Genomic DNA, 56,571 nt, shown 5'->3' on the forward strand with positions numbered 1-56,571 from the left:
CGCGACCGGCTCGCTGACCCTCACCGGCTCGACGGCGTTCGCCCCCGTCCTGGCGGAAGTGGCCAAGAAGTACGAGCGGGACTGCGAGGGCGCGACCATCGAGGTGGATCCGCACGGGTCGACGGCGGGCATACGGGAGTTGGCGGCGGCCGGCACCAAGCAGGGCGCGAAGGGATCGCCACCGGTCGTGGCCCTGTCGGACGGCCCCAAGCCGGGCGGTCTGCCGGAGCTGCGCGAGACCCGGGTGGCGGTGTCGGTGTTCGCGCTGGTGGTCAACGACGACGTACGACTGACGAACCTGTCGATGCGGGACGTACGACGTCTCTACCGGGGCGAGATCAGGAACTGGCGGCAACTGGGCGGCCCCGACCTGCCCGTGCACCTGGTCAGCCGGGACGCCAACTCGGGGACCAGACAGGTGTTCCAGCGTCGGGTACTGGAGCGGGGCGAGATCGCGAACTCATCTGTCGATTGCGTCCACAAGGACGACGTCACGGCGACCGCCATCCGCTGTGAACTCGACTCCACGGACCAGGTCCTGACAACGGTCGCCCGTCTTCCTGGCGCGATCGGCTACAGCGAACTCAATGCCGCCACCCGCTCCAAGGGCCTGCACCTGCTCCGCCTCGACGGCCACACCCCTTCCGTGGACGCCATCGAGCACGGCACGAACCCCTACCCGTACCGCGAGATCGAGTACGCCTACACCTACGGCCGCCCCCCGGCCGACTCGCTGGCCTCCAGCTTCCTGACCTACCTCGCCCGCGGAAACGGCCAGGACGTGATCCGCGTCCACGGCCACATCCCGTGCGCGACCCCGGAGGGCCTGCGCATCTGCGCGGAGGACTAGCGGGGACTAGCGGAGGGCCAGAGGCAGGTACAGGCACCTGCCCCCGGCACCTCTCACCTCGGCTCCGGCGGCCGCTGACGAGGCATGTTCGGGCGGGCGCCGGCACTCGGCGGTGAGGTGAACCGCCCGGATCCCGGCGCCCCCGAGTCCTGTCGCTGCCCCGTGGTCCCCACCGGTCGGGTCCCCAACTGCGCCGCCCCCGTCCGGAACTCCACCATCCAGTCCGCCGTCTCCGCCCGCACCAGCTCCGTCACGTCCTCCGAGAACCGCCGCAGCACCCCGAGGCACCGCTCCGCCGCCTCGCTCGCCGTCCCGTCCGCCGGGCCCAGAACCTCCCGCACGCTCTCGGAGGCCCAGTCGAACTGCAGAGCCTGAAGCCGCCGCTGCACGGCCTGAGCTGTGGCCACGTCCCTCATCCACCCGGACGTCACCCCGAAGAACCGGTCCCCGACCACGCAGGCCACCCCCAGCAGCAACGCCAGATACCCCCAGGGCGCCACCCCGCCCACCGCGCCCGTCAGGTCCAGCAGCGGCAACGCCGCCCCCGCCACCGCGCCCCCCGCCGCGCCCACCCGCAGCATCCGTGCGCCCCGCCGCTTCCACACCCGGTCCGCGAGGTACCACGACGCCGTCTCCATCGCCCCGCGCTCGACCCACCGGTACAGCTCGTCCAGCCGTACGGCGGGCTCGCCCCAGTCGCCGTGCGGAAACGCCCGCCCCGTCAGATCGCCCGCCCGAAGCTCCCCCTCACCCCGACCGTCCTGAGGCGGACCCTCGGGCTGCATCTCCGGCTGACCCACCCGGCACTCCCTACCTGATCCCGGCCGATCACGCTACGTGACGGCTGATGCTGATGTGCCGCACCCTTACTACCGCTCAAGGGTGGCGAAGAGCCGGGTTTCGTGTCTTTTCCGCCCGGAAGGGGGGCCTTGGCCAGGTATAGGACTCACAGTCGACTCACTCGAAAGAGTGCTGGGGCGGCGGCCGGACAGACCACGTAGGCTCGTGCTGAACGGGAAAACCCGTACCGACCAAGGAGAGCTGATCGTGATCCCCGGTGGTGGCCAGCCCAACATGCAGCAGTTGCTGCAGCAGGCCCAGAAGATGCAGCAGGACCTGGCGAACGCCCAGGAGGAACTGGCGCGGACCGAGGTCGAGGGCCAGGCCGGCGGCGGGCTGGTGAAGGCGACGGTCACCGGCGCCGGCGAGCTGCGCGCGCTGAAGATCGACCCCAATGCGGTGGACCCTGACGACACCGAGACCCTCGCCGACCTCGTCGTCGCGGCCGTCCAGGCGGCCAACGAGAACGCGCAGGCGCTCCAGCAGCAGAAGCTCGGCCCGCTGGCCCAGGGCCTCGGCGGCGGCAGCGGTATCCCGGGCCTGCCGTTCTGATCCCCGGCCCGTCTTTCTAAGACGGGCATCGGCCAACTACCGTACGGACAGAGCAGGACCCTCAACAAGCAGGGAAGGACGGGCAGTCCGTTGTACGAAGGCGTGGTCCAGGACCTCATCGACGAGTTGGGGCGGTTGCCCGGCGTCGGTCCCAAGAGCGCGCAGCGGATCGCCTTCCACATCCTGCAGGCGGAGCCGACGGACGTACGGCGTCTCGCGCAGTGCCTGATGGAGGTCAAGGCGAAGGTCCGCTTCTGCGCGACCTGCGGCAACGTCGCGCAGGAGGAGCTGTGCAACATCTGCCGCGACACTCGCCGCGACCTCTCGGTGATCTGCGTGGTGGAGGAACCGAAGGACGTCGTCGCGATCGAGCGCACGCGTGAGTTCCGGGGCAAGTACCACGTCCTGGGCGGCGCGATCAGCCCGATCGAGGGCGTCGGACCCGACGACCTCCGTGTCAGGGAACTCCTGGCCCGTCTGGCGGACGGCACGGTCACGGAACTGATCCTGGCCACCGACCCGAATCTCGAAGGCGAGGCGACGGCCACGTACCTCGCCCGCATGATCAAGCCCATGGGCCTCAAGGTCACCCGCCTGGCCAGCGGCCTCCCGGTGGGCGGTGACCTGGAATACGCGGACGAGGTGACCCTCGGCCGCGCCTTCGAGGGGAGACGACTCCTAGATGTCTGACGCCACGCTGCACGCGACCAGCCAGAACCCCGACGACTTCGCGGTCCAGATCGCGGACCAGGTGGGGAGCTTCCTGGTGGCCGTCACAGAGGTCGCGAAGGGCGACGAGCCGGATTCGGCGGTACCCTTCCTCCTCCTGGAGGTCTCCCAGCTCCTCCTGGCCGGCGGACGCCTGGGCGCCCACGAGGACATCGTCCCCGACGAGCGCTACGAGCCCGACCTGGGCCCGGAGCCGGACGTGGACGACCTCCGCGAGAACCTCGCCCGCCTCCTGGAGCCGATCGACGTCTACTCCGAGGTCTTCGACCCCTACGAGCCCCGCAAGGCGCCGGTCCCGGCCCGGATCTCCGACGACCTGGCCGTCGTCATGGCCGACCTCCGCCACGGCATGGCCCATTACCGAGCGGGTCGCACCACGGAGGCCCTGTGGTGGTGGCAGTTCTCGTACTTCTCCAACTGGGGAACCACGGCCTCGGCCACGCTGCGAGCCCTCCAGTCCGTGGTGGCGCACGTCCGCCTGAACCAGCCCCTGGACGAACTCGACGGCCTGGACACGGACCAGGACGTGGGCGACGAGACCCTGGAGTTCGAGGCCGGCCGGGTGATGGCGCAGGAGATCGGTGCGCCGCTGGGGATGCGGCCCGGAAAGTAGCGCCTCACAACACCGTGAGCAGCGCCTCCGGATCGACGTGCGGTGCGGTGGGCGTCGGTTCGCTGTACCAGCGCAGCGGCCAGGTGTTGCCGTCCAGCGCCGGGATCCCGATGTAGGTGAGGGCGCGGTCACCCCGGCCGCCGAACCGCTGCACACCCAGCGGCCAGCCGCGCCCGCGCACCTCACCGGGCGCCAGCAGGAAGTACATCCACCGGAACCCGGCCGCCTCGCACACGACCGGCCCGGCGTCCCCGTCCGCCGCCTCGATGAGCCGCTCGGCGACCAGTTCCCCTCGTACGCCTTCGATCCGTACGGCGTCGAAGTGCACGCCCGCCACGCGGAGTTGGTGACCGGAGGCCGGGATCCAGTCCGGGCGGTGAATTGCGTTCGTCATGGTCACACGATGACGGTCGCGCCGCTACGCTCGGTAGCGACTGAGGTGATACACGCCGGGGTGTATCCGTAGGAGGCGCGTGCTGTGTCGGGTCAGTACAACTCCCAGATGCCGGTTGCCTGGCGCTACAGCGGCAACCAGTTGAAACGCTGGCGGACCAAGGCGAACGTCACGCGGGAGGAGCTGGCTGCCGCCTCCAACTACTCGCCGGACACCATCAAGTCGATGGAGCAGGGTGTACGCATGCCGACGCCCCGGGTGCTCGATGTGGCCGATGAGCTGTGCCGGGCGGAGGGGCTGCTGAGCGCGGCGAAGGAGTACTTGCAGAGGGAGAAGTTCCCGGCGGGAGCTGTGGACTTCATGCAGCGTGAGAAGGAAGCGATCAGTCTCTGGTGGTACGAAGTCACGTACATCCCCGGGCTGTTGCAGACGAAGAGATACGCGACGGCCCTCATCGAGAACCACGTCCCCCTTCTGGACGAAGAGACGGTTCAAGAGCGGATCGCGGCCCGCCTGGAGAGGCAGACGATTCTCACCGGGCGGAAGCCACCCGTGGCCCTGAGCTTCGTCTTCTACGAGGCCGCTTTGCGTAGCCCGCAGGTGGACGTGGAACAACTGGGCCGCCTGCTGGAGGTCGCCCGCCTGAACAACGTCGTGATGCAGGTGCTTCCTCTCGAACGTGCCATCGCTCCGGCACTCATGGGCCCCATGGTGTTGCTGGAGACCCGAGATCACGAGCGGTTTGCCTTCGCGGAAGGCGCTTTGTCGAGCTCGCTCTCTGCCGATCCGAAGGTTGTCAGCCGCGCGAGCGGGATGCTTAGCATGATCCGCGCGCAGGCTCTCAGCCCCGACGAGTCGGCACGTTTCATCGAGGGGATGGTGGATCAGCCATGAGTGATCAGCTGCACTGGCTCAAGTCGAGCTACAGCGACTCCGAGGGCGGCAACTGCGTGGAGGTCGCTCTCGACTGGTTCAAGTCGAGCTACAGCAACTCCGAAGGCGGCGCCTGCCTCGAAGTCGCGTTCTCCACCCGTATCCACATCCGCGACTCCAAGACCCCCACAGGCCCCGAACTCCACATCCCCGCCCCCGCCTGGACGGCGTTCATCTCCGCCGTTTCCGCAGGTCGTCCCGGAGCTTGAGCCCCGAGCCCCGAGCTCTTCCCATGGGTTTTTGGTCTGGTTGAAATCCAACCAACCAACCAAGTCTGTACGCGAGTTGAGGCGTCGTACCTCGAATGGGTGACGTTCCGTGATCGGCTTGCTTCGGAACGTAAAGCCGCTCTAGGTTCGCGGCAGACATCCAAAAAGATCGGCCCCGGTCGGTGCGCCAACACCGGCTCCGGGGCCTGACCGACGAATCGAACAGGACTCGATCGTGGCTTACGCCTACCCTAGCCCCGCCCTGCCGTCCCCGTCGCACCCGATGGCCAAAACGGGCTACGGAAAGCGCACCGCGGGTGACGAAGAACCGCACGCGGACTCGGATTTCGCACACCTGAGCCCCCGCGAACGCGAGCTCGCCGTCTTCGTGGACCACCTCGAAGACGGCCACGCCATGGGCTACAAGGCGATCGCGGCGGAGCACCCGCAGTACGGCCAGCAGGCCGTCCGCACCGCGATGGGCCGTATCACCCTCGCCGGCCACCTGCGCTGGATCAAGGAGCACATCACCGTCGAGGACAACTCGATGCGGTGGGTGACCCGCACGTACTGGTCGCGTACCCGTAGGTCGCCGGAGTGGTGGGAGGAGTTCGCGCGGGAGCGCCACGGCAAGGACGTGACCGAGCACTACCACCCGGGCCTGGCGCGGACCGAGGACGCCGAAGAGAAGGCTCCGGAAGCCGACGAGGTGGTTCCGAGGGCCGAACCGCGTGCCGAGCAGCCCACCGATCCGGGTGACGAGCAGCCCAGCGAGGCCTACCTGACTCTCGCGGAACTCCGCGCCGCCGACCCCCGTATGTCCTTGTCCGACAGCGACTGCCGGGCTCTCGAAGCCGTCGCCGCGGACTGGCTGTCCCGTGGCGCGACGCCCCACGACATCACCAAGGCCCTGACCGACGGACTGCCGTCCACGGTCGCCAACCCGGGCGGATTCGCCCGCACCCGATTGGAGAACAAGATGCCCCCGAAGAAGGCGAAGATCCGGCAGAAGGCCGCCCGCCGTGCCCGCGTGACCCGCGTGATCATGGCCTGCGGTCTGTGCGACGCGGACGAGCGAACGGCGAAGATCGTGAACGGACTGTGCGGCGAATGCCTCGCGCTGTGCGAACAGGAAGGGCCGGTGTACGAGCCCGTTCCTGAGACCTTCCTTCCCGGCCCGCGCCGAGGCAGCAGTCTGCCGGGTGCCGACGAGGTCATCGACGTCACCGACCGTGTCGACGCACTCCGCCGAGCGGCGGGGCTGCGGTGAGCGTGCAGGACGCGCCGGTCAGGGCACCATGGAGTCGAGGAGGCGACGCCATGACCCCCAGGACCGAGTACCAGCCGCAGATGTCCGTCGAGGACTTCGAGGAGCTGGAGCGAGCAGCGCCCGAGACTGTCTGGTTGGAGTTCATCAATGGAAAGGTCGTCGTCAAGCCCATGCCGGACGGCAATCACAGTGAGATCGTCGCCTGGCTGCAGAGGGTGTGCATGCAGCACCGCCCCGACCTATGGCTGCACGCAGAGCGCGGCCTCAAAACGGAGCACTACAGGAAGGGGCGCGCACGTGCGGACGGGGTTCTGGTTCCCAGAGGGAGTCTCAAGGGGCATGGCGAATGGTCGGAGACAGAGGCAGCTCTGATGGCCGTAGAGGTCACGTCGTGGGACGCCGATGCGGCTCAGCGTGATCGTGTCGACAAGCCTGATGGCTACGCCGCTGCTGGTATCCCGATCTACGTCCTCATCGACCGGGATGACTGCACGGTCACTGTCTTCACCCACCCTGAGGGCGGCCGATATCGTCAGCAGGTAAACAAGCCGCTCGGCACCGCCGTAGAGATCCCGGACCCCGTGAACATCACCCTCGACACCGAGCCCCTCAAGGAGTTCGCGGACTGACCCGGTGCGAGGGTCGGATGCTCAGGAGATCTGGACCGCGGCCCCCGAGACCCCGATCCCGCTGCCCGTCTCGCGCGGAACCGTGACCGTGATGGTGCTGGGCCGTCCCATGTCCACTCCCTGATGGATGGTCAGCGTGGCCGGGAGCGGCACAAGGTCGAGCTCGCGCAGGTAACCGCCGAGGGCGGCGGCCGCGGCGCCGGTGGCCGGGTCCTCGACGACGCCACCGGGAGGGAACGGGTTGCGGGCGTGGAACACGGTCGGTGACTCTCGCCAGACCAGGTCGACGGTGGTCCAGTCCTCGCGGCTCATGAGCGCGGACAGCGCGGTCATGTCGTAGGCGAGGTCGGCCAGCCGGGCCCGGCTGGTGGTCGCGATCACCGGGTGCCAGGCGCCCCCGTAGGCCACGCGGGGCGGCAGCGCGGGGTCGAGGTCGTCGGGGGACCAGCGCAGGGCCGCCAGCAGCTCGGTCAGGGTCGCGTCGGCGAGGGGGACCGATCGGGGCGGGACGCTCACCAGGGTGGCGGTCATGGAGCCGTCCTCGGCCGGGGCGGTGGAGACGGTGACCTCGCCCGCCCTCGTCCGCAGCCGCAGGGACCCGGCACCGTGACGCTGGGCGTGTGCGACCGCGGTCGCGATGGTGGCGTGGCCGCAGAACGGCACCTCGGCGAGCGGGCTGAAGTAGCGGATGTCCAGGGATCCGTCGTCGAGCGGGACGACGAACGCCGTCTCGGAGTAACCCACCTCCGCCGCGGTCTTGAGCATCGTGGCGTCGTCGATTCCGGTGGCGTCGAGCACCACACCCGCCGGATTGCCGCCGGCGGGGTCGGTGGTGAAGGCCACGTAGCGCAGTACGTCCATGCACAGACCGTATCCGAACAGACGTACGCGTGAGGGGGTGATCGTGAAGCTCGCTCCAGCCCCTGTTCGGCGTGCACCCGTGCTTGAAACGTGATTCACCATCTCGCCTTGTGACACTTGGCACTTTTTCGAAGGCCTCGATCTGGGCATGCGCTGACCTGGGCGTCGAAGTCTCAGCATGCGATACCGCGGAGGCGTTTTTCGGGCGCTCGATAGACTGAGCCGACCGCAGGACATATGCGTATGTGTGGACTGCGGATACACAGACTGAGTGAGCGAGGAGCGCACGTGGGCCTTGTCGTGCAGAAGTACGGAGGCTCCTCCGTAGCCGATGCCGAGGGCATCAAGCGCGTCGCCAAGCGGATCGTGGAAGCGAAGCAGAACGGCCACCAGGTGGTCGTCGTCGTTTCCGCGATGGGCGACACGACGGACGAGCTGATCGATCTCGCCGAGCAGGTGTCTCCGATGCCCAGCGGCCGGGAATTCGACATGCTGCTGACCGCCGGTGAGCGGATCTCCATGGCCCTGCTGGCGATGGCGATCAAAAACCTGGGCCACAGCGCCCAGTCGTTCACGGGCAGCCAGGCAGGCGTCATCACCGACTCGGTCCACAACAAAGCGCGGATCATCGACGTCACGCCCGGCCGGATCCGGACCGCGCTGGACGAGGGCAACATCGCCATCGTCGCCGGTTTCCAGGGCGTCAGCCAGGACAAGAAGGACATCACCACGCTCGGACGTGGTGGTTCCGACACCACGGCCGTCGCGCTCGCGGCCGCCCTCGACGCCGAGGTGTGTGAGATCTACACCGACGTCGACGGCGTGTTCACGGCGGACCCGCGGGTGGTGAAGAAGGCGAAGAAGATCGACTGGATCTCCTTCGAGGACATGCTGGAGCTCGCCGCCTCCGGGTCGAAGGTGCTGCTTCACCGGTGCGTGGAGTACGCGCGCCGCTACAACATCCCGATCCACGTCCGCTCGTCCTTCAGTGGGCTGCGGGGCACGTGGGTCAGCAGTGAGTCGATCGAGCAAGGGGACAAGAAGGTGGAGCAGGCCATCATCTCCGGTGTCGCGCACGACACCTCCGAGGCCAAGGTCACGGTCGTCGGTGTGCCGGACAAGCCGGGCGAGGCCGCCGCGATCTTCCGTGCGATCTCCGACGCCGAGATCAACATCGACATGATCGTGCAGAACGTGTCCGCCGCCTCCACCGGCCTGACGGACATCTCCTTCACGCTGCCGAAGACCGAGGGCCGCAAGGCCATCGACGCCCTGGAGCGGAACAAGGGCGGCATCGGCTTCGACTCGCTGCGCTACGACGACCAGATCGGCAAGATCTCCCTCGTCGGCGCCGGCATGAAGACCAACCCGGGCGTCACGGCCTCCTTCTTCGAGGCGCTGTCCGACGCGGGGGTGAACATCGAGCTGATCTCGACCTCCGAGATCCGTATCTCGGTGGTCACCCGTGCCGACGACGTGAACGAGGCCGTGCGCGCGGTCCACTCCGCCTTCGGGCTCGACTCCGACAGCGACGAGGCAGTCGTCTACGGAGGCACCGGGCGATGACCGCGGGACCGACGCTCGCGGTCGTGGGAGCGACCGGAGCCGTCGGCTCGGTCATGCTCCAGATCCTTTCGCAGCACGCGGACATCTGGGGCGAGATCCGACTCATCGCCTCCCCGCGCTCGGCCGGCCGCAAGCTGGCCCTGCGCGGTGAGCAGGTCGAGGTGGTGGCGCTCACCGAGGACGCCTTCGACGGGGTCGACGTCGCCATGTTCGACGTCCCCGACGAGGTCGCCGCCCAGTGGGCGCCGATCGCCGCCGCCAGGGGCGTGGTGGTGGTGGACAACTCGGGCGCCTTCCGGATGGACCCGGAGGTGCCCCTGGTGGTGCCCGAGGTCAATCCGCACGCGGTCCGCGTCAGGCCGCGGGGCATCATCGCCAACCCCAACTGCACGACCCTCTCCATGATCGTGGCCCTGGGCGCGCTGCACGCCGAGTTCGGGCTGCGCGAGCTGGTCGTCTCCTCCTACCAGGCGGTGAGCGGGGCGGGCCGGGCCGGGGTGGAGACCCTGCGCCAGCAGCTGTCCCTGGTCGCCGGCACGGAACTGGGGACCAGCCCCGGAGACGTGCGGCGGGCCGTCGGCGACAACACCGGGCCGTTCCCGGAGCCGGTCGCGCTGAACGTCGTACCGTGGGCCGGGTCGCTGCGCGAGGACGGCTGGTCCTCCGAGGAGATGAAGGTGCGCGACGAGTCGCGCAAGATCCTCTCCCTGCCGAAGCTGCCGGTCGCGGTGACGTGCGTGCGGGTGCCGGTCGTCACCACGCACTCGCTGACCGTCCACGCCCGCTTCGAGGGCGAGGTCACCGTGGACAAGGCGCGCGAGATCCTCGCCACGGCCCCCGGGGTGGTCCTCTTCGACGATCCGGCCGCGGGGGAGTTCCCCACGCCCGCCGATGTCGTGGGCACGGACCCCACCTGGGTGGGCCGGGTGCGCAGGGCACTGGACGACCCCACCGCGCTCGAACTCTTCGTGTGCGGGGACAACCTGCGCAAAGGCGCGGCCCTCAACACCGCGCAGATCGCGGAGCTGGTCGCGGCCGAGTTCGGCTGAACCCGGTCCGGTCCGATCTGACCTGTCCGTCCTGTCCTGGGCCGACTGGTCCCTCTCGGCCCGACTGCCCCTACCTGGCCGGACTTGTCCTGGCGAAAGCGCCTTCACGAACCCTTGGTGTTACGAGCGACACGTGGTGCTGCACGGCATTAGTGCCGTAAAAGTCCTGGCTGAAAGCGCATTCATTTGTAGGATCTGTGTATGACATGTGGTGCGGGATAATGGTCCGGACCACTTGAACCGAGCCTGCTCGGCGTCCGAAGATTTGCTCCCCGCCCTCCGCAACCGCGCGGAGGGCGGGGAGCGTCTTTGCGGACGCCCTTCGGCGGGCGCGGGGACGTTTTTCGGGGCGTGGGGACGCTCCGGTCATTCAGGACACAGGGGAAGAGCGGGTAGGGCATGAGCGCGTTTGACGCACGGTCAGTTGTGCTCCCTGACAGAAGACGGCCGGTCTCGTACAACCCTGATGGGGTGAAGCGTGTCCAACAGGCGTGGCAGAGGTACTCCAATTCATCGCGGCCCCGCGCGGCCCGGCTCTACGGCCGCCCCGCGCGGCTCTACGACCCCGCATGGCCGGCACGTCCGGTGGCCTGCCGGTGATCGCGCCCATGCCCGCAGCGCGGCCCACCCGCATACCGAACCAGCGTGACGGTGCCGAGCACTCCGAGGACACGGTGGCGGCCGGAACCACGGTCGACCACCTCACCGAGACCTACCGAGCGCACTACCGCTCGCTGCTGGGCCTCGCGGCGCTCCTCCTCGACGACACCGCTTCCTGCGAGGACGTCGTCCAGGAGGCGTTCATCCGCGTCCACTCCGCGCGCAAACGCGTCCGGGACCCGGAGAAGACGCTCGCGTACCTGCGGCAGACGGTCGTCAACCTCTCCCGCTCCGCCCTGCGCCGCCGAATACTCGGCCTGAAGCTGCTCTCCAAGCCGATGCCGGACATGGCGAGCGCCGAGGAGGGGGCCTATGACCTGCTGGAACGCGACTCGCTGATCAACGCGATGAAGGGTCTGCAGCGCCGCCAGCGCGAGGTCCTGGTGCTGCGCTACTTCGCGGACATGACCGAGGCGCAGGTCGCCGAGACGCTCGGGATATCGCTGGGCTCCGTGAAGGCGTACGGTTCACGCGGTATCGCCGCCCTGCGGGTCGCCATGGAGACCCCGGCATGAGCCGCGAGCACGACGGGCGACGTCATCTGCACGTCACCCATGAGCACGAGCCGTACGAGTGGCACGAGCCAACAGACCCGCCGGGCAACGAAGAGCCGAAGCAATCGCACGCTGGGAACGGAACTGTGAACCACCGCCCCGACGACCAGAGCCCCTCGGGGCTCGACTCGGAAGAGCTGGTCCTGCGCAGGTTGCTGCACCAGGCGGTCCAGGAGGTCGAGCCGCGCGACGGCACGCTGGACCACCTGCGCAAGGCGGTGCCCGCCAGGCGTGCCCGCAAGCGGCAGGCCCTCGTCGGCATGGCGGCCGCCGCGCTCTTCGTCGGCACCGCCATCCCGGCCCTGTGGCACGTCTCCAACTCACACGGCCTCAGCGCCGACCCGTCCATCGCCGGACACGGCTCGATGGCGCAGGGCGGGGCCGGTCAGGGCAAGGGCCCGGACGGCGGGGAGACCACCTCCGGCGGGACCGCGGGCAAGACCGAGGACAAGGCCAAGGCCCCGGAGAAGCAACCCGGCAAGGGCAAGGCCACCGGCAGCGCCACCGGAGCGACCACCGGCGCGGGCGCCCCGCCCACCACCCCGGCCGGCGTCTCGGCGTGCACGGCCACCGAGATCGGCTCGCCCACCCAGACGGTCAACGCCCCCGACTCCGTGGGCGCGGTCTACGGCACCTTCCGCTTCACCAACGTCTCCGGCACCGCCTGTACGGTCAGCGGGCCGGGCTCGGTGTCCCCGTCCCCGCAGGGCGCCGCGGACGCCACCAAGATCAACACGGTCCGGCATGTCGCCGGGGACGCGGCGGCCGCACTGCCCGACCCGTCCCTGGAGGTCACCTCGATGCTGCTGCAGCCGGGTTCCTCGTACCAGGTGCAGTTCGCCTGGGTGCCCTCCGAGACCTGCCCCACGACCGGCGGCGACAATGCCGGCGGCGAGACGGGCAGCCCGTCACCCGACCCGTCGCCCACGACCGAGGGTCCCACCGCGGACGGCGGCAGCACCACGAGCGGCGACACCGGCAGCGCGCCCCAGCTGGTCACGGACGGCACCACGGCCGACGGCAGCGTGACCGTCACCAACACGGCCGAGGGCGGCGCGCCGTCGGTCTCGGCGGTCGTGTCCAACGCGTGCGCCGGCACGGTGTACTGGACGGGCGTACTGGCCGGGGCGTAGGGCCTGGCCCCGCGCGGAGCACCTCCGCGCCTCGCTGACGGCCCTGCTCGGTAAGGATCCGGCGGCACGCCCGGAGCTCGCGGGCTCGGGGGCGTCGTCGCTCCAGGGGCCGCGGTCTCCGGAGGCGGTCTCCCGAAGCGGCCTCCCGAGGCGGCCTTCTGAGGCGGTCTCCCGAGGCGGCCTTCTGGGACGGCCCCTCAGACCGCCACCCGCTCCTGGTCACCGTCGGGCTCCGGCACCAGGCCCAGTTCCGCGTCCCGCAGGAACTCCACCTCGCGCCGAAGCAGCCGGAACCACATGAACACCACGAACCCGGCGAAGACGAACCACTCCCCGGTGTACCCCAGGTTCTGGAACGCCTTCAGGTCCAGCCCGGTGTCTGCGGGCGCCGCCGCCGGCACGGCCGTCATCCCGGAGTCCGCCCGGGTCAGCGTGACCCACGCGTCGTAGACGTCGTACGGCACCAGGTTCACCAGCGACGCCGCGCTGATCGCCGCGGTCTGCCCCGCCGGGAGACCTCCCTGCGCGCTGACCCCGTTGTCCCCGGGCGTCTCGGACGCCTGCAGCGCCCCGGTGACGGTGACCTCACCGCGCGGCGCGGCCGGCACCTTCGCCGGGTCGGGGGAGCCCGGCAGCCATCCCCGGACCACCGGCAGGGCCTTGCCACCGTCGACGCGCAGCAACGTCAGGACGTAGTAGCCGTCGCGGTCGTCCAGCTCGCGGTCCGGGATCAGCAGCTGCTTGGCGTACCGTCCGGTCGCGGTGACCTGTCGGCCGGAGGTCGCCTTGTCCACCGGCAGCATCTCGGACAGCGGACGGGCAGCCTCACGCGCGCTGGTCGAGGCCTGCGTCTCGGCGCTGCGCTGGTCCTGCATCCGGCCCTCGAAGCGGCTGAGCTGCCATGACCCCATGAAGACGCAGAAGGGGATGGCGAGCAGCACGAAGACGTTGATCCCCCACCAACGGGGCGTCAGCAGAAACCGGTACACACCCTCCACGGTACGGGGCTCCCGCGCCGGCCCGGGCCGCGGGGTCGCCTGCCGGACCCACCGCCGACCGGGAAAGCAGGGGCTCCAGAGGGGCTCCAGAAGGAGCCCGGCCGAAGTTATCCACAGGCTGGGGGTCTGGCCTGCGCGTTGTCGGTCCGGGCGGGCACTATGGGGTCATGACTGAGAGCAACGGGTCCGCCTCGCCCGAGCGGAACGACGAGATGTCTGACCTGCCGGACATGCCGGACTGGGAGAAGCGCTTCAGGGCGCCCCGGGTGTCGCTGCCCGACTGGGCCGAGGACGCGCCGGACCGCTCCCTGTTCGTGTCGAACGCGACGGGGACCTACGAGTTGTACGCCTGGGACCGGTCGACGGGCGAGCAACGCCAGGTGACCGACCGGCCGAACGGCACGACGGACGGCGTGCTCTCCCCGGACGGCCGGTGGGTGTGGTGGTTCGACGACAAGGACGGCGACGAGTTCGGAGTCTGGCGCCGCCAGCCCTTCGAGGGCGGGCCGGACGACCTCGCCACGCCGGGCCTGGAGGCGTCGTACCCGGCGGGGCTGGCCCTCGCCCGGGACGGCCGGACCGCGATCGTGGGCCGCTCCACCGACGACGAGGGCACCACGATCCATGTCGCCCGCGTCGGTGAGGAACCGGTGCAGATCTACCGCCACCGCGAGTCGGCGGGCGTCGGTGACCTCTCCCACGACGGCTCGCTGATCGCCATCGAGCACACCGAGCACGGCGACGCGATGCACTCGGCGCTGCGCGTCCTGCGCCCCGACGGCACACCGGTCGCCGACCTCGACGACACCCGGGGCGGCACGGAGGAACTCGGCCTGGAGGTCCTCGGCTTCGCCCCGGTGGACGGCGACACCCGGCTGCTGATCGGCCACCAGCGCCGGGGCCGCTGGGAGCCCCTGGTGTGGGACGTGGCGAGTGGCGAGGAGACCGACCTCGCCCTGGACCTGCCCGGTGACGTCGGCGCCGAGTGGTACCCGGACGGCACCGGCCTGCTGATCGCGCACAGCTTCGAGGCCCGCAGCGAGCTCTTCCGCTACGACCTGGCGACCCGGGAGCTGGTCAGTATCCCGACCCCGCCGGGCACCGTCTCCGGAGCGACGGCCCGCCCGGACGGCAGCGTGGAGTACCTGTGGTCCTCGGCCGCCGAACCGCCGGCCGTCCGCTCGACGACAGGCCGTTCCGTCCTCGACCCGCCCGGCATGAAGTCCCCGGGATCCGTCGCCGTGCAGGACGTGTGGGTGGACGGGCCCGGCGGCCGCATCCACGCCCTGGTCCAGAAACCGGCGGGCAGCACCGGCCCGCTGCCCACGGTCTTCGACATCCACGGCGGCCCCACCTGGCACGACAGCGACGCCTTCGCGGCCGGCCCGGCGGCCTGGGTCGACCACGGGTACGCGGTGATCCGGGTCAACTACCGCGGCTCCACGGGCTACGGCCGCGCCTGGACCGACGCCCTGAAGCACCGGGTCGGCCTGATCGAGCTGGAGGACATCGCGGCGGTCCGGGAGTGGGCGATCACCTCGGGCCTGGCCGACCCCGCCCGCCTCGTCCTCACCGGCGGCTCCTGGGGCGGCTACCTCACCCTCCTCGGCCTCGGCACCCAGCCCGACGCGTGGACGCTGGGCATCGCGGCGGTCCCGGTCGCCGACTACGTCACGGCGTACCACGACGAGATGGAAGCCCTGAAGGCCATGGACCGCACCCTGCTCGGCGGCACCCCGGAAGAGGTCCCGGAACGCTTCGAGGCGTCCTCACCCCTCACCCACGTCGACCAGGTCAAGGCCCCCGTCTACATCTCGGCCGGCGTCAACGACCCCCGCTGCCCCATCCGCCAGATCGACAACTACGTCAAGCGCCTGGAGAGCAGGGGAGCGGTGCACGAGGTGTACCGCTACGACGCGGGACACGGTTCCCTGGTGGTGGACGAGCGCATCAAGCAGGTGCGCCTGGAACTGGACTTCGCGGCACGGCACCTGGCGGGCTAGGTCCGACGGGGCGTCGGCGAGGGAGTCGGGCGGCGGGTGGGCGCGGCACTTCTACGCGCCCGCACGCTCCCGGTTCCGCCGTCCCAGCAACTCCGCCAGCCCCCGCCGAGTGGCGGCGAGGACCACCCGGTCCGAGCCGCGCAGAACGTACGTGTCCGGCAGGTCCCACACCAACCCCGAGCCGCCCGAGGGCCGTACGTCGTCATAAGCCTCCTCCGCGGCCGGCTCCTCCCGCCGGCCGTCCAGGGCCCCCGTGTCCAGCGCCAGCACCCGCCAGGACCCGGCCCGGAACGCCTCCCCGACCGTCTTGCCCTCCAACTGCGGATGCCCGCCCACCTCCAGCGCCGCGAACAACAGCACCCGCCGCTCGACCGGGATCGCCCCCAGGATCTGCCGCCCCATCATCGCCCCGGCGAACGCGGGCGCCGCCAGGTGCGACACGCTCCGGCTGCGCGTGGACGCCGCCGGGTGCGCGGCCCGCAGGGTGCGGTACACCGCGGTCGCGAAGTCGTCGTCGTACAGGCGCAGGACCACCCGCAGGTCGGGCCGTACGGACCGGGCGTACAGCACGGCCTCCAGGTTCGTGGTGTCCGCGCTGGTCACCGCGAGCAGCGTCTGCGCGCGATGGATCTTGGCGGATTCCAAGACGCCCTCCTGGGTGACGTCGCCGAGGATCACCGGCACCCGCAGCCGGCGTGCCGTCGCGAGTCCGCGCGCGTCGGGATCGGATTCGACGCACACCACGGGGATGTTCAGCTCACGCAGCCGCATCAGCACCCGGGTGCCGATCTTGCCGAGCCCGAGCAGCACCACATGCCCGCCGAGCCCACGCTGCGGCTTGCGCAACGCGGACGCGCTGCGGAACGTACCCAGCGCTTCGAGCACCGCGGCCAGCAGCACCGGCAGGAGCAGCAACCCGACCAGCCCGGAAAGGAGTTGCAGGATCTGCCGTCCGGTCGACGCCCCGATGGCCGGGTCGTCGATGGCGAAGAGATCGAGCAAGGTCAGATAGAACGCGGCCAGCGGATGCATACCGGGGGTGACCAGCCACAACGCCACCGCCAGCGCGATCACGCACCCCACCGAGCCCGCCAGCGACCAGCGCAGCCGCCGCGAGAACAGCGACGCGAACGGCGGTACGATCCCGCGCCGCGCGGGCAGCGCCGGCCCGGAGTACGAGACCTGTTCCAGTACGACGGTCCCGCGCCCCGCGGCGGCCCGTACCGTCGCCGCGTCCGGCAGCAGCCGGGGGCCCTGGTCGTCGCCGTTGTCGGAACCGTCCGCGCCCGCCGGATCGTTGCCGGCCGCGGACAGCAGCGCGAGGGTGGCCAGCCCCGGGTCGGACACCCGGCCGGGCACCGGCGGCGGCCGTTCCACCGCGCGCAGCAACAGCCCGTCGGTCTGCACGACCTTGCTGGTGCCTACGATCGCGGAGGCGGCCAGCGCGGGCGCGGCCGTGTCGGCGTCGGACATCACGGTCGTGGACGCGTCGAACACCGCGGCCGGTCCCGTCGTACCGCCCGTCGCCAACGCCGCCGCCTGGTCGAGGAGTTCCTCGATGTGCTGGCCCAACCGCCGGTTGTACAGCCGCAGCACCAGCCGCAGCCGCGGGTTGAGGCGGCGGGCGGTGAGCGCGGCCCGGATGTTGGTCTCGTCGTCGTCGTACACGAGCGCGAGGGCCGCCGCCCGCTCCACGCCCGCCTCGGCGAGGACCGTCTCGGCCGGCTCGGCGGCCTCCACCACCCGGGCCTCGGGGGCGGGCGGCTCGACGGCGGCGTTGCCCCCGCCCCGGCCCACGGCCGCGTTCACCACCCGGTCGAGCAGCGCCGACGCGGTACGGGCCCGTCCCACCACCGGGGGCCGTACGCCGCGTTCGGACGGCGGTACGACGAGCGTGACCCGCTCGCCGTACACCCCGCGCAGTTCGGCGGCCAGCCGGTGCGCGAGCCCGTCGTCGCCGCACACCACCATGTGCGTACTCGCCTCACCCGACGGACTCTGATTCGGAACAGTCACCACAACGGGCAAGACTGCCTCACCGGGACAGGTGGTTCCAGCAGGTGGTTCCGGCATTCAGTCAACGGCCCGGGACTAAAGTCCCGGGCTTGCACAACGGGCGCCACTGGCTGTGGTGCTGCGTTTGCGTCCTGTCCCACGTGCCGGTTCGGGAGGTGGGTCTGGGGCGGTTGACTGCGCCCCGCGTCGCCACAACTCCCATGCTCTGGCACGGATGTTGCGGGAGCTGTTCCGGTCTGCGTGATCAACGAATCCGCAGTTCCGGCACGCGAACCAGGCCTGGGAGACCCGGTTCGCCTTGTCGATGTGCCCGCATTCGGCGCAGGTGCGGGAGGTGTACGCCGGATCGACGTACACCACCGGCACCCCGGCCTTCTTGGCCTTGTACGCGATGAACTGACCCAGCTGGGCAAAGCTCCAGCTGGAGTGGGTGGCCCGTTGGGGCTTGCGAAGCCGTACCCGCTCACGGATACCGCCCAGGTCTTCCAGGGCGATTCCGCGTCCGGTGCGTTCTGCCTCGGCCACCACATGCTTCGCGATCTTGTGGTTGATGTCCTTCGCCCGACGCGACTCCTTGTGCCGTCGCTTCTTCAGCCGGCGCTTGGCGGACGGGGTGTTCTTCTTCTGCAGCTTGGCGCGCAGGCCGCGCTCGCGGGTGCGGGTCCGGTTGAGTTCGCGTCCGGCCATGATCTCGCCATCGCTGGTAGTGGCGATGTTGACGATGCCCAGATCGATGCCGAGGAAGTCCACCGGATCGGTGTTCAGCGGCGCTTCGGGAACGTCACAGGTGGCGTTGAGGAACCACATACCGTCCCGCCACAGCAGGTCGGACTCGCCCCTGCGGTACAGGGCCAGGGTGGCCATCTGCTCCGGTGCGGCAGTGAACGCCACGTCCTTGACCCGTCCGGCAGTCGTCCAGATCGATACCCGCCGCTGGTCGATCTGCCAGGACAGCATGCGGTCGTCGTAGGGCTGCGCGCCGTCCGGGCGGAAGGTGACCGGCTTCTCCACCGCCCTGCGGTGGCGTTTCGAGCCCGGCCTGCCCAGGTTCCCAGCCTTCAGGTTGGCCCTCAGCGTGGCGTACGCGTCGCAGGTCTTCTTGATCACATGCTGGGCGGCCTGCGCCCCCAGTCCCCAGCGGGCCTTGATCTGCTGGTAGGTGTGCTCGCGCAGCGCGAAGTTGGTCTTCACATCCTTCTCGAAAGCCACGCCGCCGGCCCAGGTCGCCGCTTCGTTGCAGGCGCGCAGGGTCGCCTCCAGCGCCGCCGCCTGCACGGGCGTCGGCAGCAGCCTGACCTGCACCACCAGCTTCACGATCCCGAAACCTACACGCGCGTACGACCGCCCACCGTACGTTCCCCATGCATCACCCGACCGAGTGAACCCGCCCCCGAGTGGACACAGCACCGACCCCGCCGGACACGTCACTCGACCGCTTCGCGGCCCAGCACCCGCTATCCACATCCCGGCGCTCCGCGCCGCGACCGCGAGGATGCGATTCCTCCCAGGGCTGAAGCCCTGGGGTTCCTCGCAAGAACCTGCTGAACGGGCACGGCCTGTCGGCCGTATGAGAGGGGAGCGAAACCAGCGCCCTTCCGCAGCACCGGAGGTACCTCGGCCGTGGCCGTCACCAAAGCAGCCCCGCCAGACAGCGGGGCGGACATCGGCCGGGCGCCGGACACGGAGGGCCTGCGCCCCCTCAACTCGCCGCTCACGCTCACCCTGTTGCTCGTCCTGATGGTGCTGGCGCAGGGCCCGATCCGGCGGGCGCTGTCCGCCCCGGTGATGCAGAGTTGGATGACTGTGTTCGTCGCGGTGATCGTGCAGGCGCTGCCCTTCCTGGTGCTGGGGGTGCTGCTGTCGGCGGCCATCGCGGTGTTCGTGCCGCCGTCCTTCTTCGCCCGCGCGCTGCCCAGACGCCCCACGCTGGCGGTTCCGGTGGCGGGCATGGCGGGCGCGGTGCTGCCAGGCTGCGAGTGCGCGTCCGTGCCGGTGGCCGGGGCGCTGGTACGGCGGGGCGTCACCCCGGCCGCCGCGCTCGCGTTCCTGCTGTCCGCCCCGGCGATCAACCCGATCGTGCTGACCGCGACCGCCGTCGCCTTCCCGAACGACCCCGAGATGGTCCTCGCCCGTTTCGTCGCGAGTCTGCTGGTGGCCTGCGCGATGGGCTGGCTGTGGCAGCGCGTCGGCCGCGCCGACTGGCTGCGCCCGCCGGCCCGCGCGGCCTACGACGGTCAGAGCAAGGGGGCCGCGTTCTGGGGCTCGGTCCGCCATGACGTGATGCACGCCGGGGGATTCCTGGTGGTCGGCGCGATGGCCGCGGCCACCCTCAAGGCCGTCGTCCCGGAGGAGTGGCTGCGGATGGCGGCCGGTAACCCGGTGGTCTCCGTGCTGGCCCTCGCGGTGCTGGCCGTGCTGCTGTCAATCTGCTCGGAGGCGGACGCGTTCGTGGCCGCCTCACTGTCGCAGTTCTCGCTCACCGCGCGGCTGGCGTTTCTGGTGGTCGGCCCGATGGTCGACCTGAAGCTGTTCGCGATGCAGGCGGGCACCTTCGGCCGCGGCTTCGCCCTGCGTTTCGCGCCCACCACCTTCGTCCTGGGCATCAGCGCGGCGGTCCTGACCGGGGCGGTGATCCTGTGAACCGCCAGGCACAGGCGGCGGTCCTGTTCCTGCTCGGCGCGGCCCTCCTGCACGCGGGCTTCACCGACCTGTACCTGCGCTACGTCAAGGCAGGCCTGCGCCCGATGCTGCTGGCCTCCGGCGTCGTACTGATCGCGGCGGCCCTGGCGACGGTCTGGTACGAGTGGCGGGCGAAGAAGGAGAGCCCCGGGGAGCACGGGGAGCACGGGGAGCATGCCGGGCACGAGGGGCACGCCGGGCACGTCCACCGCGAACCCCGGGTCTCCTGGCTCCTAGTCCTCCCGCTCCTCGCCCTGATCCTTGTCGCGCCGCCCGCCCTCGGCTCCTACAGCGCCCTGCGCGCCGGTACGGCCCTGCAGGAGCCGTACGGCTACGCGGATCTCCCGGCCCACGGCACCCTCCGCCTCAACCTGGTCGACTACGCGGGCCGCGCGATCTACGACCGGAGTTCCCTGAAGGGCCGGCAGGTCGAAGTCACCGGCTTCGTCGCACTGGACCACTCCGGCGCGCCCTACCTGGTCCGCATGGCCCTCAACTGCTGTGCCGCCGACGCGCAGCCGGTGAAGATCGGCCTGACCGGCCAGATCCCCCCGGTCCTGCAACCGGACGCCTGGCTGGAGGTCACCGGCACCTACACCGCCCGCCGCGCCGAGGACCCGGTCAACCACGGCCCGATCCCGTACCTCGACGTCACGGCCGCCAGGCCGGTCCCGGCGCCGCACGACCCGTACGACGAGTCCTGGAACAACTGACGAGAGCCGACAGGCCCGACGGGCGCCCCCGGGCCTCAGCTCCTCAGTCCTCGTCGGGCCCGTCTTCCTCTTCCTCTCCGGGGCCCGCGCCCGGCCCCGCACCCGGGTCCTGGCCCGTGTCCCGCTCACGTGGTGTCTTCTCGCCCTTCTCCTCTCCGTCCACCGGCAAGGCAGGGGAGGGCTCCGTGGGGAAGGACGCCGTGGGTGAGGACGCGGGCGAGGACACGGTGGGCGAAGGCTCGGTCGGCGCGGGCTCGGGTACGTCGGGCAGCGCGGCCTCCTCCGGGGCAGCGCTGGTGGCCGGGGCGGCGCTCGCAGTCGAGGCCGGCGTGACGGCGGGGGCCGACGTGCCCGGGGTGCCGTCGGCCGGGCTCTCCGCGCTGCTGCGGCCCGGCGCGAACCAGAGCATGCCGCCGATCATCGCGGCCAGGAACACCGCCGCCCCCGCGATCAGTCCGCCCTTGTTCGTCCGCCGCGTACGCCGGTCCGCCCGCCGGGTGGCCGTCGGCAGCGCGTACGTCGTAGGGGGTCCGTCGGACGTGGGCATGTGCCGGGGCGTCGGAGCGTGACTCGCTGTCGACATCCGCGTGGGCGCGGGCTCGGGCAGCGGTTCGGCCCGCCCCTGCCACGCCCCGCCGCTGAACCACTCGGCGGCCTGCTCGGCGGTCGGCCGGTCCTCGGGCCGCTTGGCGAGCAGTCCGAGCAGGTAGTTCTCGAAGGCGGGCGGGAGTAACACGCCGAGTTGCCGCGGCGGCACGGGCGCGGAGTCGAGGTGGTGGTGCAGGATCGCGACCGCGCTGTCGGCGTGGAACGGCGGGCGGCCGGTGAGGAGTTGGTACAGCACACAGCCCAGCGCGTACATGTCGCAGGCCGGTCCGGCGGGCCGGCCGAGAGCCCGTTCGGGTGCGAGGTAGAGGCTGGTGCCGACGATCTGCCCGGTGGCGGTGAGTGCGCCGGACGGGTCGTCCATGAAGCGGGCGATGCCGAAGTCACCGATCTTCAGGGTGCCTTCGGCGTCCATCAACAGGTTCGCGGGCTTGATGTCGCGGTGCACGATGCCCTGTTCATGAGCGGCGGCGAGCCCGGCGGCGGCCTGGGCGGCGATCCGGGCCACCTGCTCGGCGGGCAGCGGTCCGCCCTGGTTGAGGCGGCGGTCGAGGCTGTCGCCCTGGACCAGTTCCATCACCAGGAAGAGCCGGCCGTCGTACTCGCCGAAGTCGTACATCCCCACCACGTACGGGTGGTTGAGCCGTCCCGCGGTCTGGGCCTCCAGTCGGAAGCGGGAGGTGGCCGTGGGGTCGGAGTCGTGGGGGAGGAGCAGCTTGACAGCCACCGCCCGGCCGAGCGTCTCGTCGAAGCCCCGCCAGACCTCCCCCATCGCACCGCGACCGATCGAATCCTGCAGCCGGTATCGGCCCGCAATCAGCACCTGTTCGTCATCCTCATGCCGTGAGACGTGTCGATGGCCGCGGGCCGAACTCACCTCGTGGCGTGGGGTGGTGATCGTGGGGAGTGCCGCAGCCGACTCAGAGTACCGGCTGCGGCGACCCTGTCGTGACCGCCGATCTGGAGATCTGACGAACCGTCAGTTATGGTCCCCCCGCTGGACCTTGCCGCGCCGCGCGGCGTCGAAGGAAGACCTGCCCAGGCGAAGGGGTGAGTGCCATTGAGTGCCATGGAGACCCGACCCGAGTGCGCGCGACCGCAGGGGGCTCCCCGCTGGGTCGCACTGTTCTACCGGCCGGACACGGCCTCCTGGCAGGTGGGCGCCCAGGCGCCGGACCGCTCACCCGTCCTCTACGCGCTGGGCGAGATGACGCAGACCCTCCGGGCCCGCGGCGACGAGGTGACCGTCGCGCTGTGGGGCCCGAAGGACGAGGACTGGCACCGCTACGACGCCTCCGCCACGCCCGTCACCCCGACCACTTCCGCCCCCTTGACCACTTCAGTCCCCTCGGCCTCCGCTGAACCCACCAAGCTCGCCGAGCGCATGCACGACCGTCGGCACCAGGTACTCATGGCGGGCCTGAGCAAGGCGGGCCTCTACGATCTCGCGCCGGACGACGTGACAGCCGTACAGACCCTCGTGGACCGACTGGACGAGACGACCGTCCGTACCGTTGCCGACTGGCTCGCCACCGCGGCGGAACGCTAGGGGGTGCCCTTCCGGAGCGGCAACCGACCGGACCCCGCAGGACACGGACCGGACCCCGCAGGACACGAGAAGGCCCGACCGCTGGCGACGGGGGATGCACCAGCGATCGGGCTATGGCCAAGACTAACAACGCCGCATGTCCGGTGGGAGCCGACTGCTGCGGCGTACCGAGAAGTTGTGATCGGGATCACGTGTCACACGGGGGGTCGTAGGAGAGGCGTGGCAGGTACTCGTGCCATTTCTCCGACGTCAGTACGCCCCGAGTGGTCGAGCAGATACGGCGGATGGCGTCGTCCGCCTCCAGGTTCCAGAGCCGGACGGTGTCGGTCCCGCTCGACACTCCGAGCATGTCGCTCTTCGGACTGAAGGACAGGAAACTGCCGGTCTTGGCGTTCGGGCTCATCGACTGGCCGATGGGAGAGGCGTCGGAGGGGCGGGCCACGTCCCAGAGCCGGACCGTGTTGTCGTTGCCGCCGCTGGCCAGCCTGCGGCCGTCCTGGCTGAAGGTCAGCGAGACGACCGCTTCGGTGTGGCCGGTGAGGGGGGAGCCCAGCCGGGTCGCCTTCCGGGGGTCGGTCACGTCCCAGAGCCGGACCGTGCCGTCGTCGCTGCCGCTGGCCACCGTGTGGCCGTCCGGACTGTAGACGAGCTTGTTGATGGGGCCGAGGTGCCCCCTGAGAGGCGCGCCGAGGCGGGCGGCATGACGGGGGTCGGCGACGTTCCACAGCCGGACGGTGCCGTCCGCGCCGGCGCTGGCCAGAGTGTGGCTGTCCGGGCTGAAGGCGAGGGAGTTGACGTAGCCCGTGTGACCGGAGAGAGGCTTGCCGAGCGGACGCGGACGGGACGGGTCGCTGACGTTCCACAGCTGAATGGTGCGTTCGTCATGGGCGGTTGCCAGTGTGTGCCCGTCCGGGCTGAAGGCCAGCGCGGCCACGATCCGTGTCCGCAGCGTGATGGGCGGACCGTAGGCGACGGGCCGCGCCGGGTCCGTGACGTTCCACAGCCGCACCGAGCGCCTTCCGGTCTGCACCGCGAGTGTGCGGCCGTCGGGGGAGAAGGCCAGCACACTCACCTCACCGTCCCCCGGCTTGAAGGGTTCGCCCAGCAACACGGGCCGGTCGGGATCGCGCACGTTCCACAACCGGATCCTTCCGTCGCGCGCGACCGTGACGAGCACGCGTCCGTCCGGGCGGAACGCTCCGATGCGGCCGATCATGTCCGACGTCGGTATCGACCACAGGCGGACCGTGTTGTCGCCGCTCCCGGTGGCGAGGGTCCGCCCGTCGGGGCTGAAGCCCAGGGCGTACATCTCGCCGTTGCTCCCCGCGAGCGGCTCGCCGACCTGCGACGGGTACGCCGGATCACTGACGTTCCACAGGCTGGCCGTACTGTCCTCGCTGGCGGCGGCGAGCGTGCTTCCGTCCGGGCTGAACGCCACGGACCAGATGGGGCCGGTGTGGCCGGCGAGCGGCGTGCCGAGCGGCGCCGCGTGACGGGGGTCGGCGACGTCCCACAGCCGGACGGTGTTGTCCGCGCCGCCACTGGCGAGGGTCTTGCCGTCGGGGCTGAACGTCACGGAGTGCACCAGGTCGGTGTGGCCGGTCAGCACCTTGTCGATCGGCACCGGATGACGCGGATCGCTCGTGTCCCACAGCCTGATCGTGTCGTCGTCGCCACCGGCGGCCAGTGTTCGCCCGTCGGGACTGAACGCCACGGCGCGCACGGCGTCGTCGGGACTGGTCAGGGCACCGATCGCCTTCGGCCGGCTCGGGTCGCCCACATCCCACAGGCGTACCGTCTGGTCGTCCCCGGCGGAGGCCAGAGTCCGCCCGTCCGGACTGAAGGCGATCAGGTAGATCGTGCCGTCATGGCCGGTCAGGGGTGCGCCGAGCGGCCGCGGGTGGCGGGGATCCCGTACGTTCCACAGCCGTACGGTGCCGTCGTCCGAGGCGCTCGCGAGGGTGGCGCCGTCCGGGCTGAAGACGGCACTGCTCACCCAACTCGTGTGGCCGGTCAGTGGCTTGCCCAACGGTTCGGGCCGGGTCGGGTCGCTCACGTCCCACAGCCGTACGGTGCGGTCGTTGCTGGCGGTGGCCAGGGTCCGCCCGTTCGGGCTGAACGAGGTGAGGTAGACGGCGCCGGTGTGGCCCGGCATCGGTGTGGCCAGCGGCGCGTTCACGATCGACACCAGCCGGTTGTTCGTGTCCTCGTCGTCGGGCCGCAAGTCGTGTGCCACCAGGTCGAGCTGGGCGGACAGCGACGGATCGGTGTACTGGACGCGGTCGGCCTCGGCGACCACCTGCTCGAACACCGCCTCGTTGCGCTGCTGCCAGGCGACCACCGCCGCGCCCACGGCCAGCATGGCCAGGACGACCAGCGCCGACACCGCGCCGCGGCTGATCCACACGGTCCGCCGGCGCAGCCTGACCGAAGCGGCCAGGAAGTCCACCGCACTGCGGGTCAGGAAGGTGTCACCGGCGGTCTTCGCCCAGTTCTGGGCCTGCTCCAGACGTGAACCCCGGTAGAGCAGCGACGTGTCACGGTCGGAGCCCTCCCAGGACCGGCCGTCCTCCTCCAGCCGCTGGCGCAGCAGGTGATCGCCGCGGTTCTCGTCGATCCAGTCACGCAGCCGGGGCCACGCGTGCAGCAGCGCCTCATGGGTGATCTCGACGGTCTCGGCGTCCAGGGTCACCAGCCGGGCCCGCACCAGCGCTTCGAGCGACTCCTCCGTCTTGCCGGGGTCCGTCGACTCCTCCGACAACAGCCGCCACGTCCCGCGCCGCCGGGTGGCCTGGGTGTCCTCGCCCAGCCGGACCAGCCGCAGCAGCAGCAACCGGGCGGCCGTCCGCGCCGCCGGGTCCAGCCCCGACCAGGCCCGCTCGGCGGTCGCGGCCACCGCGCCCTGGATCCCGCCCGCCGCCCGGTACCCGGCCAGCGTCAGCCGCCCCGCCTTGCGCCGCTGCCAGGTGGCGAGCAGCGCGTGCGACAGCAGCGGCAGCGCCCCCGCGTCGTGCGCGCCGCGCGGCCGGTCGGCGCTCACCTCCCGCACGATCAGCTCCGCAAGCCCGGGCTCCAACTCCAGCCCCACCGCCTTGGCCGGTCCGGTCACCGCCTCCCTCAACTCCGCGTCGCTGAGGGGGCCTAGCACCATGTGACGGTGCTGGAGCGCGTCGGCGAGTTCGGGATGTCCGAGGCACTGCTCGTAGAAGTCGGCACGGATCCCGAGGACCACGAGCGCGGGGGCCTGGCCGTCGCCGGGCGCGGAGGCCCCGGGGATCGACGTGGCGGGCATGGACGCGGCATGCAGGACCTGGACGAAGGCCCGCCGTTCGGCCTCGTCCGAGCAGAGGGTGAACGCCTCCTCGAACTGGTCCACGATGACGACGGGACGCCCACCGGACGGCGCCGCACGCCGCGCCCACCCGGCGAAGGCCTCCCGCACCGAGTCGGCGAACGCCTCGGACCCCGCCGTGTCCAGGGCGACGTCGGCCAGTTCGGGAACCCGGCGGGTCAGCTCCTTCAGCGGATCGGAACCCGGGACGAGCTGGAGCACGGGAGGTGCCGGACCACTCCCGTCGCTGAGCGCCCCGTCCCGCACCGCGGTGACCAGACCGGCGTTCAGCAGGGACGACTTCCCCGCCCCCGACGCGCCCACGAGCATCACCAGTCCACCGGTCGACTCGGTCGCGCGCAGCTGCGCGACGAGTGCCTGCGTGCACCGCTCCCGCCCGAAGAACCACCCGGCGTCCTGCTGCCGGTAGGAGGCCAGTCCCCGGTACGGACACACCCCACCGGCCACGGACGACGCCTCGCCCCGGGCCCGCTGCTCCTCGCCCGCCTCCGTCTCGACGGCCGGACGGTCACCGACCGGATCGGCCACCGCCCGTTCCCACAGCCGCTGCCAATGCCCCAGGTCGTACAGCCCGTTGGACACCGGGGCGGGCCGCGCCCGCCGGGCCTGGGGTATCAGCACGTGCAGCACCGCCGCGAGAGCGGCGAACTGGGCCGGCACGTTCTTGGCCCGCCGCCAGTCACTGATCCGCTGGGCCGACACCCGCACCGACCGCCCCCGCTCATCGACGCGCCGCAGTCGTACGACCGCCTCGGCGACGCTCTTGAGGGGAGGGTTGCCGGCCTCCTTGTACAGCAGCGCGAGACGCTCCGCGAAGGCCGTGCGTGCCCCTGAGTCGGAACTCAAGGCCTTCACCCCTCACTTCGCTCGCACCTGAACATCCGGACCGGAAAACTCACTTTATATGTCTGACCTGCGGATATGATGCCGAGGGGCTGCCGGAACCTCCTTGCGCGGGGCCGGAACTGGCAGGATCACCCCGTAACAGCGCGGCAACCGGACGTCACCAGGACCGGCCACCAGCTCAGCGCTCGACCGAGAGACACCCCACCGCTCGGCGCGTTCCCCGTCGGCCTCCGCCGCCGTCACGGAACAGCGCCGCCGGTCTCTCCATCCGAGCCAGAGAGATCCACCGAGATCCGGCACTGGTCCCCCATCCACGCCCGCACGGCAGGGATGGACGCGTCCGCACCGTCCGGCACCGGTCCCCACGAGGGGAGGGACCGGCGCCGGACGACGCGCCGCGTCCCCGTGATCCGTTCCGAGTCATCCCCGACTCATTCCCGACCCGGCCCCGAACAACGCGTCGACCCGGCGCCCGTTTCCGGAAGCCGGGTCTGACGTGCTGTCTCCATCCGGTGCACCTCGTCGACGACTGCGGCGGATGGGACGAGCTCCGTTGTCCATCGGTCGCCGGAGCGCTGTGCCCCCGTGTGAGCGGGTTCGGCCAACGGCGCGGCGGAACCGACGCACGCCAACGCCAAGGACAGCCGCCCCTACTCGGAGTTGACCCCGCAGGAGCAGGCGAACGCGGTGGGCTGACCCGCCGAGGATCACCCGCGACGGAGCCTGGTCAGCGGCGCAGGTTCTCCGGCATGTGGGCCCAGGGGTTGATCGGCACCACACCGGTGCTGCGGCCGTCGTCGTCGAGCAGCCGGCCCATGCGCTTGGTCATCCGCAGGACGATGGCGCGTTCGGTCAGCCTGAGGGCTGGAAAGCGCTCGGCGAGCATTCCCTCCAGGCGGTGGCTGTCGCCCAGGGAGCGCAGCCAGACGATCACGACGAGGTTGTCGGTCCCGGTCACCGCCGCGCACATCCGGATCTCGGGAAGGGTGACCAGGACCCGGGCGGTCATCTCCAGGTCGTTGGGCGGGACCCGTGCCCAGAATGTGGCGATGACAGGCCAGCCGCTGATGATCTGGGCCACCTCGCCGCGGAACGACACCAGCCGGTCGTGGACCACTCGCTCCAGACGGCGTCGGGTGGTGGACACGCTCGTCGAGGTGAGGTCGGCGAGCTCGGCGACCGTTCGGCGGCCGTCGCCACCTAGCGCGAGTACCAGGTCGCGGTAGGACGTGGGGAGAAGGCCGTCGCCCCCTACATGGGGCGGGGTGGGCCGGGTGAGGTGGGCGCGTTGGTCGGGGGTGAGCGCGTGGAGCCGCCATTTGCTGCCCTCGCTGTAGAAGCGGGTGGCGGTGTGGGTGCGCGTTCCGCGTACCCCGGCGAGCCGGCTCACGTGGTCGAGAACGAAGCGTGACAGGGACTGCAGGTCCGTGAACAGGACGATGAGAAACAGGTCACGTCCGCTCCCGACCTGGGAAACGGACGCGACCTGCGACACCCGGACAAGCGCGTCGACCACGTGATGCCGGGCGCCCGGTTCGCAATCCACCTCGACGAAGGCCAGGCAGTACCGGTCGGCCCAGGTGCTCAGTTTTGGATACGCGGTCACCCAGGCGAGACCGTCATCGGAGATCCGCTGCCAGCGTCTCGCCGCGGTTGCCGGGTTGATGTCCAGCGCCCTGCCGATCTCGGTCCAGGTGGCCCGGGGCGCGATCTGCAGCGCGTTGATCAACGACAGGTCGACCTCGTCGAGGGTGAACGAATCCCGCATTTGATCTCACCCCCTGGCTCTTTCCCTACATTTCAGCACCACTGGCGCACAACTGGCCAACCTGAGGTGACCCCGCTGACCCGCGGACCGGTGGTCCACGAAAGCTCTGGAGGTGCACCCACTGCCATGACGATCTACGACGACGCGACCGCCCTGCAGGATGACATCGCATCGCTGCGCCGCAGCCTGCACGCCGAACCCGAGGTCGGCCTCAGCCTGCCGCGCACCCAGGAGAAGGTACTGAGCGCGCTGGACGGCCTCCCGCTGGAGATCTCCGTGGGCGCCGGGTTGTCCTCGGTGACCGGGGTGCTCAGGGGCGGTCGGCCCGGACCGGTGGTGCTGCTGCGGGGTGACATGGATGCGCTGCCGGTGGCCGAGCGCACCGGCTTGGAGTTCACCTCGCGGTCGGAGGCAGCCATGCACGCCTGTGGACACGATCTGCACACCTCGATGCTGGTCGGCGCCGCCCGACTCATCGCGGTCCTGCCACTGTGCGGCGCCCTCTCGGACCGCATCGGGCGCCGACCCAACCTGCTGGTCTTCGGGCTGGGCATGGCCGTCCTCTCCTACCCCCTGGCACGTCTGGCCCGATCCGGCGGAGTGTGGCAGCTCGGCCTCGCCATGACGATCGCGCTGGTCTTCATCGCGCTGATCGCGTCCATCGCACCCGCCGTCTTCGCCGAACTGTTCCCCACCCATGTGCGCGCCACCGGCACCGCCGTGCCCTACGCGATCGCCGTGGCCCTGTGCGGCGGCACGGCACCGTACCTGCTGACCTGGCTGTCCAGCCACCACGCCGAGGGCTGGTTCACCGGCTACTCCATCGCCCTGCTGCTGATCGGTGTGCTCGTCGTGCTCGTCACCCCGGAGACGCGGGGCAAGACGCTGGAGTGATCCCCCCTCCGGCAGGGCCGACCAGCAACCCGTCCGGCCCTGCCGGAGGCCCCTTCTCCTTCAGCTTCTCCTCAGCTCTCCTCAGCTCGCTTCAGCAGCCGAGCCGCGCCGGTGCCGCAAGGCGTCCGGCCCCACACACCAGGAGTACGCACCATGGCGGACGACCTGTTCCGCGACGAGCACGACCTACTGGGCGACCACCCCGTCCCCTCCGACGCCTACTTCGGCCTCCACACCCTGCGGGCGGTGCAGAACTTCCCGATCACCGGCACCCCCATCTCGGTCCACCCCGACCTGATCGACGGCCTGGCCGCCGTCAAGCAGGCCGCCGCCCTGGCCAACCGCGACCTGGGGCACCTCGACGCTCACAAGGCCGACGCGATCGTCGCCGCCTGCGAGGAAATCCGCTCCGGGAAGCTGCACGACCAGTTCGTCGTGGACGTCATCCAGGGCGGGGCGGGCACCTCGACCAACATGAACGCCAACGAAGTCATCGCCAACCGCGCCTTGGAGCACCTCGGTCTGCCGCGTGGCGACTACCGCCATCTGCACCCGCTGGACGACGTGAACGCGGGTCAGAGCACCAACGACGCCTACCCCACCGCCCTCAAAGTGGCCCTGCACCTGACCGCCCACCGGCTGAAGGAGGCCATGGCGATCCTGCGGCACGCCTTCGCGACCAAGGCCGATGAGTTCGCGGACGTGATCAAGACGGGCCGTACCCAGCTTCAGGACGCGGTACCGATGACGCTCGGGCAGGAGTTCAACACCTACGCGGTGATGCTCGGCGAGGACGAGCAACGCCTCGCCGAGGCCTGCGCACTGATCCGCGAGATCAACCTGGGCGGTACGGCGATCGGCACCGGCCTCAACTCCCCTCCCCGCTACGCCGAACTGGCCTGCGCCTACCTGTCCGAGATCACCGGTATCCCGCTCAGCACCGCGTCCGACCTGGTCGAAGCCACCCAGGACGTCGGATCGTTCGTCCAACTCTCCGGAGTCCTCAGACGCATCGCGGTCAAACTCTCCAAAACCTGCAACGACCTGCGCCTGCTCTCGTCCGGCCCCCGCGCGGGATTCGCCGAGATCAACCTCCCGCCGGTGCAGGCCGGATCCAGCATCATGCCGGGCAAGGTCAACCCGGTGATCCCCGAGGTGGTCAACCAGATCGCCTTCAAAGCCGTCGGCAACGACATCACCGTCACCTTCGCCGCAGAAGCCGGCCAGCTCCAACTCAACGCGTTCGAACCGGTCATCGCCCACTGCCTCTTCGAAAGCCTCACCCAGCTGCGCGCCGGATGCCTGACTCTGGCGGAGCGCTGCGTCCTCGGCATCACCGCGAACCGCGACCACCTCCGCGCCACGGTGGAGAACACCATCGGCATCGTGACCGCCCTCAACCCGCACATCGGCTACGCCCAGGCCGGCGCCGCCGCCCAGGAAGCGCTCGTCACCGGCCGCACCGTTGCCGACGTCGTTCTGGCACAGGGACTCCTCACGCAGGCCGACCTCGACGACATCCTCCGCCCGGAAGCCCTCGTACGATCCGGCAGCCGCGGTTCCTGGTGACAGCGGCCAGGAAGCGCGCAGCGATGGCGCACCCCGGCCTCCCGTCTGTGACGTCCCCACCAACGGATCGCAGTGGTGGCGCACGGCCGAAGACGAAGATCCCCATCGCTGTGGACGCCGCGGATGACCGTGCCGTTCAGAGGCGCAGCAGCCGCTGTGTGACCTCCCGGTACTGCCTCAGCGCGAGGCGAAGTTCCGCGGACTGCGTCTCGGGATCCCGGTCCTGCCAGCCCTCACGCAGGAGCCGCCGTTGTTCCGCGAGGGCGTCCGCGAGCAGGGCAGCGGCTTCGTCGAAGGCCCCCTCGGCCTTCTCCAGCGCCTCACGCGGGGTGTCGGCGAAGGCGTTGACGGCCTGTCCGAGACGCTGAAGGACCTTGTCCCGCTCACCGGACGGAAACAGCGCGTCCGGCCGGGGGGCGCGCCGCTCGTCGCGTCCCGAGGCCTTGCCCGCGGGCTGCTGAGCACGCGACTGGTCGTACATCATCAAATGCCGCCTTCCTGTACGTCATGCCTGTACGTCATGCCTGTACGTTGACTGGCGGCAGGGGGCCGAGCCATGCCGCCAGTCAACGTCCGGCAGGGCTCGGTGTCAACGCGCCGATCGGTGACGGACGCGGCGAGTGGGTGGACCGCGGCCTGAGCGACGGCGGCGGAGGCTGGTGTCCTAATCGGTCGCGGTCTCGGTGAACTGGTTCGTGTCGAAGAGCTGGTTGATGTGTCCGCCGAGTTCGGACCAGTGCTGTCCGGAGAGGTCGGCGGCGGCGCGGGCGTCGCCTCCGGCGCAGACCTCGATGAGCTGGTCGTGATGCTCGATGGTGTTGCGGCCACCGAGCAGCGTGGAGAACTTGCGGTAGAGGATGCGGTGGATCTGGGGGTGCAGCTGTCCGACGATCCGGCTGAGCACGGGGTTGTCCGCGGCCGTGATGGGGACCGCGTGGAAGCGGTCGTCGGCGGCGAGGGCGGCCGTGATGTCGTTGGCGGCGACGGCGCGCTCGAAGTCGCGGTTGGCCTCGCGCATGTGGCACAAGTCCTGCTCGGTCATGACCGGTACGGCGGTCGCGACGGCGAGTTGGTCGAGGGAGCGCAGCACGGCGAGCGTCTTTTCGACGTCACGGCGGTTGAGGGTGGTGATGCGGGTGTAGACGCCGGGCTTCGCCTCGACCAGACCGATGTCGGCGAGCCGGGCGAGCGCCTCGCGCACCGGGGTGCGGCTGAGCCCGAGACGCTCGGCGAGCTCGCTGTCCTTCACCTTCTCCCCGGGGACGAGTTCGCCGAGCACGATGGAGTCGCGCAGACGCTGGAAGACCTCGTCACTGAGGAGGCGACGGGATACGGGGCTGTCGAGTGACATATTGCGTACGATACATTGCGCCCCGCATCCCGGCCCGGCGGACCAGGGCCCGGGCCAGGATGACGGCCGGGTCGATGAGGGGGACGTCGACTGCCTCGGCGGGAAGGCCCAGGGGGATCTCGGTGCAGCCTGCGATGACCGCCTGGGCGCCCTGTTCGGTGAGCTGCCGTGCGGCGTCGGCCAGGGGTGCGGCCGCCGCGCCGTGGTCGCCGGCCTTGACGGCGCGGACGGCGGCCATGACCTGGGGCTGCTGGCGGGCGGGGTCGGGCAGGGCGAGGCGGATGCCGTAACGGTCGAGCCATTCCTGGTACAGGCCCGCGTGGACGGTCCCGGTGGTGGCCAGCAGTCCGGCGGTGCGGACGGCAGGCCGCAGGGCGGTGAGATGGCGGGCGACCTCCCCGATCATGTGGACGATCGGCAGGCCGACGTGGTCGGCGATGCGCGGCACGAAGGCGTGCGCGGTGTTGCAGGGGATGGCGATGACGGTGGCGCCGGCCTCGCGCAGGACGCGGGCGCCGTTGAGGAGCCACGGGGTGGGGTCGGGGCCGTTGCCGAGGAGGGCCTCGGTGCGGTCGGGGATGGTGGGGTCGGACCAGATGACCGTCCTGAGGTGGTCCTGGTCGTGGTGGCCCGGAGTCATCGACACCAGCTTGGCGTAGAAGTCGGCGGTGGCCGCCGGTCCCATGCCGCCCAGGATGCCGATGATCTCCGTGGTGCCGGTCGGGCCGGTCACTGCGCGGCGTCCTTCTGGAGGGCGTGTTCGAGCGGCGGCTCGGGGCGGGTGGCGGCGTCCGCCTGGGTGCCGTCCGCCTGGGTGCCGTCCCCGTAGGCGGCTGCCCCGTCGGCGGCGCGGGCGGCCTCGTCGGGGCCTCGTTTGGCCTCGCGGCGTTTCTCGGAACTGTCGACGACCGCGGCGGCGAGCGAGTTGCCGACCACGTTCACGCCGGTACGGGCCATGTCGACGATGAAGTCCACGCCGAGCAGCAGGGCGATGCCCTCTGCGGGCAGACCGATGCTGTTGCCGGCCGCTATCAGGACGACGATGGACGCGGAGGCGACACCGGCCATGCCCTTGGAGAGGATGACCAGCACACCGACCATGAGCAGCAGGGCGGGCAGGGAGGTGTCGGCGCCGTACGCGTTGGCGAGGAAGACCAGGGCGGCGGCCTGGTAGAGCACCGAGCCGTCGGTGTTGAAGGAGTAGCCGAGAGGGACGACGAACGAGGTCGTCGACCGGCTGAGCCCGAAGGCTTCCAGTTTGACCATCAGCGGAGCCAGGACGGACTCGGAGCTGCGGGTGACGAAGGCGATCCCGGCCAGGTTGGCGATCGACTTCAGCAGCTCGACGTAGCGGATGCGGTAGATCGCGGCGATGAGCGGGAAGAGCACGCCGACCACGATGGCCAGGCCCGCGTAGACCACGGCGATGAAGCCCGCGAGGCTGCGGAGGTTGCCGAAGCCGTAGTAGGCGACGTCGTAGGAGATGAAGCCGAGCACGCCCAGGGGCGCGACGCGGATGACGTAGCCGACGACCTTGAACATCACCGCGGCGACGGACTCCAGTACGGAGGCGAAGGGTTCCGCCTTCTCCCCGATCGCGGCCATGGCCACGCCCACCAGCAGGGCGAAGGTGATCGCGCCGAGCAGGTTGCCCTCGCCGAACGCGGCGAAGATGTTCTTCGGTACGGCGTGCAGGACCAGCTCGTGGAAGTCGACGCCCTGGCTCAGGCCCTCCAGGTCCTTGGCGTCGGTCCCGTGGACGGGGGCGCCTTTGCCGATGCCGGTGAACTTGGCCAGGCCCACCGCGATCAGCAGGACGACGGTCGTGACGAGCTCGAAGTAGAGGATCGCCTTGCCGGCGATCCGGCCGACCTTCTTGACCGACTCCATGCGGGCGATGCCCAGCACGATGAGCGGGAACACCAGCGGCAGGACGACGACCTGCACCAGGTTGAGGAAGACGTCCCCGAGGATCTTCATCTGCTCGCCGGCGCTCGGCGCGAGGGTGCCGATCAATGCTCCGAGGCCGACGGCGATGATCGACTGCACGCCGATCGGCGTCCGCAGACATCGCCGCAACACTCGCCGGGGGAGCCCCGGTTGAGGTCCGGATCGGGTGTCCGCGCCGACGTCCGGGGTGGGTGATGCGTTCACTGGGTGCCTCCTGACGGTTCCAATATATTGCGCTCTGCGTATTGGGCCGTAAGACTGGGCCTCACGGCGGCGCCCTGTCAAGGGGTCCCGCACCGCCGCACCGGCCGACGGCACATCCGCCGAAGCCGACGACCGACGGCCGACGACGAGGAGCACAGATGACACAGACGGCACAGACGGCACAGACGGCACAGAGGGCACAGACGGCACAGACGGAACGGTCGGCACGGACCGCACAGGAATCACCCCGGCCGGGCACGGGACAGACCACCCGCGTCGAGCACGATCTGGTGGGCGACAAGGAGGTCCCGGCCGACGCCTACTACGGCGTGCACACGGTGCGGGCCGTGGAGAACTTCGCGATCACCGGGTCCACCATCGCCCAGTTCCCCGACCTGATCGCCTCCCTGGCCGCGGTCAAACAGGCCGCCGCGACCGCCAACCGCGACCTCGGCCTGCTGCCCCCGGACATCGCCGGGGCGATCATCACCGCGTGCCAGGAGATCGGCGGCGGACACCTCGCCGACCAGTTCGTCGTCGACCCCGTCCAGGGCGGCGCCGGCACCTCGACGAACATGAACGCCAACGAGGTCATCGCCAACCGGGCCCTGGAACTCCTCGGCCACCCCCGCGGCTGCTACGAGGTCGTCCATCCCCTCGACCACGTCAACCTGGGCCAGAGCACCAACGACGTCTACCCCACCGCCGTCCGCCTCGCCCTGGTCACCGCACTACGGCGGCTCTGCGACTCCCTGCGGGCCCTGGCCGACAGCTTCTGCGCCAAGGCGGCGGAGTTCAGCGACGTACTGAAGATGGGCCGCACCCAGCTCCAGGACGCCGTCCCCATGACCCTCGGCCAGGAGTTCACCACCTACGCCGTCATGATCGAGGAGGACCGCCAACGCCTCACCGAGGCCGCCGCCCTGCTGCTGGAATCCAACCTCGGCGGCACCGCGATCGGCACCGGCATCAACGGCCACCCCCGCTACGCCGAACTCGCCTGCGCCCACCTCGCCGAGATCAGCGGCGAACCCGTCCAGCCCGCGGGCGACTTCATCGAGGCCACCCAGGACTGCGGTGCCTTCGTGCAGGTCTCCGGCGTCCTCAAACGGGTCGCCGTGAAGCTCTCCAAGACCTGCAACGACCTGCGCCTGACCTCGTCCGGCCCCACCGCGGGACTGGGCGAGATCAACCTGCCCCCGGTACAGGCCGGTTCGTCGATCATGCCCGGCAAGGTCAACCCGGTCATCCCCGAAGTCGTCAACCAGGTCGCCTTCGAGGTCATCGGCAACGACCTGACCGTCACCATGGCCGCCGAAGCGGGCCAGCTCCAGCTGAACGCCTTCGAACCCGTCATCGCCTACAGCCTGTTGCGCTCCCTCACCCACCTGCGCGCCGCCTGCGACACCCTCACCACCCGCTGCGTCCCCGGCATCACCGCCAACCGCGACCACCTCCACGACAGCGTCCACCGCTCCATCGGCCTGGTCACCGCCCTCGCCCCGCACATCGGCTACGCCGCCAGCACCACCCTCGCCCGCCAGGCCCTGGCCACCGGCCGCCCCATCAAGACCCTCGCCGCCGAGGCCGGCCTCCTCACCCCGGAACAACTGGAGGTGATCCTGCGACCCGAGTCCCTCACGGGCCAGGCCCCCCGGCCGACCGGGGCGACGTCGTGACTCGGGTGGCTGCCCCGCCAGTCAGGGCGGCCACGTCCGCTCGATGCGGTCGTGCCGCACGGCGTACGCCGACGTCTCCGATGCGGTGAACCGTCCGCCCGTCGGCTCTCAGCCCTTCTGCGACACGGCGGCCGAGGTTCCGGTCGAGGAAGAACTCAGGCGGCAAGATGCACCACTGCTTGGCAGAGGGCATCCACCTGCTCGGGTGTCATGTCGTAGTCGTACGCGATGTCCTCGACGGACTCCCCGGCCTCCCACAGATCGGTGATGGCCCTGACCGATACCCGGTTCGCGGCCACCACCGGGAGACCGTGGCCGAACCTCGGATCGATCACGACGGGGACGGAGTCCGGGTACTGCCTCAGTCGCAGGCTGGACGGGAAGTCGTCGCCCGGCTCCCAGGTCAGGTACCGGAGATAGTCGGAGACCACTTCCTCGATGGGGACCTGACCGTCGCGGGCTCTGCGCAGGTCCCCCCAACCGTGCTCTACGAAGATGTCAACGCCATCCGTGGCGATCCGCTGCGACACGAGCCCGTACGGGGTGTCGAAAGCGTCCCGTACGGCGGCCGCGGCCTCCCGGATCTCGCTCATGCGGAGCCCCAGGGACCGCAGGGAACGAAGGACGTGCGCCTCGGCGACCGCGATGAACGGCACCGAAGGCTGCCCCTTCCGTACCGGCTCGACCTGGTGGACCAGAGGTGCTCCGGCGGCCTTGCCCTTCAGCCACGAGGTGAGGGTCGACTGCGGAATCTCAAGGTAGGAGGCGGTCTCCGTGGGTGTCAGAAGCCCGTCCTTGAACCTGTCGGCCATGCCCCACCTCCGCTTGATGCCGCCGCTCATGCCGGGTTTCGCATCGTTGCACATCAAGGCTCCCACCCGAGTTCTGACCGCACACCCGCCCACCGGCTCAGCCGGCCGCACGCAGACGGCCCCCCGATCGGCAGTCGCGGCAGTGCCCGGGGGCGGCGGAGCGGAAGGCACGCTCGCAGCCGTCGCAGGTCTGGAAGGGCAGGACAGCCGCCGGACGTTCCACGGCGTGCGCCGACGGAAGTGGGGCGGGCAGAGGCAGGGGCGTCTCGCGTAGGCGGAAGGCGAGGATCCCCGCGGGACGGACAAGGAGGGTGTCGGGGAGACCCGCGGTGAGCAGTTCGGTGATCTGGGACGCGCCCACACCCGCCGCGAGCCACCGCGCGACGGCCGGTGCCAGGCGGGCGGCCTCCTTCTCGGACAGAATCAGCCGCGGATCGACCCGGCGCAGCGCCGTGAGTACGGCGACTGCCTCGGGGTCGGAGTCGGCGAGCGGGGTCGGCATCTCCGCCTCGGCCCGTGCGGGTGCGTGCGCTGTTCGCTGCTCCGTTTCTTTCGCGGACGTGGACGTGGGTGTGGCCGCAGCCGTCCCTGCGGCGCGCTGTTTTCTGGCCCGACGCGGCTTCGGCGGCCCGGGAGGCCCGCCCGGGCCCGGATCCAGATCCGGATCTGGCGTCCCGCCAGGAACGTCGTAGAAGTACGTCCGGGTACGGATCTGCCCGGTGGACAGTCGCTCGCGCCTGCGTTCCAGGTATCCGGCCGCTTCGAGTTCCCTCAGCGCCCGCGAGATCAGGATCTCTCCCTCGGTGAAGTGCTCGCACAGCGCGGCAATGGTCACGGGAGTACCGCTGGGCAGGGAGAGGATGTACACCGCGACGCCGATGGTGACCGCGCTGCCGCGTCGCTGGGCGAGGGCGTTGGAGATCACGGTGAAGTCGGCCGTGAGGCGGGTGCGGACGTGGATCACGCCGGAAGTCGGAGCTCCGGCGTCGGCGCGCAGGCGCGCGTTAGACTGAGGATCAGCCATCGGGAAGGCGTTCACTTCCTGATCGGTGAGGCCCTCGTTCGGGATGCCAGTCCCGGCCGGGGGCCGTATCTGTTTGCGGTTGTCGCGGCGAACGTAACCGCCCGTGTCCCGCGCCTGCAAGCCGGTCACTCGGACGGGTGACGCGGGCCGTGCGGCCGGGGAGGGTGGGTGGGCGGGTAGTTCTTTCCCCCGGTTCTTTAGGGAGGTCAGCGGCCCGCCGGGCCCTCGCGGACAAGGAACCGGCGGACCTGGAGCGCTGGCCGTGACCGGGGCCTGGCCGGCTCGGGTGCGGTGCCGGCCGGCACGACTAGAAGGCCGCTGTCCGGTCTTCGCTGCGCGGGTCGGTCACCTGGTGCTCGGTGTAGATGCCCGCGCGCGCCTCACGACGCCAGGGACGCGCGTAGGTCAGTGCCCAGGTGGCGGCCTCGGAACTGTCGTCGAGGTTCACCACGGCCACCGATGGCGAGTCGCCCGCGGGGCACCGCGCGAGCCAGTCGCCGTTGGGAGCGACGACTCCGGACGTGGTGCTGTCCTGTGTCGGCACTGCCAAGCTGACCCAGTAGCTGTTGACCGCCGCGTGGCCTTGGGCCTGGGCGGCGGTGTTGCCCGGGGTGCCGCTGGTGGAGAACAGGACGCAGTCGACATCCAGCTTCTCGTACTCCGCGAACAACTCCGGGTAGTGGATCTCCATGCCGAGCAGCAGGCCGAAGCGCACACCGTCGACCTCGAAGGTCACCGGTGAGACGCCCGGCGAGTACATGTACGAGACCTTCGTCTTCGACAGCAGGCGCTCGTCGTAACGCGTGACGACCTCGCCGCGATCGGAGATGACGTACAGGCTGTTGTGCGGGCGGTTCGGGCCGCTCAAGCGGTGCACCGAGGGGATCACCGTCCACAACCGCACCTCTCGGGCCAGCTCGGCGATCGTGGCCAACTCCGACCGGAGCACCGGCCACTGGCACCGGTCCCAGTCCGCCGGGCCGACCGTGTCCGGGCCGTCGACGGACATGACGAACTTGCTGGGAAAGCAGATCGCGCCTTCCGGGAAGTGCACGATCCTCGCTCCCTGAGCACTGGCCTCGCGCATCAGCGCACGGACCGCACGCCCGCTTTCGCGCAGCGCTTCCACGTCTCGGGGGTCCTCGCGTACGGGGGTCTGCGCAACGGCGAGCCGCACGCTCAGGGGATTCCTTGCTTCCGGCATGACGTCTCCTGAGGGAGTCGGACGGAAGTGCCGGAGGGCGGACGTGTAGGACTCGCCGGTCTTGGCGGCGCGGGCACGCACCTGGCGCTTGAAGTTCCTACGGGCTGTCATCGCGGCCTTCCACGCCTTGAGCGACGGCTCCCCAGCAACCTCGCCCGAGGCGATCGGGCTGCGACAACGACCTGAGACGCTGGTCCCTTTGCCTCCGACGGGAGACCGTGCTGGGGACGGTCATGGGAGGTTCGGCGTAGGCCACGCAGTCGGTCATCATGCCGTCGCTCGCAGGCGCCGTCAACATCGTTCGACCCGTTCAGTACACCGGCGAACGGCCGGCTGCCGAAGGGCGACACCTGAGCTCGACAGTCGAGCCGGCCTGCGACGGAGCGGGCGCTCGAGGGGTACGAGCCGGCCCACTCACACCTTCTTGACCACGATGGTGTCCGGGAGCAGCCTCTCCAGGTCGTCGACGTCCGAGGTGAAGACGGTGACCTGTCCCTTCTGCTGTCGTGCGATGACGGCGAGCACCGCGTCGATCGCGTGCTTGTGGCCGTGCAACGTGGCGTCCGTCAGGAGTCGGCGTGCCTGGCGGGCCTCGTCCTTTCCGATGTCAGCGACCTGGAGTCGGGACAGAACCCAGTCCCAGCGCTGCTCGGTCGTTCTGCCGTCGTACGCCTCGACCAGTGTCATCGGGGACGTCACGACCTCGGCCTCACCCTGGGCCGCGAGGTCGAACCAGGCGATCATCTTCCGGTCGCCACGCACTGCCAGGGAAAGTGCTTCACAGTCGAGGACGAAGATACGGAGCGGCCTCTGCCCGTGCTTACCTGCCCGCTTCTTCACGCAGCCTCTCCGGCGTTGTGCTTTCCGGTGGTTCGACGCCGCTCGTGTTCGGCGTCGAGCTCCTCCAGCTCGTCCAGCGCTGCCGCATGCTCGTCCTCGGTGACGGGGCCGTGTTCTTCCTGCAGCCAGTCGGCCAGTTCCCGGAGCCGGTCCCGGTCGCGCTTGAAGCGCAGCGCCTCGGCGACGTACGCCGACAGGCCACGCTCTGCCGCGTCCGCACGGATCTCGTCCAGGAGATCCTCGGGAATCGTCACGGTCACCTTCTTTGTCGCCATACAAGAGACCATACTCTTGGTATCGCACTCCTTACCAGTGGGCGCGTGATCGACGCCGGGTGATCAGGCGACCGCGCCGGGGCGTGGGCTGCCGTGGAAGACCTGGCTGGTGTGCCAGGCGCGGTGGACCGCCGCGATGTCAGTGGCGCCTCGTCGGACATCGATCAGTGGGTGCCCGGACGGGCCGGTGACGGCCGTCGGCGCGTCGGCACCGCACACCGAGGTGCCGCCCGGCACCTGAAACCCTTTACCAGGGGCGTCAGTTGGGTGATGCTGACTCGGCGTTGGAAGTGATCGACACGGTAGGGGCCGGTCGGTCAGAGGGGGAGGGGCGCCGTCGTGCGCGTAGAGCTGCTGGGACCGATTCGGGTGTACGCCGACGATGGGACGCCGGTCGAGGTGGGTGGCGTCCGGCTGCGGATGCTCCTCGCCAGGCTCGCCCTCGAAGAGGGCCGGACGGTGTCCGTCGACTCGCTCGTGGACGGCCTGTGGGGGGAGGAGCCGCCCGCCGACGCGGCCAACGCGCTGCAGGCGCTGGTGTCCCGGCTGCGCAGGGCGCTGCGCGGGTCCGCGGCGGTGGAGTCCGTGTCCGGCGGCTACCGGCTCCCGGTGCGGGCCGAGGACGTGGATGTTCACCGCTTCGAGGACCTGACCGCCAGGGGCAGGCGGGAACTCGCGGCCGGGCGGCCCGGCGAGGCGTCCTCGCTGCTCGGGGCGGGCCTCGGACTGTGGCGGGGCGCGGCGCTCGCTGATGTCCTCGACGCCCCTTTCGCCGGGCCCGTCGCGACCCGGCTCGACGATCTGCGGACCGCGGCGGCCGAGGACCGCTTCGACGCCGAGCTGCGGCTCGGCCGGTACGGAGAGGTGCTGGTCGACCTCGAAGCGGCCGGAACCGAGCGGCCGTTGAGCGAGCGGGTCGCCGCACTGCGGATGCGGGCGCTGTCCGCGGCCGGACGGCAGTCCGACGCCCTCGCGGTGTACGAGGCGATACGGGAGCGGCTGGACGACGAACTCGGCGTCCTTCCGTCCGGCGAGCTACGGGAGGTCCATCTCGCCCTGCTTCGAGGTGAGTTGGAGACACCCGTCGAGCGGGCCGAGGCCGTCGCGAGCCGCCTCCCGGCCAGGCTGACGAGCTTCGTCGGCCGTGACGACGAACTGAGCAGGCTCGGCGCGCAGTTGGTCCACAACCGGCTCATCACCATCGTCGGCCCCGGTGGCGCGGGCAAGACCCGGCTCTCCTTCGAAGCGGCCACCCGGGACCGTGCCCACGCCCGCGGCCGCGTCTGGTTCGTGCCGCTCGCCGGTGTGAGCGCACCGGACCAGCTGGCCGACGCGGTACTCGGCGCCCTCGGCTCCACCGACGGCCGCCTCTACGACGCCGGCCAGGGGCAGCGGGCCACCCCGGTCGAGCGCATGGCCCAGCTCTTCGGCAGCGGCGACGCCCTGCTCCTGCTCGACAACTGCGAGCACCTCGTCGAGGCGGCCGCGGAACTCGCCGCCGAACTCCTCGACCAGCTCCCGGAGTTACGGCTCCTCGTCACCAGCCGCGAGGCCCTCGCCATCACCGGCGAGACCCTGTGCCACCTCGGCCCCCTCGACGTACCGACGGGATCACCGGAGCCCGCCGAGGCCGCGCAGTCGCCCGCCGTACGCCTCTTCGTGGACCGGGCCGCCAAGGTCCGACCGGACTTCACGCTCGACGACGTGACCATCGACCCCGTGGTCGAGATCTGCCGACGGCTCGACGGGATGCCGCTCGCCCTCGAACTGGCCGCGGCGAAACTCCGCTCGATGAGCGTCGAGCAGATCGCGCGCCGCCTCGACGACCGCTTCCGCCTCCTCTCCTCGGGCAGCCGCACCGCCCTGCCCCGCCAGCGCACCCTGCTCGCGCTCGTCGAGTGGAGCTGGGACCTGCTCGACGAACCCGAGCGGATCCTCGCCCGCAGACTGTCGGTGTTCCCGGGCGGCGCGACCGTCTCCGCGCTCGAAGCGGTCTGCGCCGACCCGTCGCTGCCGGCCGCCGACATCCCGTACGTCCTGGACGCCCTGGTCGAGAAATCGCTGGTCGAAAGCGCCGACGAAGGGGCCGGCGAGCCGCGCTACCGCATGCTGGAGACGGTACGCGCGTACGCGGCGAGGCAGCTCGCCGACACCGAGTCCCACAACGCCGTCACCCAGCGCTTCGCCGCGTACTTCCTGGCCCTCGCGGAGGAACACGAACCCCGCCTTCGTACCCGCGAACAGCTGCGGGCGATCGAGGTCTTCGACGCCGAACACGACAACCTCGTCCTCGCGCTGCGCTCGGTCGCCGACGCCCGGGACGGGAACCTGGTCGCACGCTTCGCCGGGGCGATGTTCTGGTACTGGGCGATCAGGGGGATGAGCACGCAGCTCGACACTTATCTGGCGGAGGTGGGCGGGCCGGATTCCGTACGGGCACCTGATGACGGCCGTGCGCGGGACTCCGTAACGACGGGGGGTTCCGCACTCGCGAGGGGTTCCGCACCCGCGCGGGATTCCGCACCCGCGCGGGACTCCGTACGGGCAGCGGGCGGTGAACGCACGAGCACCGAGGGCGAGTCGGCGACGGCACGTGAGTTCCATCCGGCCGCACTGCTCCTGCGGATGTCCCAGGTCTCCTTCGCCGCCGGCGCGTCGGGGCCGGACGCGACCGCGGACCAGGACCCCCTGGACTCGCCCGATCCCTGGGTGCGGGCCAGCGCCCACCTGGCCCGGGACTTCGCCCTCACCGAACAGGGCGACCTGGTCACCGGCGCCGAGTCCCGGATCGAGGCCCTGCGCGGCTTCGAGGAGGTGGGCGACCGCTGGGGGCTGGTGATGAGCCTGCTCCCGATCGGCCGCGACCACTCCCTGCGCGGCGAGTATGCGCAGGCCATCGCCACCTTCGAACGGACCGTGGCACTCAGCTCCGAACTCGGCACCGAGGACTACCTCTACCTCAGCAAGACCAGACTCGCCCGCGAACGCCGCCGCAGCGGAGACCTGGCGGGCGCCTTCCGCGATCTGCACGCCGCCCACCGGGAGGCCCGCGAGCACGGACAGCTGCGCCTGGAGGCCAACATCCTCGTGGGACTGGCCAATGTGCACCGCAGAGCCGGCGACCTGGCGCAGTCCGACGCGACCCTCGACCGTCTGGAGGCGCTGAGCGTCAGGCGCCCCTCCCTCAGGGAACTGGCCCGCGACCTGATCGTCAGTACCCGTATCGAGAACCGTCTCGCCGAGGGGGACCCGGTGCGGGCCAGGGCCCTGCTGCCCGAGGCGGCCGGCGCTTTGTTCGGCCAGGGAGCGGGCGCCGCGCTCGCCTGGGTGGCCGAACTGCTCGGCGGGATAAGGACATTGGAGGGAGCTCCGGAAGACGGCGCCAGGTCGCTCGGCATGAGCCAGGTGATGCGCGGCGCCTTCGACTGGGGCGAGCCGGAGTGGCGCGAGCTGGTCGACCGCATCGTGGCGACCCTGGGCGAGGAGGGCTTCAAGAAGGCGTACGAGGAAGGGGTCGCGTACTCCCGTGAGGACGCCCTGCGGTGGCTGGAGGCGGAGACGTTGAGGGCGGCGCCGCGAGTCTGACGAGGAGCCCTGCGGTCAGGCCGGTGCGATACGGACAGCCGGGCGGGGTCCGCACCGTGGGTGCGGACCCCGCCCGGCAGGGCTGTCACCGGCGGATCATCCGGCGTTCTTGCGGTAGGCGCGCATGGCCAGCGGGAAGAAGACCACGATCACGCCGGCCATCCAGGCGAAGGTGCCGGCCAGGGAATCGGCGACCGGACCCCCGTTGAGCAGGCCGCGGACCGCGTCGGACACCAGGGAGACGGGGTTGACGTCGGACCAGACCTGGAGCCAGCCGGCCATGTCGTCCCTGGGGACGAAGACGTTGCTGGCGAAGGTGAGCGGCAGGATCAGGATGGTCATGAGGCCCTGGACCGAGGCGGGGTTCTTGATCAGCATGCCGAGGTACACCGAGATCCAGGAGAAGCTGAGGGCGAAGCCGATGAGCAGGCCGAGCGCGGCGAGCGAGGCGACCGGACCGGTCTGGACGCGGTAGCCCATGATCAGGGCGAGGACGACCAGGGTACCCAGACAGACGACGTAGCGGATGATGTCGGCGAGGACGGCGCCGATCAGGGGGCTGGACCGGGCGATCGGCATGCTGCGGAACCGGTCGAATATCCCGGTACTGGCGTCCGCGCTGAGCGAGGCGCCGATGCCGACACTGGCCTGGAAGACGGCCATGACCATGACGCCGGGAGTGACGAGCTGCAGGTAGCGGTCGGTGTCACCGCCGGACATGGCGTCCCCGAAGAGGTAGACGAACATCAGCAGGCTGATGATCGGGGTGAGGATCACGTCGACCAGCTGGATCGGCGACTTCATGAACTTGGTGACGCTGCGGCCGGCGAGCGCGAGGCTGTGCTGGGCGGTCTGCGCGAGGCCGACACGGCCGGGGAGTTCGGCGTGGGTGCGGAGCGGCTGAGTGCTGAGCGGCTGAGTGCTGAGCGGCTGGGTGCTCATGGCGGGGTCCTCTCGGGAAAGGAAGTCTGCGCGAAACGGGTGCGCGGAACGGGTGCGCGGAGCGGGTGCGCTGGGGGCTCAGACGGAGACGGGCTGGTCGGCGGTGACGGGCCGGCCGTTGCTCACGGCGGGCGCGTGTCCGGTCAGCGCGAGGAAGACCTCGTCCAGGCTGGGCAGCCGCAGGCCGAGTTCGTCGGCGGTGATGCCGACGCCGTCCAGACGGCGGGCGACCGCGGCGACCACCAGCGGATCGTCGGCCGGCACGGTGAGTACGCCGGATTCCTGGGCGGGGGAGTGCCCGGTCAGCTCGGCGAGTATCCCGGCGACCTGCGGCACATCGGCGGTCACGGTGGGCCGGACCTGGAGGATCTGGCCGCCGACGCGGCGCTTGAGCTCACCGGGCCGGCCCTCGGCGACCTTGCGGCCCTTGTCGAAGACGGTGATGGAGTCGGCGAGCTGGTCGGCCTCCTCCAGGTACTGGGTGGTGAGCAGCACCGTGGAGCCGTCGGCGACCAACTGCCGTACGACGTCCCAAACTTCCTGCCGGGCGTGCGGGTCCAGGCCGGTGGTGGGCTCGTCCAGGTAGAGCACCTGGGGCCGGCCGACCAGGGAGGCGGCGAGGTCCAGACGCCGTCGCATACCGCCGGAGAAGGTGGCGATCGGCTTGCGGGCCGCCTCGGCGAGGGAGAAGTTCTCCAGGAGTTCGGCGGCCCGCGCCTTCGCGTCACGCCGGGACAGGCCGAGCAGCCGCCCGATGAGCACCAGGTTCTCGGTGCCGGACAGGGTCTCGTCCACGGACGCGAACTGACCGGTCAGCCCGATCAGCTGCCGGACCCTGATCGGGTCCTTGACGATGTCGTGGCCGCCGATGGTGGCGTGTCCGCCGTCGGGCCGCATCAGCGTGGCCAGGATGCGCACGGTGGTGGTCTTGCCCGCCCCGTTCGGGCCCAGGACCCCGACGACCTTCCCGGCCGGAACCTCCAGATCGACGCCGTCCAGGGCGGTGAAGTCGCCGTACTTCTTGACCAGTCCCTCGGCCCGGATCGCGTACGCCATGATCAACAACTCCTCGTCAGGTCTTCGTCGTTCTCGATGACCATGACGATGCCGGGTCTCGCTGACAGGGCCCGGACACGGCGCTGACAGGGGTCGTCGACAGCTGTCAGCGCCGTGTCAGGAGGTGTCAGGGGGCGGCCTCAGGGACGCCGGCGCCCGGCCTTCACCTCACCCAAGAAGGCGGCCCAGGAGCCGGCGCCGAAGCACAACGCCGGACCGTGCGGGACCTTGCTGTCACGGACGGGCACGACGCCGGGGTGGCCGTCGGCCACCTCCACGCAGTTGCCGCCCTCCTGATTGCTGTAGCTGCTCTTGCGCCACACGACGGCGCTCAGATCGGGATGGGACTTTCGTTCCACGGTTGTAGCCCTCCATCGCGGATCGGATCATGTCGAGCGACATGAGCGGGGGCAGGGCTCCCGCCCGTAGCCGATCGTAGGTCAACGCGAAGCGCCCGACCTCGGCCGGATCCTCGATGAGTTGGCCGTAGTGCGCACCCTCCGTATAAGCGACCTCCGAGCCGTCCGGCAGCGTCAGAACCGTCAACGACCCGCCCATCACGTCGTGCTCGCCCTGGTCGAACGGCAGTACCTGCACGGTGATGTGGCGTTCCGCCGCCGCTTCGAGCAGCCGTTCCAACTGCGTACGCATCACCTCGCGTCCACCGACCGGACGTCTGAGAACCGCCTCGTCGAGCACCACCCACAGCTCCGGCCGGTCCGGCGAACCGAGCCGCTCCTGCCGTGTCATGCGGGCGGTGAGACGCTCGTCCAATTGCTCGTCACCGCTCAGTGTCACGCCGACGCTGAGAACGGCTCTCGCGTACTCCCTCGTCTGTAACAGGCCCGGCACCACGTGCGCCGAGTACTCACGAATGGACACCGCGCGCTCCGAGTACGCGATGAACTTCCGCGACCAGTCCGGGAACGTCTCCCGGTACACGTACGGCCACAACTCGACCAGCAGATTGTCCGCACCGAGAACCGCGTCGAGCGCCCGTGCGAGTTCCAGCGTCGGTTTCGCCCCGGAGGCGCGCTCGATCTGCGTGATCCGAGTGCTCACAACGTGCGTTTTCTGACCGACTTCCTCCTGGGTCATTCCGGCCGCTGTACGGAGTTTGCGCACTCGCGATCCGAACAGCGCCGCCATGGACGTACTGGGGTCAATTCCGTTGGCCAAGGCGTCACTTCCGTTCCTTACGCACCGAAAGATAAGGCTGCGTCACCTTTTGAGACTAGGGCTGTCTGCCGATGCTTGAGTACGGAACGTGGCGACTCGTGCACACAGCGAGACGCCTCAGGACTCGAAGGCAAGGACGGAAACGCTGTGCTGACAGGAACGACCAGTTATGGCGAAGGCTTTCAGAGAAGCACCGAACACCCGGCCTTCACGGCGCAGTTCACCTCCTCCCCCCGAGGCGCCAACCTCGCGCGACGCCTCGCCGTGCGGTGCATGGAGGAGTGGGGACACGCGCCGGAGTCGGACGCGTCGTGCGCGGTCGCCCTCGTCGTAGGCGAACTCGCCGCGAACGCCGTACAGCACGGCCGCGTACCGGGACACGACTTCCGTCTCAGCCTCAGTCTCGAGGAGCCGCTGGACCTGGTCCGCATCGAGGTCGCGGACGCCGCGACCGCGAAACACCCGCCCACGGCCCCGCCGTCGTCATGCCCCGAAGGCGAGTCGGGCCGCGGCCTGTTCCTGGTGGACGTCCTGTCGGTGCGCTGGGGCGCGTCCCCTCGCCACCCCTTGGGCAAGACGGTGTGGGCGGAGGTGTCGACGGTCGCCCCTTCCGTATGCTCCGCACACTCGATGGCTCTCGACGACTCTCGATGAGCTTTGCTGGGCTCGATGAAGAGCGCGAGCGGAACGCGCCTCCAACAGGCACCGCCGCACTCCCCCTCCCCCTCCCGCCGCCTAGGCTCTCCACCATGGCGAAGCGCAAGGTACGGCGGCGGGCCCGGAAGATCCTGGGCGAGGACCCCGTGGCCCTGGTCTGGTGCGAGATAGGCAAGCCGATCCCCGCGCCTCCCCAGGCGGTTCACCGAGCGGCAGGCAAAGGACGACTGAAGCCGGGGCATCCGTGGCTGCTGTACGTCGGTGGTGTCGTGTTCTTCTTCATCGTGGTGCCGATGATGCTGGTCGACAAGCTCGGCGACATGCTGAGCGGTCAGCCCTCCGGCGAGGGAAACCGCACCCGCCCCGTCACCCCGAGCGGCCGCCCTGAGAACGACCCGACCAGCCCCATCTTCGACGGTGACTGGAACCTGACCGCAGGACAGTTGCTGCTGCGCTGGTACGGCCACTCGCCCAACCCCAAACGCCTGGTGCTGCTGACCCGCGACCGCGTCTGCCTGGCCGCCTCCCCGCGCCGCACCATGTCCCCCACCAAGGCAGCCGACTTCCACACCTTTGCGGAGTTCTCCTCCGACGACACGCACATCGAGGCCGACCCGAACCAGCCGCGAGGCTACGCCACCGTCAGGCTCCGCTTCCCCGACGGTTCCTGGCTGGAGCTCCGTCGCCTGGCCGAGCCGGACGACGCGGACCATTTCCTCCGCACGATCAACACCTGACCAGCTCCGCCGGTCCGCCGAGGCGGGTGAGCCCTCGCCTTCTGCTACGGAAGACACGACCGTGCTCTGTCTCCGTCACCGACCGCGCACCTCGGACGCCCACGCGCTCGCCCTGACGGACTACGTCCCAGAACTCCCAGCCTTGGGAATCCTGACGCTCTCCTCGCGAGAGGGCGTGCCGGGCGTGGCGACGGGGCGAACGTTGTCTGTCGGGGCATTAGATCTCGATGTCGGCCTCCGGGTCCGCCCCCTCCTGGTAGCGGCCGGTGAGGACCCGTTCCCTCAGGTGTTCGATGTAGAGGGCGGTCTTGATCTCCAGCGGAAAGTCGGGCGGCCAGATCTGTCGCTCGTATCGGAAACGGCGGCCGCGGAAGGAGAACCGGGTCTCCGCGTGAACCGACGTATCCCTCTCCACGACGGCGAAGTGCTCCATGCGCCCGCCTGCCAAGCTCGGAATCCGACCCGGGACGAAGAGTGCACCGAGCCCTTCGCGTACGAGGGCGCGGAAGCGCTCGACATACTCGTCCCGCGTCTCGTTCACGTCCACGGGTGACATCCTCCGAGACCTCCTACGAACTGCACGCGGATATCGTCAGGCGGCGCAGTTGTGTGCTGCACCGCACCGCATTACCGGCGATCGGCACTCAGATCGCGGCGAAGCACCTCACGCGCCGCCCGTGTCGCGTTTCCGTGAGCTTCCCTGGCGGTGTTGTACTCGCTGGACGTGAGTCCGTGACCATGGGCCAGCACCTCCCGTACCTCACGCAGCGTGTGGTACGACGCTGTCACCGCGACCTCGACTTCGTTCGAGACGTCCATCAGGAACATGCGTTCTCGGGCCTCATCGCACCCGGAGGCACGGAAAGCCTCTCGCACGCCTGCCGCCAGCTCCGCGGACGTCTGACCGTCCGTGACCACGCCCCGCATGGCCTCGTGAGCTCGCCGGATCGTGACGATGCAGTCGACGTACAAGTCCCGGCGATCTTGGAACACGCGATCAGCGACAGTGCGGCGCCAGCGAATGTGTTCCACACTCAAGGTCGCGCCGGCTCCCCCCACGATGCCAACAGCGGTAGTTGCGACCGTTATCCAGCTCATCCCACCGATTCTGCCTTGTCCCGGGCGGGCCAGTAGGCCGGCCGTAGATCGTGACCGCAACCGTGCCGACGCAGCCGCACACCACGCACCGGCATCCGGCATCCGGCGATCGCGAATCCGCGCCTGGAGTCGCAGCCGAGGGGTGCCGTGACGTGCCCTCACGGCGTCCCACCACCACGCCTGTAGCCCTCCCACAACCGGCCCCCGACCCGCTCCAGCACCTCGTCCACCACACCGACGAGAGAATCGTCCCGCCCCTCCAGCACCTCACGAACGGCGTGCTGCAGACGCGTGCCGAGCCCCGGCGCCGTGGACTCCAGGCGCCGTGCCAGCCACTTCCCGCCTCCACCCCAAGACCCGCCCGAGATCAGCGCCAACTCCCCTGTCCGGCGGACCAGTTCAGTGGCGATGAACAGCCGCTCGCTCTGGTCGGCACTCCCCGAGAGATCGTCGAGGAGGTCGGTGATCGCGTAACGGCGGTCCTCGACCGCGTCAGCCGGCACAGGCGGCGGTCCTGCCGCGGTCAACCTCCGGGCTTCGTCCTTGAGTCGCGCCCCAGCTCCGTCGGTGTCGAGGAGCAGCAGCCCGTCGGCACACATCCACAGGAGGGGTGACCGGCGCTTACGTATTTCTCGTCCGACGTACGCGTACCAGCTCTCCTCGGTGTGCACGAACAGCTCCACCGGCCAGTCATCGTGCCGGAAGCTCGCCCGATACGGGGCCGGGGCTCCATGCAGGAGCACAACGATGTCGAGGTCAGAGGTCGCCGTGCGGCGGCCTGTCACGACGCTGCCTCCCAGGAACGCCGCGCGAGCGTCAGGATGGTGTTCCTCCACAACGGCACGCGCAGCGTCAATCGCATCCATGTCGCAACTATCAGCACCCTGTGGTCAGCGCGCACCCGCATTTCGCTCCCGTACGGCCCCCGCAGGTCCACACAACGACTGTTCACCTGACAGCCGACTGATCTGGGGTGTCGGCGCCATGTCGGAGCACTGTCGGGGCTGTCGGTCGGATGTCAGTGGCTCGTCGGCGGGAGTTGGCACCTTTCCAGTGACGGCAGGCCGGAGCTCACCGGCTGCCCGATCCCGAAGGAGCCACCATGCACACCCCCGTCACGATCATCGGCGCCGGACTCGGCGGACTCACGCTGGCCCGCGTCCTGCACGTCCACGGCGTCCCGGTCACGGTCTACGAGGCCGAGTCCTCCCCCTCGGCGCGCGCACAGGGCGGATTGCTCGACATCCACGACTACAACGGGCAGCTCGCACTCAAGGCGGCCGGCCTGATGGACGAGTTCCACGCCATCGTCCTGGAGGGCCGCCAGGCGCTGCGGATCCTCGACCGGGACGGGACCGTGCGGTTCGACCAAGCCGACGACGGCACGGGCGGACGCCCCGAGGTGCAGCGCGGCGACCTGCGACGGGTCCTGCTCGACTCACTCCCGGCAGGCACCGTGCGGTGGGGGCACAAGGTCAGCCGCATCCGTGCCCTCGGCGAGGGGCGCCACGAGGTGACGTTCGCCGACGGCGCCACCGTCGTCACCAGCCTGCTGGTCGGCGCGGACGGCGCCTGGTCAAGGGTCCGGCCGCTGCTGTCCACCGCCACACCCGAGTACATCGGCAAATCAATGGTGGAGACCTACCTGTTGCACGCCGACACACGCCACCCGGCCACCGCGAAAGCGGTCGGCGGCGGAATGCTGATCGTTCCTTCGCCAGGCAGGGAGATCTTCGCTCACCGGGAAAAGGACGACACCCTGCACGCCTACGTGGGGCTGTCCGAGCCGCAGGACTGGTTCGCCGCCATCGATTTCGCCGATGCCGCCACAGCCACCGCGCGGATCGCGCAGGAATTCGACGGCTGGGCGCCGGAGCTCACCGCGCTGATCACGGACAGCGACGTCCCGCCGGTCCTGCGCCCCCTCTACACCCTGCCGTCCGGGCACCGATGGGACCGGGTGCCGGGCGTGACCCTGCTCGGCGACGCCGCCCACCTCGCGGCACCCAACGGCGAGGGCGCCAACCTGGCCATGCTCGACGGCGCCGACCTCGGCGAAGCCCTCGCCGCCCACCCCGACGACATCGAAACGGCGCTCACCGAGTACGAGCAGATCATGTTCCCCCGCAGCACCGAGCCCGTCACCGACGAGATGCCCGGCATCGACTCCCCCCACAACACGGCCCAGGGCCTGATCGACTGGTTCAGCGAGAAGGGCCACTGAGCCGGGTCATGCAGTAGCTCCGGCCACCGTTTCCTGCCGTGACCCCGGAGCATGACCGCCTTCGAATCGGCGCGCCCCGGAGCCGTAGCCGCGCAGACAGACACGCAGCAACGCCAGAGGGCCCTTGCTTACCCGACAAGGGCCCTCTGACCTGCTACTCAGCTGTTGGGGCGGCGGGATTTGAACCCTGGGGTGCTCGTCGGTCGGCAAGCGTCAGACTGGTTCCGACCATCCTCCACGTATACATTCGATCATGTATATTGATACACTAGTTGATGTATACGGAGGTGGGCTCGTGAGCAGAACCGTCATCGATCTCGACGACGACGCGTTGGACGCCGCAGCGAAGGAGCTGGGCACTTCCACGAAGCGGGACACCATCAACACCGCCCTACGTGAGATCGTCGCACGCAACCGTCGCTTGCGTGCCCTGCATGAGCTGCAGGATCTCGCGGATGAAGGCGCCCTCGACGCCGAATTCCTCCTGGACAAGCGCAACTATCGAGGTGGTTCCGCCCGGTGAGCGTTGCCGACTACCTCATCGATACGTCGGCCCTGGCTCGCGTTGTGCTGCGTCAGGCAACCGAAGAGTGGGAGCAGAGGATGGGCGCCGGTCTGATCGCCCTGTGCGACCTCACCGAACTGGAAGTCCTCTACTCCGCACGTTCCGCGACAGACCGCGAGGCCATCCAGGAACGGCTGAACCAGTTCACCTGGTGCCCCATGCCCGACGGCATCTACCGGCGCGCCCGCGTCGTCCAGCGCGAGCTCACCACCAAGGGTGAGCACCACAGCGCCGGAGCCGTCGACCTCCTCGTGGCCGCAGCCGCAGAGGAAGCAGGACTCATGCTGCTGCACTACGACCGCGACTTCGAAACCATCGCCCGCACCACCGGGCAGCCGGTCCGAACGATCGACCTCAAGTAGCCGCGCATCTCCCCGACCCACCGCCACCGCAGACCCCCCGACCTCCGCTATACCGATGGCCGTGCCCTCCAGGCTCTCCCACAAGATCAGGTACTTGAGGGGCTGGAGCCGCACGGGCTACCGGTTTCGCCGAGTGCCCATTCCGCGGCGGGGCCTCTGCCCGCAGTGCGTCGGCGTCGCGTCCTGGAAGCAGGGCACGCGCCTACCGGGGACGCGCCCTCGGAAGCCACGTTTCGAGTCGGCTCCCAAGATGGCCCCACAAACCACTCAGGGGCCCGACCCGCGATGCGGATCAGGCCCCTGAACTGGTACTGCACTGTCGGGGTGGCGGGATTTGAACCCACGACCTCTTCGTCCCGAACGAAGCGCGCTGCCAAGCTGCGCTACACCCCGATTGTCGCTGCTCGTCGCGGCGACGTCGTTTACTTTAGCCCACTGGTGGCTGGAGACGAAATCCGGTTTTGGTGCGGGGGCAGGTGGGGCTCGGGGAGGCGTGGTCCAGGGCGACCGAGGGTACCGGGGGCGTGCCCGGCGCCCGGCCCTGTCGGCTACTCCCGCCCCACCAACGTCAGCAGCGTGACCTCCGGTGGGCAGGCGAAGCGGACCGGCGTGTAGCGGTTGGTGCCGCAGCCCGCCGATACGTGGAGGTACGCCGTACGGCCCTGGGCCGCGTGCTTCGACAGGCCCTTCACCCGGTCCACGTCCAGGTCGCAGTTGGTGACGAAGGCGCCGTAGAAGGGGAGGCACAGCTGGCCCCCGTGGGTGTGGCCGGCCAGGATCAGCGGATAGCCGTCCGCCGTGAACGAGTCCAGGACCCGCAGGTAGGGGGCGTGGACGACGCCCATCGAGAAGTCGGCGGTGCCGGACGGGCCGCCGGCCACCTCGGGGTAGCGGTCCCGTTTGATGTGCGGGTCGTCCAGGCCCGTCAGCTCGATCGACACGCCCTCGATCTTCAGCGCGCCGCGGGTGTTGGTCAGGTTCTGCCAGCCCGCCGCGTCGAAGCCGTCACGCAGGTCCTCCCACGGGTTGTGGACGGCGTTGACGGCGGGAGCGTTGCCGTTCAGTCCGTGGCGGCCCTGGGCCTTCTCGAACAAGTACCGTGCGGGGTTGCGGAGTTTGGGGCCGTAGTAGTCGTTGGAGCCGAAGACGTACGCCCCCGGGAACTCCATCAGCGGGCCGAGGGCGTCCAGGACCTCAGGCACGCCCTCCGGGTCGGAGAGGTTGTCCCCGGTGTTGATCACGAAGTCGGGGCGCAGGCCCGCCAGCGAACGCAGCCACCGCTGCTTCTTGCGCTGGCCGCCGACCATGTGGATGTCCGAGACCTGGAGTACGCGCAGGGGGCGCATTCCGGACGGGAGGACGGGGACCGTCACTCGTCGGAGGCGGAACGAGCGGGCTTCAAAGCCCGCCGCGTACACCAGACCGGCGGCGCCGGCCGCCGCGATCGACAGAGGTACTCCGTATCGCGCTCGCATACGTCCATCGTGTCAGACCCCGACCGTACCCCGTGCGCCTACGCCCCTTAAATGAGCGGGCGTGCGGGCCGCGACACCTGCGACAATCAAACCCATGACCACGCTCAAGTCGAAGCTGCAGGACGACCTCAACTCCGCCATCAAGGAGCGCGACGAGCTCCGCTCCTCGACGCTCCGGCTGACGCTCGCCGCGATCACCAAGGAGGAGGTCGCCGGCAAGACCAAGCGCGAGCTCTCCGACGACGAGGTGCAGAAGGTGATCACCCGCGAGGCGAAGAAGCGCCGCGAGGCCGCGGACGCCTTCGCGCAGGGTGGCCGTCCGGAGAGCGCCGAGCGGGAGAAGGCGGAGGGCGAGGTCCTCGCCGCGTACCTGCCCAAGCAGCTGTCCGACGAGGAGCTGCACGAGATCGTCGCCCAGGCCGTCTCGGAGGCGAAGGCGGCCGGTGCCGAGGGGCCGCGGGCCATGGGCGCGGTCATGAAGATCGTGAACCCGAAGGTGGCCGGCCTGGCCGAGGGCGGCCGCGTGGCCGCCGCGGTCAAGAAGCTGCTGGCCGGCTGAGAGCAGATCGCTCGCTCCCGCAGGGGGAGCGGCAGAAGGTGGACGGCCCCGCTGCTTGCGTGAGGCCCGTAGGAGGAAGCGGTTTTCCGCCGCCGTGACATGAGGTCGTGACCTGAGGCCGTGACCTGAGGTCGTGACCTGAAAAGGGGCCCGGCAGATGCCGGGCCCCTTCTCATGGCGCCCCGGTGAGAACGGTCGGGGCGCGAGGACCTGTCAGCCGCGCCTTCCGCCGTTGCCGTTGCCCTGGAAGAAGCCGTCGGGGAAGCTGAAGGTGGGCGTCGGCTGGCCGCCGCCGTTCGCGCCGCCGTCGGTCAGGCCGCCGATGAGGCCGTTGCCGTCACCGTTGTCACCGTCGCCGTTCCCGTTGCCTTTTCCCTTGCCCTTGTCCCCCTTGTTGCCGTCGTTCTTCTTGGGGTCCGGGATGTTGACGAGGTTGAAGGTCTCCACCGGCTTGCCGTCCAACGCGCCGGCCATGGCGTCCCGCCAGATCGGGCCGGGGGTGTCACCGCCGTAGACCTCGGCGTGGTAGGTGCCGCCGATGGTGATGTCGGTCATCTGGACCTTCTGGGTGCCGCTGCCGACCCAGACGGCGCCCGACATGTTCGGGGTGTAGCCGACGAACCAGGCGTTCTTCCGCAGGTCCGTCGTACCCGTCTTGCCGGCGCTCTCCCGGCCCGACAGCCCGGCCAACTGGCCCGTACCGGAGTCGACCACGCCGCGCAGCAGCGTGTTTATGGTGTCCGCGGTCTTCTCGCTCATCGCGCGCGAGCACGTCGACTTGGGCACCTCGAGCGACTTCTTGTCGCCGGCGACGGTCTGGGTGATCGACTCGATCGCGACCGGGGTGCAGTACATGCCCCGGCTGGCGAAGGCCGCGTAGGCGCTCGCCATCGTCAGCGGCGACAGACCCGTCGAACCGAGCGTCATCGACGAGGGCACCTCGGGGACCTTGGTGCCG

General features: G+C 70.2%; 53 protein-coding genes, 1 tRNA gene and 1 pseudogene (2 of these 55 running past the window's edge). 26 read left to right on the forward strand and 29 right to left on the reverse strand.

The genetic code is table 11. The features are described from left to right. Positions 1-850 carry the 3' portion of a substrate-binding domain-containing protein gene (locus ABZ027_RS14780; protein ID WP_356768082.1) on the forward strand. The gene continues 686 nt to the left of window position 1, outside the view, so 850 of the gene's 1,536 nt are visible here — the last part of the coding sequence; its start codon lies off the left edge, out of view; it ends in the stop codon at positions 848-850. A gap of 53 nt (positions 851-903) precedes the next feature. Here the strand turns inward: ABZ027_RS14780 and ABZ027_RS14785 are convergent, their stop codons facing one another. Beyond that, entirely contained in the window at positions 904-1,650 is a 747-nt protein-coding gene (locus tag ABZ027_RS14785) for an SLATT domain-containing protein (RefSeq protein WP_356768083.1), read from the reverse strand. A 247-nt stretch (positions 1,651-1,897) separates the two neighbouring features. On the opposite strand from ABZ027_RS14785, the gene ABZ027_RS14790 reads away from it, so the two are divergent. The 3 genes from ABZ027_RS14790 (at position 1,898) to ABZ027_RS14800 (ending at position 3,584) form a co-directional block, all read left to right on the forward strand. Beyond that, positions 1,898-2,242, forward strand: a complete 345-nt coding sequence (locus tag ABZ027_RS14790; RefSeq protein ID WP_356768085.1) for a YbaB/EbfC family nucleoid-associated protein — start codon at positions 1,898-1,900, stop codon at positions 2,240-2,242. 90 nt (positions 2,243-2,332) lie between these two features. Continuing rightward, positions 2,333-2,932 carry a recombination mediator RecR gene (gene recR, locus ABZ027_RS14795; RefSeq protein ID WP_356768087.1) on the forward strand — a complete coding sequence of 200 codons (600 nt, stop codon included), beginning with the start codon at positions 2,333-2,335 and terminating at the stop codon, positions 2,930-2,932. Further along, entirely contained in the window at positions 2,925-3,584 is a 660-nt protein-coding gene (locus ABZ027_RS14800) for a DUF5063 domain-containing protein (RefSeq protein ID WP_356768089.1), read from the forward strand. Before recR ends, ABZ027_RS14800 begins: the two co-directional genes overlap by 8 nt. 4 nt (positions 3,585-3,588) lie before the next feature. On the opposite strand, the gene ABZ027_RS14805 is transcribed toward ABZ027_RS14800, so the two are convergent. Then, positions 3,589-3,984: a hypothetical protein gene (locus ABZ027_RS14805; protein ID WP_356768091.1), complete on the reverse strand. Its 396-nt coding sequence runs from the start codon at positions 3,982-3,984 to the stop codon at positions 3,589-3,591. A 102-nt stretch (positions 3,985-4,086) separates the two neighbouring features. On the opposite strand from ABZ027_RS14805, the gene ABZ027_RS14810 reads away from it, so the two are divergent. The 4 genes from ABZ027_RS14810 to ABZ027_RS14825 all read left to right on the forward strand — a co-directional run bounded on the left by ABZ027_RS14810 (position 4,087) and on the right by ABZ027_RS14825 (position 7,019). Beyond that, positions 4,087-4,872, forward strand: coding sequence for a helix-turn-helix transcriptional regulator (locus ABZ027_RS14810; protein WP_356768194.1), 786 nt, complete (start codon positions 4,087-4,089; stop codon positions 4,870-4,872). Then, a complete protein-coding gene (locus tag ABZ027_RS14815; protein WP_356768093.1) occupies positions 4,869-5,120 on the forward strand; it encodes a DUF397 domain-containing protein in 252 nt (83 codons plus the stop codon). The genes ABZ027_RS14810 and ABZ027_RS14815 overlap by 4 nt, the downstream gene beginning before the upstream one ends. Before the next feature lie 235 nt (positions 5,121-5,355). Next, positions 5,356-6,390 carry a hypothetical protein gene (locus tag ABZ027_RS14820; RefSeq protein ID WP_356768094.1) on the forward strand — a complete coding sequence of 345 codons (1,035 nt, stop codon included), beginning with the start codon at positions 5,356-5,358 and terminating at the stop codon, positions 6,388-6,390. A gap of 50 nt (positions 6,391-6,440) precedes the next feature. Continuing rightward, entirely contained in the window at positions 6,441-7,019 is a 579-nt protein-coding gene (locus tag ABZ027_RS14825; RefSeq protein ID WP_356768096.1) for a Uma2 family endonuclease, read from the forward strand. Between the two features lie 21 nt (positions 7,020-7,040). On the opposite strand, the gene ABZ027_RS14830 is transcribed toward ABZ027_RS14825, so the two are convergent. Then, a complete protein-coding gene (locus ABZ027_RS14830; RefSeq protein WP_356768098.1) occupies positions 7,041-7,880 on the reverse strand; it encodes a PhzF family phenazine biosynthesis isomerase in 840 nt (279 codons plus the stop codon). Positions 7,881-8,168: 288 nt separating this feature from the next. On the opposite strand from ABZ027_RS14830, the gene ABZ027_RS14835 reads away from it, so the two are divergent. From ABZ027_RS14835 to ABZ027_RS14850, 4 genes are all read left to right on the forward strand, one after another. Next, positions 8,169-9,446: an aspartate kinase gene (locus ABZ027_RS14835; RefSeq protein ID WP_356768100.1), complete on the forward strand. Its 1,278-nt coding sequence runs from the start codon at positions 8,169-8,171 to the stop codon at positions 9,444-9,446. Then, a complete protein-coding gene (locus ABZ027_RS14840) occupies positions 9,443-10,495 on the forward strand; it encodes an aspartate-semialdehyde dehydrogenase (RefSeq protein ID WP_356768102.1) in 1,053 nt (350 codons plus the stop codon). The genes ABZ027_RS14835 and ABZ027_RS14840 overlap by 4 nt, the downstream gene beginning before the upstream one ends. A 569-nt stretch (positions 10,496-11,064) precedes the next feature. Continuing rightward, positions 11,065-11,670, forward strand: coding sequence for a SigE family RNA polymerase sigma factor (locus tag ABZ027_RS14845; protein WP_356768104.1), 606 nt, complete (start codon positions 11,065-11,067; stop codon positions 11,668-11,670). Next, positions 11,667-12,842: a hypothetical protein gene (locus tag ABZ027_RS14850; RefSeq protein ID WP_356768106.1), complete on the forward strand. Its 1,176-nt coding sequence runs from the start codon at positions 11,667-11,669 to the stop codon at positions 12,840-12,842. The genes ABZ027_RS14845 and ABZ027_RS14850 overlap by 4 nt, the downstream gene beginning before the upstream one ends. Before the next feature lie 197 nt (positions 12,843-13,039). Here the strand turns inward: ABZ027_RS14850 and ABZ027_RS14855 are convergent, their stop codons facing one another. Beyond that, positions 13,040-13,831, reverse strand: a complete 792-nt coding sequence (locus tag ABZ027_RS14855) for an SURF1 family protein (protein ID WP_356768107.1) — start codon at positions 13,829-13,831, stop codon at positions 13,040-13,042. A gap of 176 nt (positions 13,832-14,007) precedes the next feature. On the opposite strand from ABZ027_RS14855, the gene ABZ027_RS14860 reads away from it, so the two are divergent. Beyond that, positions 14,008-15,843, forward strand: coding sequence for a prolyl oligopeptidase family serine peptidase (locus ABZ027_RS14860; protein ID WP_356768109.1), 1,836 nt, complete (start codon positions 14,008-14,010; stop codon positions 15,841-15,843). A 51-nt stretch (positions 15,844-15,894) separates the two neighbouring features. On the opposite strand, the gene ABZ027_RS14865 is transcribed toward ABZ027_RS14860, so the two are convergent. Both ABZ027_RS14865 and ABZ027_RS14870 read right to left on the reverse strand, forming a co-directional pair. Beyond that, positions 15,895-17,814 (reverse strand): NAD-binding protein, encoded by a 1,920-nt coding sequence (locus ABZ027_RS14865; protein ID WP_356768111.1) that lies wholly within the window; start codon positions 17,812-17,814, stop codon positions 15,895-15,897. Between the two features lie 120 nt (positions 17,815-17,934). Next, positions 17,935-19,173, reverse strand: coding sequence for a transposase (locus ABZ027_RS14870; protein ID WP_356768113.1), 1,239 nt, complete (start codon positions 19,171-19,173; stop codon positions 17,935-17,937). A 306-nt stretch (positions 19,174-19,479) separates the two neighbouring features. Here ABZ027_RS14870 and ABZ027_RS14875 point away from each other — a divergent pair, with 306 nt between their 5' ends. After that, positions 19,480-20,499, forward strand: coding sequence for a permease (locus tag ABZ027_RS14875; protein WP_356768114.1), 1,020 nt, complete (start codon positions 19,480-19,482; stop codon positions 20,497-20,499). Further along, positions 20,496-21,251: a TIGR03943 family protein gene (locus tag ABZ027_RS14880; protein WP_356768115.1), complete on the forward strand. Its 756-nt coding sequence runs from the start codon at positions 20,496-20,498 to the stop codon at positions 21,249-21,251. Before ABZ027_RS14875 ends, ABZ027_RS14880 begins: the two co-directional genes overlap by 4 nt. Before the next feature lie 43 nt (positions 21,252-21,294). On the opposite strand, the gene ABZ027_RS14885 is transcribed toward ABZ027_RS14880, so the two are convergent. Then, positions 21,295-22,734: a serine/threonine-protein kinase gene (locus ABZ027_RS14885; protein WP_356768117.1), complete on the reverse strand. Its 1,440-nt coding sequence runs from the start codon at positions 22,732-22,734 to the stop codon at positions 21,295-21,297. 192 nt (positions 22,735-22,926) lie between these two features. Between ABZ027_RS14885 and ABZ027_RS14890 the strand changes: the two genes are divergently transcribed. After that, on the forward strand, positions 22,927-23,406 hold the full coding sequence (locus ABZ027_RS14890) for a hypothetical protein (RefSeq protein WP_356768119.1): 480 nt from the start codon (positions 22,927-22,929) through the stop codon (positions 23,404-23,406). Positions 23,407-23,593: 187 nt separating this feature from the next. Here the strand turns inward: ABZ027_RS14890 and ABZ027_RS14895 are convergent, their stop codons facing one another. After that, the gene (locus ABZ027_RS14895; protein ID WP_356768121.1) at positions 23,594-27,613 is read right to left on the reverse strand and encodes an AAA family ATPase; all 4,020 of its coding nucleotides are present in this window, start codon (positions 27,611-27,613) and stop codon (positions 23,594-23,596) included. Positions 27,614-28,331: 718 nt separating this feature from the next. Then, entirely contained in the window at positions 28,332-29,372 is a 1,041-nt protein-coding gene (locus ABZ027_RS14900; RefSeq protein ID WP_356768123.1) for an Lrp/AsnC family transcriptional regulator, read from the reverse strand. 126 nt (positions 29,373-29,498) lie between these two features. On the opposite strand from ABZ027_RS14900, the gene ABZ027_RS14905 reads away from it, so the two are divergent. Together ABZ027_RS14905 and ABZ027_RS14910 are read left to right on the forward strand one after the other, a co-directional pair. Next, positions 29,499-30,266 carry a M20/M25/M40 family metallo-hydrolase gene (locus ABZ027_RS14905; RefSeq protein WP_356768125.1) on the forward strand — a complete coding sequence of 256 codons (768 nt, stop codon included), beginning with the start codon at positions 29,499-29,501 and terminating at the stop codon, positions 30,264-30,266. A gap of 153 nt (positions 30,267-30,419) precedes the next feature. Further along, the gene (locus tag ABZ027_RS14910; protein ID WP_356768127.1) at positions 30,420-31,835 is read left to right on the forward strand and encodes an aspartate ammonia-lyase; all 1,416 of its coding nucleotides are present in this window, start codon (positions 30,420-30,422) and stop codon (positions 31,833-31,835) included. Positions 31,836-31,971: 136 nt separating this feature from the next. On the opposite strand, the gene ABZ027_RS14915 is transcribed toward ABZ027_RS14910, so the two are convergent. From ABZ027_RS14915 to ABZ027_RS14930, 4 genes are all read right to left on the reverse strand, one after another. Beyond that, positions 31,972-32,319 carry a hypothetical protein gene (locus tag ABZ027_RS14915; RefSeq protein WP_356768129.1) on the reverse strand — a complete coding sequence of 116 codons (348 nt, stop codon included), beginning with the start codon at positions 32,317-32,319 and terminating at the stop codon, positions 31,972-31,974. Positions 32,320-32,499: 180 nt separating this feature from the next. Next, a complete protein-coding gene (locus ABZ027_RS14920) occupies positions 32,500-33,186 on the reverse strand; it encodes a GntR family transcriptional regulator (protein ID WP_356768131.1) in 687 nt (228 codons plus the stop codon). After that, on the reverse strand, positions 33,146-33,919 hold the full coding sequence (locus ABZ027_RS14925) for an amino acid racemase (protein ID WP_356768133.1): 774 nt from the start codon (positions 33,917-33,919) through the stop codon (positions 33,146-33,148). Before ABZ027_RS14925 ends, ABZ027_RS14920 begins: the two co-directional genes overlap by 41 nt. Beyond that, positions 33,916-35,235 (reverse strand): dicarboxylate/amino acid:cation symporter, encoded by a 1,320-nt coding sequence (locus ABZ027_RS14930; protein ID WP_356768135.1) that lies wholly within the window; start codon positions 35,233-35,235, stop codon positions 33,916-33,918. Before ABZ027_RS14930 ends, ABZ027_RS14925 begins: the two co-directional genes overlap by 4 nt. A 263-nt stretch (positions 35,236-35,498) precedes the next feature. Here ABZ027_RS14930 and ABZ027_RS14935 point away from each other — a divergent pair, with 263 nt between their 5' ends. Continuing rightward, complete coding sequence (locus ABZ027_RS14935) at positions 35,499-37,019, forward strand: aspartate ammonia-lyase (protein WP_356768137.1); 1,521 nt, start codon at positions 35,499-35,501, stop codon at positions 37,017-37,019. A 155-nt stretch (positions 37,020-37,174) separates the two neighbouring features. Here the strand turns inward: ABZ027_RS14935 and ABZ027_RS14940 are convergent, their stop codons facing one another. From ABZ027_RS14940 to ABZ027_RS14965, 6 genes and pseudogenes are all read right to left on the reverse strand, one after another. Further along, entirely contained in the window at positions 37,175-37,831 is a 657-nt protein-coding gene (locus ABZ027_RS14940) for a DUF433 domain-containing protein (RefSeq protein ID WP_356768139.1), read from the reverse strand. 97 nt (positions 37,832-37,928) lie between these two features. Further along, positions 37,929-38,855: a hypothetical protein gene (locus ABZ027_RS14945; protein WP_356768140.1), complete on the reverse strand. Its 927-nt coding sequence runs from the start codon at positions 38,853-38,855 to the stop codon at positions 37,929-37,931. A 307-nt stretch (positions 38,856-39,162) separates the two neighbouring features. Then, a complete protein-coding gene (locus ABZ027_RS14950; RefSeq protein ID WP_356768142.1) occupies positions 39,163-40,170 on the reverse strand; it encodes a carbon-nitrogen hydrolase family protein in 1,008 nt (335 codons plus the stop codon). A gap of 303 nt (positions 40,171-40,473) precedes the next feature. Beyond that, positions 40,474-40,821: a hypothetical protein gene (locus ABZ027_RS14955; protein WP_356768144.1), complete on the reverse strand. Its 348-nt coding sequence runs from the start codon at positions 40,819-40,821 to the stop codon at positions 40,474-40,476. A 74-nt stretch (positions 40,822-40,895) separates the two neighbouring features. Beyond that, positions 40,896-41,174: a CopG family transcriptional regulator gene (locus tag ABZ027_RS14960; RefSeq protein ID WP_356768146.1), complete on the reverse strand. Its 279-nt coding sequence runs from the start codon at positions 41,172-41,174 to the stop codon at positions 40,896-40,898. Between the two features lie 63 nt (positions 41,175-41,237). After that, positions 41,238-41,354 (reverse strand): annotated as a pseudogene (locus ABZ027_RS14965) (restriction endonuclease); the annotation flags it as partial. Between the two features lie 159 nt (positions 41,355-41,513). On the opposite strand from ABZ027_RS14965, the gene ABZ027_RS14970 reads away from it, so the two are divergent. Then, complete coding sequence (locus ABZ027_RS14970) at positions 41,514-44,759, forward strand: BTAD domain-containing putative transcriptional regulator (protein ID WP_356768148.1); 3,246 nt, start codon at positions 41,514-41,516, stop codon at positions 44,757-44,759. A 96-nt stretch (positions 44,760-44,855) separates the two neighbouring features. On the opposite strand, the gene ABZ027_RS14975 is transcribed toward ABZ027_RS14970, so the two are convergent. The 4 genes from ABZ027_RS14975 to ABZ027_RS14990 all read right to left on the reverse strand — a co-directional run bounded on the left by ABZ027_RS14975 (position 44,856) and on the right by ABZ027_RS14990 (position 47,906). Beyond that, positions 44,856-45,701, reverse strand: coding sequence for an ABC transporter permease (locus ABZ027_RS14975; RefSeq protein WP_356768150.1), 846 nt, complete (start codon positions 45,699-45,701; stop codon positions 44,856-44,858). A 78-nt stretch (positions 45,702-45,779) separates the two neighbouring features. Continuing rightward, positions 45,780-46,757, reverse strand: coding sequence for an ATP-binding cassette domain-containing protein (locus tag ABZ027_RS14980; protein ID WP_356768152.1), 978 nt, complete (start codon positions 46,755-46,757; stop codon positions 45,780-45,782). A 140-nt stretch (positions 46,758-46,897) separates the two neighbouring features. Beyond that, positions 46,898-47,080, reverse strand: a complete 183-nt coding sequence (locus ABZ027_RS14985) for a DUF397 domain-containing protein (protein ID WP_356768154.1) — start codon at positions 47,078-47,080, stop codon at positions 46,898-46,900. Further along, positions 46,992-47,906, reverse strand: a complete 915-nt coding sequence (locus ABZ027_RS14990) for a helix-turn-helix transcriptional regulator (RefSeq protein WP_356768156.1) — start codon at positions 47,904-47,906, stop codon at positions 46,992-46,994. The genes ABZ027_RS14985 and ABZ027_RS14990 overlap by 89 nt, the downstream gene beginning before the upstream one ends. Positions 47,907-48,083: 177 nt before the next feature. Here ABZ027_RS14990 and ABZ027_RS14995 point away from each other — a divergent pair, with 177 nt between their 5' ends. Next, entirely contained in the window at positions 48,084-48,590 is a 507-nt protein-coding gene (locus ABZ027_RS14995) for an ATP-binding protein (protein WP_356768158.1), read from the forward strand. Positions 48,591-48,685: 95 nt separating this feature from the next. Beyond that, a complete protein-coding gene (locus tag ABZ027_RS15000; RefSeq protein WP_356768160.1) occupies positions 48,686-49,330 on the forward strand; it encodes a hypothetical protein in 645 nt (214 codons plus the stop codon). A gap of 217 nt (positions 49,331-49,547) precedes the next feature. Here ABZ027_RS15000 and ABZ027_RS15005 read toward each other — a convergent pair whose 3' ends face one another. The 3 genes from ABZ027_RS15005 to ABZ027_RS15015 all read right to left on the reverse strand — a co-directional run bounded on the left by ABZ027_RS15005 (position 49,548) and on the right by ABZ027_RS15015 (position 51,294). Further along, positions 49,548-49,877, reverse strand: coding sequence for a hypothetical protein (locus ABZ027_RS15005; protein ID WP_356768162.1), 330 nt, complete (start codon positions 49,875-49,877; stop codon positions 49,548-49,550). 80 nt (positions 49,878-49,957) lie between these two features. Next, on the reverse strand, positions 49,958-50,428 hold the full coding sequence (locus tag ABZ027_RS15010) for a hypothetical protein (RefSeq protein ID WP_356768164.1): 471 nt from the start codon (positions 50,426-50,428) through the stop codon (positions 49,958-49,960). Positions 50,429-50,586: 158 nt separating this feature from the next. Beyond that, positions 50,587-51,294, reverse strand: coding sequence for a nucleotidyltransferase domain-containing protein (locus tag ABZ027_RS15015; RefSeq protein ID WP_356768166.1), 708 nt, complete (start codon positions 51,292-51,294; stop codon positions 50,587-50,589). Between the two features lie 236 nt (positions 51,295-51,530). On the opposite strand from ABZ027_RS15015, the gene ABZ027_RS15020 reads away from it, so the two are divergent. From ABZ027_RS15020 to ABZ027_RS15030, 3 genes are all read left to right on the forward strand, one after another. Next, entirely contained in the window at positions 51,531-52,652 is a 1,122-nt protein-coding gene (locus ABZ027_RS15020) for an NAD(P)/FAD-dependent oxidoreductase (protein WP_356768168.1), read from the forward strand. 295 nt (positions 52,653-52,947) lie between these two features. Next, positions 52,948-53,175 carry a type II toxin-antitoxin system VapB family antitoxin gene (locus ABZ027_RS15025; protein WP_356768170.1) on the forward strand — a complete coding sequence of 76 codons (228 nt, stop codon included), beginning with the start codon at positions 52,948-52,950 and terminating at the stop codon, positions 53,173-53,175. Further along, positions 53,172-53,579, forward strand: a complete 408-nt coding sequence (locus ABZ027_RS15030) for a PIN domain nuclease (protein WP_356768172.1) — start codon at positions 53,172-53,174, stop codon at positions 53,577-53,579. The genes ABZ027_RS15025 and ABZ027_RS15030 overlap by 4 nt, the downstream gene beginning before the upstream one ends. A gap of 319 nt (positions 53,580-53,898) precedes the next feature. Here the strand turns inward: ABZ027_RS15030 and ABZ027_RS15035 are convergent. Then, a tRNA-Pro gene (locus tag ABZ027_RS15035) sits at positions 53,899-53,972 on the reverse strand. Between the two features lie 155 nt (positions 53,973-54,127). Next, positions 54,128-55,054 carry a metallophosphoesterase gene (locus ABZ027_RS15040; protein ID WP_356768174.1) on the reverse strand — a complete coding sequence of 309 codons (927 nt, stop codon included), beginning with the start codon at positions 55,052-55,054 and terminating at the stop codon, positions 54,128-54,130. Between the two features lie 94 nt (positions 55,055-55,148). Between ABZ027_RS15040 and ABZ027_RS15045 the strand changes: the two genes are divergently transcribed. Further along, the gene (locus tag ABZ027_RS15045) at positions 55,149-55,613 is read left to right on the forward strand and encodes a GatB/YqeY domain-containing protein (protein WP_356768176.1); all 465 of its coding nucleotides are present in this window, start codon (positions 55,149-55,151) and stop codon (positions 55,611-55,613) included. A gap of 213 nt (positions 55,614-55,826) precedes the next feature. Here ABZ027_RS15045 and ABZ027_RS15050 read toward each other — a convergent pair whose 3' ends face one another. Then, positions 55,827-56,571 carry the 3' end of a transglycosylase domain-containing protein gene (locus ABZ027_RS15050; protein ID WP_356768178.1) on the reverse strand. The gene runs 1,526 nt beyond the window's last position, so only the last 745 of its 2,271 coding nucleotides appear in the window; its start codon lies off the right edge, out of view — the gene reads right to left on this strand; the stop codon is at positions 55,827-55,829.

Origin of the sequence: Streptomyces sp. NPDC006332 (assembly GCF_040612855.1) — a bacterium.
Lineage (GTDB): Bacteria > Actinomycetota > Actinomycetes > Streptomycetales > Streptomycetaceae > Streptomyces.

Coding starts and splice junctions, on each gene's coding strand:
- ABZ027_RS14800 (WP_356768089.1), top strand. CDS start 2,925: ATGTCTGACGCCACGCTGCACGCGACCAGCCAGAACCCCGACGACTTC.
- ABZ027_RS14915 (WP_356768129.1), bottom strand. CDS start 32,319: ATGATGTACGACCAGTCGCGTGCTCAGCAGCCCGCGGGCAAGGCCTCG.
- ABZ027_RS14840 (WP_356768102.1), top strand. CDS start 9,443: ATGACCGCGGGACCGACGCTCGCGGTCGTGGGAGCGACCGGAGCCGTC.
- ABZ027_RS14910 (WP_356768127.1), top strand. CDS start 30,420: ATGGCGGACGACCTGTTCCGCGACGAGCACGACCTACTGGGCGACCAC.
- ABZ027_RS14920 (WP_356768131.1), bottom strand. CDS start 33,186: ATGTCACTCGACAGCCCCGTATCCCGTCGCCTCCTCAGTGACGAGGTC.
- ABZ027_RS14990 (WP_356768156.1), bottom strand. CDS start 47,906: ATGGCGGCGCTGTTCGGATCGCGAGTGCGCAAACTCCGTACAGCGGCC.
- ABZ027_RS14810 (WP_356768194.1), top strand. CDS start 4,087: ATGCCGGTTGCCTGGCGCTACAGCGGCAACCAGTTGAAACGCTGGCGG.
- ABZ027_RS15000 (WP_356768160.1), top strand. CDS start 48,686: ATGGCGAAGCGCAAGGTACGGCGGCGGGCCCGGAAGATCCTGGGCGAG.
- ABZ027_RS14845 (WP_356768104.1), top strand. CDS start 11,065: ATGGCCGGCACGTCCGGTGGCCTGCCGGTGATCGCGCCCATGCCCGCA.
- ABZ027_RS14905 (WP_356768125.1), top strand. CDS start 29,499: ATGACGATCTACGACGACGCGACCGCCCTGCAGGATGACATCGCATCG.
- ABZ027_RS14900 (WP_356768123.1), bottom strand. CDS start 29,372: ATGCGGGATTCGTTCACCCTCGACGAGGTCGACCTGTCGTTGATCAAC.
- ABZ027_RS14975 (WP_356768150.1), bottom strand. CDS start 45,701: ATGAGCACCCAGCCGCTCAGCACTCAGCCGCTCAGCACTCAGCCGCTC.
- ABZ027_RS14825 (WP_356768096.1), top strand. CDS start 6,441: ATGACCCCCAGGACCGAGTACCAGCCGCAGATGTCCGTCGAGGACTTC.
- ABZ027_RS14890 (WP_356768119.1), top strand. CDS start 22,927: ATGGAGACCCGACCCGAGTGCGCGCGACCGCAGGGGGCTCCCCGCTGG.
- ABZ027_RS14960 (WP_356768146.1), bottom strand. CDS start 41,174: ATGGCGACAAAGAAGGTGACCGTGACGATTCCCGAGGATCTCCTGGAC.
- ABZ027_RS14945 (WP_356768140.1), bottom strand. CDS start 38,855: ATGGCTGATCCTCAGTCTAACGCGCGCCTGCGCGCCGACGCCGGAGCT.
- ABZ027_RS14950 (WP_356768142.1), bottom strand. CDS start 40,170: ATGACAGCCCGTAGGAACTTCAAGCGCCAGGTGCGTGCCCGCGCCGCC.
- ABZ027_RS15045 (WP_356768176.1), top strand. CDS start 55,149: ATGACCACGCTCAAGTCGAAGCTGCAGGACGACCTCAACTCCGCCATC.
- ABZ027_RS14940 (WP_356768139.1), bottom strand. CDS start 37,831: ATGGCCGACAGGTTCAAGGACGGGCTTCTGACACCCACGGAGACCGCC.
- ABZ027_RS15015 (WP_356768166.1), bottom strand. CDS start 51,294: ATGGATGCGATTGACGCTGCGCGTGCCGTTGTGGAGGAACACCATCCT.
- ABZ027_RS15040 (WP_356768174.1), bottom strand. CDS start 55,054: ATGCGAGCGCGATACGGAGTACCTCTGTCGATCGCGGCGGCCGGCGCC.
- ABZ027_RS14815 (WP_356768093.1), top strand. CDS start 4,869: ATGAGTGATCAGCTGCACTGGCTCAAGTCGAGCTACAGCGACTCCGAG.
- ABZ027_RS15020 (WP_356768168.1), top strand. CDS start 51,531: ATGCACACCCCCGTCACGATCATCGGCGCCGGACTCGGCGGACTCACG.
- ABZ027_RS14860 (WP_356768109.1), top strand. CDS start 14,008: ATGACTGAGAGCAACGGGTCCGCCTCGCCCGAGCGGAACGACGAGATG.
- ABZ027_RS14935 (WP_356768137.1), top strand. CDS start 35,499: ATGACACAGACGGCACAGACGGCACAGACGGCACAGAGGGCACAGACG.
- ABZ027_RS15010 (WP_356768164.1), bottom strand. CDS start 50,428: ATGAGCTGGATAACGGTCGCAACTACCGCTGTTGGCATCGTGGGGGGA.
- ABZ027_RS14980 (WP_356768152.1), bottom strand. CDS start 46,757: ATGGCGTACGCGATCCGGGCCGAGGGACTGGTCAAGAAGTACGGCGAC.
- ABZ027_RS14850 (WP_356768106.1), top strand. CDS start 11,667: ATGAGCCGCGAGCACGACGGGCGACGTCATCTGCACGTCACCCATGAG.
- ABZ027_RS14865 (WP_356768111.1), bottom strand. CDS start 17,814: ATGGTGGTGTGCGGCGACGACGGGCTCGCGCACCGGCTGGCCGCCGAA.
- ABZ027_RS14830 (WP_356768098.1), bottom strand. CDS start 7,880: ATGGACGTACTGCGCTACGTGGCCTTCACCACCGACCCCGCCGGCGGC.